Annotated in this window: 56 protein-coding genes and 2 pseudogenes (1 of these 58 cut by a window edge); 30 read left to right on the top strand and 28 right to left on the bottom strand. The window is 65.0% G+C overall.

Annotated features, from left to right (window positions below; all coding sequences use genetic code 11):
- A pseudogene (locus tag J7I89_RS25880) lies at window positions 1-387 on the top strand (transposase); its annotated part reaches 42 nt to the left of the window's first position; the annotation flags it as partial.
- A gap of 160 nt (window positions 388-547) precedes the next feature.
- Window positions 548-985 carry a hypothetical protein gene (locus tag J7I89_RS24935; RefSeq protein ID WP_251044785.1) on the top strand — a complete coding sequence of 146 codons (438 nt, stop codon included), beginning with the start codon at window positions 548-550 and terminating at the stop codon, window positions 983-985.
- Between the two features lie 105 nt (window positions 986-1,090).
- On the opposite strand, the gene rpsT is transcribed toward J7I89_RS24935, so the two are convergent.
- Window positions 1,091-1,351, bottom strand: coding sequence for a 30S ribosomal protein S20 (gene rpsT / locus J7I89_RS02330; RefSeq protein ID WP_214966912.1), 261 nt, complete (start codon window positions 1,349-1,351; stop codon window positions 1,091-1,093).
- 187 nt (window positions 1,352-1,538) lie between these two features.
- A complete protein-coding gene (locus J7I89_RS02325; protein WP_214966911.1) occupies window positions 1,539-2,096 on the bottom strand; it encodes a type II toxin-antitoxin system PemK/MazF family toxin in 558 nt (185 codons plus the stop codon).
- Between the two features lie 192 nt (window positions 2,097-2,288).
- On the opposite strand from J7I89_RS02325, the gene lepA reads away from it, so the two are divergent.
- Window positions 2,289-4,142 (top strand): translation elongation factor 4, encoded by a 1,854-nt coding sequence (gene lepA, locus J7I89_RS02320; RefSeq protein ID WP_214966910.1) that lies wholly within the window; start codon window positions 2,289-2,291, stop codon window positions 4,140-4,142.
- Between the two features lie 36 nt (window positions 4,143-4,178).
- A complete protein-coding gene (gene hemW / locus J7I89_RS02315; RefSeq protein WP_214966908.1) occupies window positions 4,179-5,408 on the top strand; it encodes a radical SAM family heme chaperone HemW in 1,230 nt (409 codons plus the stop codon).
- Between the two features lie 29 nt (window positions 5,409-5,437).
- On the opposite strand, the gene J7I89_RS02310 is transcribed toward hemW, so the two are convergent.
- Together J7I89_RS02310 and J7I89_RS02305 are read right to left on the bottom strand one after the other, a co-directional pair.
- Window positions 5,438-5,857, bottom strand: coding sequence for a DUF4870 domain-containing protein (locus tag J7I89_RS02310; protein WP_214966906.1), 420 nt, complete (start codon window positions 5,855-5,857; stop codon window positions 5,438-5,440).
- Window positions 5,858-6,070: 213 nt separating this feature from the next.
- Window positions 6,071-6,925, bottom strand: a complete 855-nt coding sequence (locus J7I89_RS02305) for a DUF3097 domain-containing protein (RefSeq protein ID WP_214966904.1) — start codon at window positions 6,923-6,925, stop codon at window positions 6,071-6,073.
- Between the two features lie 213 nt (window positions 6,926-7,138).
- On the opposite strand from J7I89_RS02305, the gene hrcA reads away from it, so the two are divergent.
- Genes hrcA through J7I89_RS02290 form a run of 3 tightly spaced genes read left to right on the top strand, consistent with a single transcriptional unit; the run spans window position 7,139 to window position 10,111 of the window.
- Window positions 7,139-8,152 (top strand): heat-inducible transcriptional repressor HrcA, encoded by a 1,014-nt coding sequence (gene hrcA, locus J7I89_RS02300; RefSeq protein WP_214966902.1) that lies wholly within the window; start codon window positions 7,139-7,141, stop codon window positions 8,150-8,152.
- 58 nt (window positions 8,153-8,210) lie between these two features.
- Window positions 8,211-9,335, top strand: a complete 1,125-nt coding sequence (gene dnaJ / locus J7I89_RS02295) for a molecular chaperone DnaJ (protein ID WP_214966900.1) — start codon at window positions 8,211-8,213, stop codon at window positions 9,333-9,335.
- Between the two features lie 2 nt (window positions 9,336-9,337).
- Window positions 9,338-10,111 (top strand): 16S rRNA (uracil(1498)-N(3))-methyltransferase, encoded by a 774-nt coding sequence (locus J7I89_RS02290; RefSeq protein WP_214966899.1) that lies wholly within the window; start codon window positions 9,338-9,340, stop codon window positions 10,109-10,111.
- A gap of 44 nt (window positions 10,112-10,155) precedes the next feature.
- Here J7I89_RS02290 and J7I89_RS02285 read toward each other — a convergent pair whose 3' ends face one another.
- A complete protein-coding gene (locus tag J7I89_RS02285) occupies window positions 10,156-11,070 on the bottom strand; it encodes a GerMN domain-containing protein (RefSeq protein ID WP_214966897.1) in 915 nt (304 codons plus the stop codon).
- A 430-nt stretch (window positions 11,071-11,500) separates the two neighbouring features.
- On the opposite strand from J7I89_RS02285, the gene J7I89_RS02280 reads away from it, so the two are divergent.
- From J7I89_RS02280 to J7I89_RS02260, 5 genes are all read left to right on the top strand, one after another.
- Window positions 11,501-12,589, top strand: a complete 1,089-nt coding sequence (locus J7I89_RS02280) for a PhoH family protein (protein WP_214966895.1) — start codon at window positions 11,501-11,503, stop codon at window positions 12,587-12,589.
- Window positions 12,586-13,059: an rRNA maturation RNase YbeY gene (gene ybeY, locus J7I89_RS02275; protein WP_214966894.1), complete on the top strand. Its 474-nt coding sequence runs from the start codon at window positions 12,586-12,588 to the stop codon at window positions 13,057-13,059. The genes J7I89_RS02280 and ybeY overlap by 4 nt, the downstream gene beginning before the upstream one ends.
- The gene (locus tag J7I89_RS02270) at window positions 13,056-14,399 is read left to right on the top strand and encodes a hemolysin family protein (protein WP_214966892.1); all 1,344 of its coding nucleotides are present in this window, start codon (window positions 13,056-13,058) and stop codon (window positions 14,397-14,399) included. Before ybeY ends, J7I89_RS02270 begins: the two co-directional genes overlap by 4 nt.
- The gene (gene era / locus J7I89_RS02265) at window positions 14,383-15,342 is read left to right on the top strand and encodes a GTPase Era (protein WP_214966890.1); all 960 of its coding nucleotides are present in this window, start codon (window positions 14,383-14,385) and stop codon (window positions 15,340-15,342) included. The genes J7I89_RS02270 and era overlap by 17 nt, the downstream gene beginning before the upstream one ends.
- Window positions 15,343-15,459: 117 nt before the next feature.
- Window positions 15,460-17,034, top strand: coding sequence for an LCP family protein (locus J7I89_RS02260; protein ID WP_214966888.1), 1,575 nt, complete (start codon window positions 15,460-15,462; stop codon window positions 17,032-17,034).
- Window positions 17,035-17,105: 71 nt separating this feature from the next.
- On the opposite strand, the gene J7I89_RS02255 is transcribed toward J7I89_RS02260, so the two are convergent.
- Entirely contained in the window at window positions 17,106-19,058 is a 1,953-nt protein-coding gene (locus tag J7I89_RS02255) for a M13-type metalloendopeptidase (RefSeq protein ID WP_214966886.1), read from the bottom strand.
- 253 nt (window positions 19,059-19,311) lie between these two features.
- Between J7I89_RS02255 and leuA the strand changes: the two genes are divergently transcribed.
- The 3 genes from leuA (at window position 19,312) to J7I89_RS02240 (ending at window position 22,738) form a co-directional block, all read left to right on the top strand.
- Window positions 19,312-21,051, top strand: coding sequence for a 2-isopropylmalate synthase (gene leuA, locus J7I89_RS02250; protein ID WP_214966884.1), 1,740 nt, complete (start codon window positions 19,312-19,314; stop codon window positions 21,049-21,051).
- An 89-nt stretch (window positions 21,052-21,140) separates the two neighbouring features.
- Entirely contained in the window at window positions 21,141-21,893 is a 753-nt protein-coding gene (gene recO, locus J7I89_RS02245; RefSeq protein ID WP_214966882.1) for a DNA repair protein RecO, read from the top strand.
- A 2-nt stretch (window positions 21,894-21,895) separates the two neighbouring features.
- The gene (locus J7I89_RS02240; RefSeq protein ID WP_214966880.1) at window positions 21,896-22,738 is read left to right on the top strand and encodes an isoprenyl transferase; all 843 of its coding nucleotides are present in this window, start codon (window positions 21,896-21,898) and stop codon (window positions 22,736-22,738) included.
- Window positions 22,739-22,763: 25 nt separating this feature from the next.
- On the opposite strand, the gene J7I89_RS02235 is transcribed toward J7I89_RS02240, so the two are convergent.
- Window positions 22,764-23,768, bottom strand: coding sequence for an alpha/beta hydrolase (locus J7I89_RS02235; RefSeq protein WP_214966879.1), 1,005 nt, complete (start codon window positions 23,766-23,768; stop codon window positions 22,764-22,766).
- 131 nt (window positions 23,769-23,899) lie between these two features.
- On the opposite strand from J7I89_RS02235, the gene J7I89_RS02230 reads away from it, so the two are divergent.
- A complete protein-coding gene (locus J7I89_RS02230; RefSeq protein WP_214966877.1) occupies window positions 23,900-24,973 on the top strand; it encodes a quinone-dependent dihydroorotate dehydrogenase in 1,074 nt (357 codons plus the stop codon).
- A gap of 142 nt (window positions 24,974-25,115) precedes the next feature.
- On the opposite strand, the gene J7I89_RS02225 is transcribed toward J7I89_RS02230, so the two are convergent.
- Window positions 25,116-25,715 carry a DUF3043 domain-containing protein gene (locus J7I89_RS02225; protein WP_214966875.1) on the bottom strand — a complete coding sequence of 200 codons (600 nt, stop codon included), beginning with the start codon at window positions 25,713-25,715 and terminating at the stop codon, window positions 25,116-25,118.
- A 143-nt stretch (window positions 25,716-25,858) separates the two neighbouring features.
- On the opposite strand from J7I89_RS02225, the gene J7I89_RS02220 reads away from it, so the two are divergent.
- From J7I89_RS02220 to J7I89_RS02200, 5 genes are all read left to right on the top strand, one after another.
- Window positions 25,859-27,289 carry a dipeptidase gene (locus tag J7I89_RS02220; protein WP_214966874.1) on the top strand — a complete coding sequence of 477 codons (1,431 nt, stop codon included), beginning with the start codon at window positions 25,859-25,861 and terminating at the stop codon, window positions 27,287-27,289.
- A gap of 215 nt (window positions 27,290-27,504) precedes the next feature.
- Complete coding sequence (locus J7I89_RS02215; RefSeq protein WP_104138470.1) at window positions 27,505-27,894, top strand: iron-sulfur cluster assembly accessory protein; 390 nt, start codon at window positions 27,505-27,507, stop codon at window positions 27,892-27,894.
- A gap of 186 nt (window positions 27,895-28,080) precedes the next feature.
- The gene (gene coxB / locus J7I89_RS02210; protein ID WP_214966872.1) at window positions 28,081-28,953 is read left to right on the top strand and encodes a cytochrome c oxidase subunit II; all 873 of its coding nucleotides are present in this window, start codon (window positions 28,081-28,083) and stop codon (window positions 28,951-28,953) included.
- A gap of 10 nt (window positions 28,954-28,963) precedes the next feature.
- Window positions 28,964-30,691, top strand: a complete 1,728-nt coding sequence (gene ctaD / locus J7I89_RS02205) for a cytochrome c oxidase subunit I (protein ID WP_214966870.1) — start codon at window positions 28,964-28,966, stop codon at window positions 30,689-30,691.
- Complete coding sequence (locus tag J7I89_RS02200) at window positions 30,688-31,089, top strand: cytochrome c oxidase subunit 4 (RefSeq protein WP_214966869.1); 402 nt, start codon at window positions 30,688-30,690, stop codon at window positions 31,087-31,089. The genes ctaD and J7I89_RS02200 overlap by 4 nt, the downstream gene beginning before the upstream one ends.
- A 97-nt stretch (window positions 31,090-31,186) precedes the next feature.
- Here the strand turns inward: J7I89_RS02200 and J7I89_RS02195 are convergent, their stop codons facing one another.
- A complete protein-coding gene (locus J7I89_RS02195) occupies window positions 31,187-31,480 on the bottom strand; it encodes an HPr family phosphocarrier protein (RefSeq protein ID WP_214966867.1) in 294 nt (97 codons plus the stop codon).
- Window positions 31,481-31,643: 163 nt separating this feature from the next.
- Here J7I89_RS02195 and J7I89_RS02190 point away from each other — a divergent pair, with 163 nt between their 5' ends.
- Window positions 31,644-32,435, top strand: a complete 792-nt coding sequence (locus tag J7I89_RS02190) for a GntR family transcriptional regulator (protein ID WP_214966865.1) — start codon at window positions 31,644-31,646, stop codon at window positions 32,433-32,435.
- 149 nt (window positions 32,436-32,584) lie between these two features.
- Here J7I89_RS02190 and J7I89_RS02185 read toward each other — a convergent pair whose 3' ends face one another.
- The 4 genes from J7I89_RS02185 to J7I89_RS02170 form a co-directional block, all read right to left on the bottom strand.
- On the bottom strand, window positions 32,585-34,255 hold the full coding sequence (locus J7I89_RS02185; protein WP_214966863.1) for a cytochrome bc complex cytochrome b subunit: 1,671 nt from the start codon (window positions 34,253-34,255) through the stop codon (window positions 32,585-32,587).
- Window positions 34,233-35,303, bottom strand: a complete 1,071-nt coding sequence (locus J7I89_RS02180; protein ID WP_214966861.1) for a ubiquinol-cytochrome c reductase iron-sulfur subunit — start codon at window positions 35,301-35,303, stop codon at window positions 34,233-34,235. Before J7I89_RS02180 ends, J7I89_RS02185 begins: the two co-directional genes overlap by 23 nt.
- A 102-nt stretch (window positions 35,304-35,405) precedes the next feature.
- A complete protein-coding gene (locus J7I89_RS02175) occupies window positions 35,406-36,194 on the bottom strand; it encodes a c-type cytochrome (RefSeq protein ID WP_214966860.1) in 789 nt (262 codons plus the stop codon).
- An 87-nt stretch (window positions 36,195-36,281) separates the two neighbouring features.
- Window positions 36,282-36,956 (bottom strand): heme-copper oxidase subunit III, encoded by a 675-nt coding sequence (locus J7I89_RS02170; protein ID WP_251044781.1) that lies wholly within the window; start codon window positions 36,954-36,956, stop codon window positions 36,282-36,284.
- A 112-nt stretch (window positions 36,957-37,068) separates the two neighbouring features.
- Between J7I89_RS02170 and trpD the strand changes: the two genes are divergently transcribed.
- A complete protein-coding gene (trpD, locus tag J7I89_RS02165) occupies window positions 37,069-38,127 on the top strand; it encodes an anthranilate phosphoribosyltransferase (protein ID WP_214966856.1) in 1,059 nt (352 codons plus the stop codon).
- 58 nt (window positions 38,128-38,185) lie between these two features.
- Here the strand turns inward: trpD and J7I89_RS02160 are convergent, their stop codons facing one another.
- Together J7I89_RS02160 and J7I89_RS02155 are read right to left on the bottom strand one after the other, a co-directional pair.
- Complete coding sequence (locus J7I89_RS02160; protein ID WP_056623968.1) at window positions 38,186-38,464, bottom strand: Lrp/AsnC family transcriptional regulator; 279 nt, start codon at window positions 38,462-38,464, stop codon at window positions 38,186-38,188.
- 72 nt (window positions 38,465-38,536) lie between these two features.
- Window positions 38,537-38,953 carry a DUF3054 domain-containing protein gene (locus J7I89_RS02155; RefSeq protein WP_214966854.1) on the bottom strand — a complete coding sequence of 139 codons (417 nt, stop codon included), beginning with the start codon at window positions 38,951-38,953 and terminating at the stop codon, window positions 38,537-38,539.
- 121 nt (window positions 38,954-39,074) lie between these two features.
- On the opposite strand from J7I89_RS02155, the gene J7I89_RS02150 reads away from it, so the two are divergent.
- A complete protein-coding gene (locus J7I89_RS02150) occupies window positions 39,075-39,458 on the top strand; it encodes a VOC family protein (protein WP_214966852.1) in 384 nt (127 codons plus the stop codon).
- A 9-nt stretch (window positions 39,459-39,467) separates the two neighbouring features.
- Here J7I89_RS02150 and J7I89_RS02145 read toward each other — a convergent pair whose 3' ends face one another.
- Window positions 39,468-40,103, bottom strand: a complete 636-nt coding sequence (locus tag J7I89_RS02145; protein WP_214966850.1) for a LysE family translocator — start codon at window positions 40,101-40,103, stop codon at window positions 39,468-39,470.
- A 152-nt stretch (window positions 40,104-40,255) separates the two neighbouring features.
- Between J7I89_RS02145 and J7I89_RS02140 the strand changes: the two genes are divergently transcribed.
- The gene (locus J7I89_RS02140; protein WP_214966848.1) at window positions 40,256-40,729 is read left to right on the top strand and encodes a VOC family protein; all 474 of its coding nucleotides are present in this window, start codon (window positions 40,256-40,258) and stop codon (window positions 40,727-40,729) included.
- Between the two features lie 5 nt (window positions 40,730-40,734).
- Here the strand turns inward: J7I89_RS02140 and J7I89_RS02135 are convergent, their stop codons facing one another.
- From J7I89_RS02135 to J7I89_RS02110, 6 genes and pseudogenes are all read right to left on the bottom strand, one after another.
- A complete protein-coding gene (locus J7I89_RS02135) occupies window positions 40,735-41,697 on the bottom strand; it encodes a hypothetical protein (protein WP_214966847.1) in 963 nt (320 codons plus the stop codon).
- Window positions 41,698-41,760: 63 nt separating this feature from the next.
- The gene (locus tag J7I89_RS02130) at window positions 41,761-42,195 is read right to left on the bottom strand and encodes an SRPBCC family protein (protein WP_214966845.1); all 435 of its coding nucleotides are present in this window, start codon (window positions 42,193-42,195) and stop codon (window positions 41,761-41,763) included.
- Between the two features lie 56 nt (window positions 42,196-42,251).
- A complete protein-coding gene (locus J7I89_RS02125; protein WP_214966843.1) occupies window positions 42,252-43,931 on the bottom strand; it encodes an alkaline phosphatase D family protein in 1,680 nt (559 codons plus the stop codon).
- Window positions 43,928-44,080: pseudogene (locus J7I89_RS02120) on the bottom strand (universal stress protein); the annotation flags it as partial. The gene J7I89_RS02125 and the pseudogene J7I89_RS02120, both read right to left, overlap by 4 nt.
- Entirely contained in the window at window positions 44,080-44,985 is a 906-nt protein-coding gene (locus tag J7I89_RS02115; protein ID WP_251044780.1) for a universal stress protein, read from the bottom strand. The pseudogene J7I89_RS02120 and the gene J7I89_RS02115, both read right to left, overlap by 1 nt.
- A 349-nt stretch (window positions 44,986-45,334) precedes the next feature.
- Window positions 45,335-45,607: an SHOCT domain-containing protein gene (locus J7I89_RS02110; protein ID WP_214966841.1), complete on the bottom strand. Its 273-nt coding sequence runs from the start codon at window positions 45,605-45,607 to the stop codon at window positions 45,335-45,337.
- A gap of 314 nt (window positions 45,608-45,921) precedes the next feature.
- On the opposite strand from J7I89_RS02110, the gene J7I89_RS02105 reads away from it, so the two are divergent.
- Window positions 45,922-46,170 (top strand): hypothetical protein, encoded by a 249-nt coding sequence (locus J7I89_RS02105; RefSeq protein WP_214966839.1) that lies wholly within the window; start codon window positions 45,922-45,924, stop codon window positions 46,168-46,170.
- 98 nt (window positions 46,171-46,268) lie between these two features.
- Here J7I89_RS02105 and J7I89_RS02100 read toward each other — a convergent pair whose 3' ends face one another.
- From J7I89_RS02100 to J7I89_RS02085, 4 genes are all read right to left on the bottom strand, one after another.
- The gene (locus J7I89_RS02100) at window positions 46,269-47,690 is read right to left on the bottom strand and encodes an FAD-binding oxidoreductase (protein WP_214966837.1); all 1,422 of its coding nucleotides are present in this window, start codon (window positions 47,688-47,690) and stop codon (window positions 46,269-46,271) included.
- Window positions 47,691-48,370: 680 nt separating this feature from the next.
- A complete protein-coding gene (locus J7I89_RS25720; protein ID WP_214966835.1) occupies window positions 48,371-49,006 on the bottom strand; it encodes an Ig-like domain-containing protein in 636 nt (211 codons plus the stop codon).
- Window positions 49,003-49,743: an SBBP repeat-containing protein gene (locus tag J7I89_RS02090; protein WP_214966833.1), complete on the bottom strand. Its 741-nt coding sequence runs from the start codon at window positions 49,741-49,743 to the stop codon at window positions 49,003-49,005. The genes J7I89_RS25720 and J7I89_RS02090 overlap by 4 nt, the downstream gene beginning before the upstream one ends.
- A complete protein-coding gene (locus tag J7I89_RS02085; protein ID WP_214966831.1) occupies window positions 49,744-50,409 on the bottom strand; it encodes an SBBP repeat-containing protein in 666 nt (221 codons plus the stop codon).
- A gap of 1,038 nt (window positions 50,410-51,447) precedes the next feature.
- Here J7I89_RS02085 and J7I89_RS02080 point away from each other — a divergent pair.
- From J7I89_RS02080 to J7I89_RS02070, 3 genes are all read left to right on the top strand, one after another.
- Window positions 51,448-52,641 carry a hypothetical protein gene (locus tag J7I89_RS02080; protein WP_214966829.1) on the top strand — a complete coding sequence of 398 codons (1,194 nt, stop codon included), beginning with the start codon at window positions 51,448-51,450 and terminating at the stop codon, window positions 52,639-52,641.
- A 451-nt stretch (window positions 52,642-53,092) separates the two neighbouring features.
- Entirely contained in the window at window positions 53,093-53,707 is a 615-nt protein-coding gene (locus tag J7I89_RS02075; protein ID WP_214966827.1) for a dihydrofolate reductase family protein, read from the top strand.
- 420 nt (window positions 53,708-54,127) lie between these two features.
- On the top strand, window positions 54,128-54,499 hold the full coding sequence (locus J7I89_RS02070; RefSeq protein ID WP_251044779.1) for a dihydrofolate reductase family protein: 372 nt from the start codon (window positions 54,128-54,130) through the stop codon (window positions 54,497-54,499).
- A gap of 100 nt (window positions 54,500-54,599) precedes the next feature.
- Here J7I89_RS02070 and J7I89_RS02065 read toward each other — a convergent pair whose 3' ends face one another.
- Window positions 54,600-55,421 carry an MBL fold metallo-hydrolase gene (locus J7I89_RS02065; RefSeq protein ID WP_214966825.1) on the bottom strand — a complete coding sequence of 274 codons (822 nt, stop codon included), beginning with the start codon at window positions 55,419-55,421 and terminating at the stop codon, window positions 54,600-54,602.
- A gap of 62 nt (window positions 55,422-55,483) precedes the next feature.
- Here J7I89_RS02065 and J7I89_RS24930 point away from each other — a divergent pair, with 62 nt between their 5' ends.
- Window positions 55,484-55,741: a helix-turn-helix domain-containing protein gene (locus tag J7I89_RS24930; RefSeq protein WP_214966965.1), complete on the top strand. Its 258-nt coding sequence runs from the start codon at window positions 55,484-55,486 to the stop codon at window positions 55,739-55,741.
- Between the two features lie 426 nt (window positions 55,742-56,167).
- Here the strand turns inward: J7I89_RS24930 and J7I89_RS02055 are convergent, their stop codons facing one another.
- Window positions 56,168-56,596, bottom strand: a complete 429-nt coding sequence (locus J7I89_RS02055) for a competence protein ComJ (RefSeq protein WP_214966823.1) — start codon at window positions 56,594-56,596, stop codon at window positions 56,168-56,170.
- Window positions 56,597-57,069 lie beyond the last annotated feature (473 nt).

Here is a 57,069-nt window from a genome sequence, read left to right as displayed (position 1 = left end):
CTGAGCACCTCGAGCCAGGCTCGGGCTGCTTCGTTCGGCACCGCCAGGTCATTCCGTCGGCGCACGGCATGGTGCTGGAACATTGCCCCGCGGATCCCGGTGACCGGAGAGATCCATGACCAGATCCAGGTCGATGGGATTTACGTGGGGTCGTGGTGCTGTCTGATCGCTGTTGCCGGTGACTACGTGCTGGGTTGGCAGTGGTGTGACACCGAAAAGAAGGCAGCGTGGGCGGCGTTGCTGGAACGCTTCCCGGCCCCGCGGGTCGTGATCACCGACGGTGGTTCCGGAATCGCCGCGGCCCTGTCAGAGTGTTGGTCCGAAACCGCGGTGCAGCGCTGCCTGGTCCACGTCCAGCGCAACGTGCGCACCTACCTGACCAGCCGGCCCAGAACCGACGCGGGCAAGGCATTGCTGCGGCTGGGGCGGGCCCTGACGAGGATCAAGGCCCCGGCGGAGGCGGCGGCCTGGCTGGCGGGACTGAACGACTGGCATCAACAGCACGGGCATCTGGTCAAAAGCCCGCACCTACCGCACGACGACTGCCATGGTCCCGGGGTGGGTGCGGGCGAACCAGTCCTGGTGGTACACGCACGACAGGCTCCGCAAGGCCTATCGGCTCTTGGAGCGCCTCGGCCAGGCCGGCACCCTCTTCACCTACCTGGGCAGCGAATACGCCGGACTGGATATCGCCTCGACGACCAACTGGATCGAAGGCGGAACGAACGCCCAACTCCGGCTCCTGCTGCGGGCGCACCGGGGCAGGAGCGAGGAACACCAGAAGCGTGCCATCGCGTGGTACCTCTACCTGCACAGCGAGCAGCCCCTGCCGCCAGGCAAGCTCATCAAAGCCCGCCACCACAATCCGCCCAAGCCCAGAACCAAGACCCCGGCGCAGCAAGACCCCGGCCCCGACCTCTACAGCACCGGGCTCAGCGCCGAAGAAGGACTCTGGTACCGCTCAGGCTGGGCCGGACGCACATGACGCGCCCGGGATTTACACACGTTTTGTCCTATAACCCCGTTAAAGAGATGTGGCCGGCACCATCGGTGCCGGCCACAAGCATCAGTTCAGTTGAACTGGAAAACCTTAGAGTGCGTTGACCTTCTTGGAGATCGCCGACTTGCGGTTTGCAGCGTTGTTCTTGTGAAGAACACCCTTGCTGACAGCCTTGTCCAGCTTACGGCTGGCAGTAACGAGCGCAGTAGCAGCGGCATCCTTGTCAGTGGACTCAACGGCGGTGTTGACGGCGCGGATGGCCGACTTCAGCTCGGACTTGACTGCGTTGTTGCGCAGGCGAGCCTTCTCGTTGGTCAGGATACGCTTCTTCTGGGACTTGATATTTGCCACGTGTGAACTCTCTTTTTAATGCGGAAATGGTCTAGAGGGCTTTCAGGCTGGCCATTGACTGAGCGGCGTGGGGATACCTATGGCGGCCAACCATCAGTGGCCGTCGACCTGCACGGACACACAGCTATGAATAGTAGCAGATTTCGGCCAACCGTGGCCATTTGGTGCAGGCGTGGCGCGCCCGCGATTACTTCCAGCCGCGCAGCTGCCTAAGGGCGTCGGCCACCAGGAAAAACTGGCTCCGGTCAAGGATGGCGCCCTCCCGGCGGATGTCCGAGGGACGGATCTGGAGGACACGGTCGAGTTTTGCCTCGCTGGGACGCCATTGCCGGTCCCAGGGCCCGGTGCCGATGTCGACATAGTCGCGCCGGCCGCGGGGGTGGTCGTCGTGGTCTTTACTGGTCAGCATCAGGCCGAGCAGGTACCGCCCGTGGCTCCCGACCAACAGCACCGGCCGGTCCTTGCCCCGGGAATAGTCCTCTTCGTACGGCACCCAGGTCCACACCACTTCGCCCGGGTCCGGGCGTCCGTCGGGGGAGGGGGCATACCGGATGGTTGCCGTGCCAAGGAAGTCGCCAGGGTAAGTCCCGGTCAGCCCTCCCGCCCCGGTGCGGGACGGCGTCCGTGCGGACGTCGGCGTGCTTTTCGCCGTGGCCGCCCGCGAGCTCGGCGGACGCCCCAGGCCCTCGAAGAAGCGGAGGGACGATCGGAGTGCATTGCCGATGGTGCGTAGGTTCATGGCCATGGGCGCAACGATACCGCCGCGGTTCTCCCCGGGGGCCGGACCCGGGGTCATGTCGCCGGGGCATAGTGGCGCAGAATGTACTGGCACGGTCCCGGACGTGGGAGACTAGAGGCTCAGATATGCGGCAGGTGGCAGGGTGGCAAGAATTCAGCCTGAACAACGCCGCGGAAATGCCAACAGTAAGGACCCTGCGTGTCTCCCATGGCCCGCACCGCCCCGGTGCCCGCCGCGACAGATCCGGCCATCATTCGGAATTTCTGCATCATCGCGCACATTGACCACGGTAAATCCACCCTGGCCGACCGCATGCTTCAGTACACCGGCGTCGTGCAGTCCCGCGACATGAAGGCCCAGTATCTGGACCGCATGGATATCGAGCGAGAGCGCGGCATCACCATCAAGTCCCAGGCCGTCCGCATGCCCTGGGAACTCGACGGCGTCAGCTACGCGCTGAACATGATCGACACCCCGGGCCACGTGGACTTCACCTACGAGGTGTCCCGGTCCCTGGCCGCCTGCGAAGGCGCAGTGCTCCTGGTGGACGCGGCCCAGGGCATCGAGGCGCAGACCCTCGCCAACCTCTATCTGGCGATGGAAAACAACCTCACGATCATCCCGGTCCTGAACAAGATCGACCTGCCGGCTGCGCAGCCCGAGAAGTACGCGGCGGAACTGGCCAGCCTGATCGGCGGCGACCCCGACGACGTACTCCGCGTCTCCGGCAAGACCGGCATGGGCGTCGAGGTTCTGTTGGACAAGATCGTCCGCGACCTTCCCGCTCCCGTGGGAGACCCGGATGCCCCCGCCCGTGCCATGATCTTCGACTCTGTCTATGACACCTACCGCGGCGTTGTCACCTACGTCCGTGTGGTGGACGGCATGCTGCACCCCCGCGAACGCATCCAGATGATGTCCACCCGCGCCACGCACGAGCTCCTCGAGATCGGCGTCAGCTCCCCGGAACCCACCCCCTCCAAGGGCCTCGGTGTCGGCGAGGTCGGCTACCTCATCACCGGCGTGAAGGACGTCCGCCTGTCCAAGGTGGGCGACACCGTCACTAACCTTGCCAAGCCGGCCGCTGATTCCCTCCCCGGCTACGCCGATGCCAAGCCGATGGTCTTCTCCGGCCTGTATCCGCTGGATGGCACGGACTATCCGGTGCTCCGCGATGCCTTGGAGAAGCTGATGCTCAACGACGCCGCGCTGGTGTACGAGCCCGAAACATCCGCCGCGCTGGGATTCGGTTTCCGCGTGGGATTCCTGGGCCTGCTGCACCTGGAAATTACGCGCGAGCGGCTCGAGCGCGAATACAACCTGGACCTGATTTCCACCGCCCCCAACGTGGAATATGAAGTGACGCTGGAAGACAAGAAGGTCGTCCACGTCACGAACCCCAGCGAATACCCCACCGGCAAGATCGCTGAAGTCCGCGAGCCCATGGTGTCCGCCACCATCCTTGCGCCGAACGAGTTCGTCGGCGCCATCATGGAGCTGTGCCAAAGCCGGCGCGGCGTCATGGGCGGCATGGATTACCTCTCGGAGGACCGGGTGGAAATCCGGTACCGTCTGCCCCTGGCCGAGATCGTCTTCGACTTCTTCGACATCCTCAAGTCCAAGACCCGCGGCTACGGATCGCTCGACTGGAAGGCCGACGGCGAGCAGGTGGCCGATCTGGTCAAGGTGGACATCATGCTCCAGGGCGAGCAGGTTGATGCCTTCTCCGCCATCACGCACCGGGACAAGGCCTACGCCTACGGCGTGATGATGACCGGCAAGCTGCGTGAACTCATTCCGCGCCAGCAGTTCGAGGTGCCGATCCAGGCTGCCATCGGCTCCAGGATCATCGCCCGCGAGAGCATCCGGGCCATCCGCAAGGACGTTCTTGCCAAGTGCTACGGCGGTGACATTTCCCGGAAGCGCAAACTGCTGGAAAAGCAGAAGGAAGGCAAGAAGCGCATGAAGATGGTGGGCCGCGTCGAGGTCCCGCAGGAAGCCTTCATCGCCGCGCTGACCACCGACGAGTCCAAGGACAAGGCCAAGAAGTAGTGGTGACCGTGGCCGGAACCACCGGAGGCCGCACCCGTGCCTAGCGTTCTTCCCCTCGGCGACCCGGCGCCGTCGGACGGGCTGCTGCCCGCCCAGGCAGCGGACGGTGCGGCGGGCCGGGCCTTCGGGCTGTACGTGCACATTCCGTTCTGCGCCGTCCGCTGCGGATACTGCGACTTCAACACCTACACGGCCACAGAGCTGGGCGGCGGCGCGTCGCAGGACGCCTACGCCACCACCGCCGTGTCCGAGGTGGGCTTCGCGGCAGCCGTCCTGCGGGACTCAGGGATTCCGGACCGGCCGCTGAGTACCGTGTTCTTCGGCGGCGGGACGCCCACGCTGCTTCCGGCCAAGGACCTGGCCCGAATTCTCGAAGCTGCCATCAGCGAGTGGGGCCTGGAACCCGGCGCCGAGGTCACCACCGAGGCCAACCCTGACTCCGTCACGCCGGAGTCCCTTGCCGTCCTCAAGGATGCCGGCTTTACCCGGGTTTCGTTCGGCATGCAGTCCGCCGTTCCCCATGTGCTGAAGGTCCTGGACCGCACCCACACCCCCAGCCGTGTGCCGCAGGTGGTGCAATGGGCACGGGAAGCTGGACTGGCTGTGAGCCTGGACCTGATTTACGGAACACCGGGGGAGTCGCTGGACGACTGGCGCTACTCCCTCGAGACCGCACTGTCCTACCAGCCTGACCACATCAGCGCCTACGCGCTGATCGTTGAGGACGGCACCAAGCTTGCCGCGCAGATCCGCCGCGGTGAAGTCCCGGGAATAGACGACGACGACCACGCCGACAAGTACGAACTCGCCGACCAGCTGATCGGCGAAGCGGGTCTTAGCTGGTATGAAGTCAGCAACTGGTCACGGACGCCGGAGCAGGCCTGCCGACACAACCTTGCCTACTGGCGCGGCGATGACTGGTGGGGGATCGGACCCGGGGCACACTCCCACGTCGGCGGCGTGCGCTGGTGGAATGTTAAGCACCCCACCGCCTACGCCGGACGGCTTGCCTCCGGCGCCTCTCCGGCGGCAGGACGTGAAACCCTCGACGCCGAAACCCGCGGGGTGGAGAAGGTCATGCTCGAGGCCCGCCTTGCGTCAGGCCTGGCCGTCGCTTCGCTGTCCGACTCGGGCAGGCACGCCGTGGCGGGGCTTATTGCGGACGGCCTTGTGTCACCGGCGGAGGCATTCCGGGGCCGGCTGGTCCTCACGCTTAAGGGCCGCCTCCTGGCCGATGCCGTGGTGCGCAGGATCCTGCCGGACTAGTTGATCGGGCCCTGGTTCATCCAGGGGCGCTACTTGATCCAGCGCAGGTTGTACTGGTACCGGTGCGGCTGACCGCGGTTGACGTGGATGCCCGCGGACACCGAGAAGCACGTCAGGGCAATCCAGATGAGCGTCGCCAGTACAGCGAAGATGTTGCCCACCACGGGCAGCAGCACCAGGATATTCGCAAGGACCGCCGCGATGGTGGGGGGCAGCGAAAAGTTGAGGGCTTCCTTGGACTCCTGCGCCGTGAACGGCCCGCGGTCACGGAAGATCAGGTAGATCAGCAGCGCCGGCACGCAGCCCAGGATGCCGCCGAAGTGGGCGAGGGTGGCCCACTGCCTGTCCTCGTTGGCGGTCAGCGGAAGCGCGTTGGCGGGCACGCCATGGTACTGGGGCAGGTCCTGGCCGGACGGGGTGTCCCTGCGGTCGCGAGCGTCTTCTGCCACTTGTCTTCCTTAAGCTTGCGTTGTTGCGTTATTGCCGGTGCCCGTAGTGCTGGCGCGGCCGGCCCGTGGGGCCGGACGGCGGCAGCGCGTGGGGCGCCGTACCAAGAATACTGGGTCGGGCGCGGAATGGACGACCGCTTACTGACCAGTATGAATTTGCGCCGACGGCACGGTGCCCATGGCGCACGTACGGCACAGTGCCCATGCTGCGCCTTACGGCACAGTGAGAAAATCGATGACCTCTTCCACCCTGCCCAGCAGGGCGGGCTCGAGGTCGGCATACGTGCGCACCGCGCCGAGCAGTTTCTGCCAGCCGAGGCCGATGTCTTCCTTCGTGGAGTGCGGCCAGCCGAACGCGGCCAGGATGCCGGTCTTCCAGTCAGTCCCGCGGGGCACAACCGGCCACTGCGCGATGCCTAGCACGGACGGCCTGATGGCCTGCCAGACGTCCACGTACGGGTGGCCCACAATCAGCACGTTTCCAGCGGCGCCGGGGGAAGCCATGACGGCGGCGGCGATCCTGGACTCCTTGGAGTCCGGAACAAGGTGGTCAACCAGGACACCCAGCCTCCGGCCCGGTCCGGGGCGGAACGCAGCGACGGCCCCGGCCAGGTCGTCAATGCCGTGAAGAGGCTCGACGACGATGCCCTCCACCCGGAGGTCGTCGCCCCAGACTTTTTCCACGAGTTCGGCGTCGTGCTTGCCCTCGACCCAGATCCGGCTCGCCTTGGCCACCTGGGCCCGCTGGCCCTCCACCCTGACGGAACCCGACGCCGTCCGGGCCGCCGTCGCGGATCCCGAAGGTTTGCCGGAACGGACAGGCGGCATCAGCCGGATCGGCTGGCCCTCGAGGAGAAAGCCGAAACCAAGCCGGAATGACCGCGACTTCCCGCGCCGGTCCTCAAGGGCCACGACGTGCATCCCGCCGGATTTCTCCACGCGCGTCACCGCGCCCACCCAGCCTGACTGGACATCCTCAAGCACCATCCCGCGCTCGGCCGGCACTTCCGGCAAGTCATTCTTTGCGGGCGCTGCGATTTCCTGCGGGCCCCAGCTCTGGTACTGCATTCGTTCACACCGCTTTGCACTAGGAAGATGCCGCCCCGGCAACTTATCTGCTGCAGGGCCGAATGGTGTCCGGGATTTCGCCCGGAGCGGTACCAATGCTAACAACGCGCCGTCTCATATTAGACTTGTTAGCACTTAGGCATGTCGAGTGCTAAAAAATGGGTTGCCGGGCGCTGTCCTGACCACCCAGTTACGGTCGATCGGAGGTGGACCATGAGCGAACCACGCAAGCTCGAGGTGCTGCGCGCCATTGTCGAGGACTACGTCCATTCCCGGGAACCCGTCGGATCAAAAGCCCTGGTTGAACGCCACCATCTGGGCGTTTCCAGCGCCACCATCCGCAACGACATGGCTGCGCTCGAGGATGAGGGGCTCATCATGGCCCCGCACACCAGCGCCGGACGGATCCCCACCGACAAGGGCTACCGGCTCTTCGTGGACCAGATTTCCGCCGTCAAGCCGCTGTCCGCGGCGGAGCGCCGCGCCATCCAGTCGCTGCTGGAAGGATCCGAGGACCTCGACGACGTCCTTGACCGGACGGCCAGGCTCCTGTCCCAGCTGACCAACCAGGTCGCCGTCGTGCAGTACCCGCACCTGAGCCGCGCCGTGGTGCGCCACATCGAATTCGTGCTGCTGGCCCCCCGCAAGGTCCTTATCGTCCTTATTGCCGACAGCGGCAAGGTGGAGCAGCGCGTCATCGATGCGGGCCAGGAACTGGGGGACGACGCCCTGTCCGACCTGCGGGCACGGTTCCTCGCCGGCGTCGCCGGGACACCCCTGATCATGCTCCCGCAGCACCTCGCCGCAGTGCTGGCCGGCTGCGGACCCGCCCAGCGCCCGGCCGCCGTCGCCCTCAGCAGGGCGCTGGAAGCCCTCGCCCACAGCAGCCGGGAGGACCGGATGGTCATGGCGGGCACCGCCAACCTCGCCCGGTCCAACGTGGACTTCCCGCTCAGCATCGGCCCCGTCCTGGAAGCCCTCGAAGAGCAGGTCGTCATGCTCCGGCTCCTCAGCGACATGGCACAGGATCCCCGGGGCGTTGCCGTCAGCATCGGCCGGGAGAATCCCTACGACGGACTCGCAGAGGCCTCGGTGGTGGCCACGGGCTACGGCCCCAACGCCAGCGCCAAGGTGGGCATCCTTGGCCCCACCCGGATGGACTACCCCACAACCATGGCCGCCGTACGCGCGGTGGCCCGCTACCTTTCGAGGATCCTGGGCCCGTGATTCCACGGCCCGGCGGTCCCCGCACCCCAGGCAGTACAACGAGGAAGAGATACGAACTTTGAGCAGCCACTACGACGTTCTTGGAGTCTCCCCGGAAGCCACCGGAGAAGAGATCAAAAAGGCCTACCGCAAGCTGGCCCGCACTCTGCACCCGGACGTAAACCCCGGTGAAGATGCCTCGGACCGGTTCAAGGCCGTCACGCATGCCTACGAAGTGCTGTCCGATCCGCAGAAGCGCCGCGTCTACGACACCACAGGCAACGAGAACGGCACCGATAACGGATTCGGCGGCGGCTACGCCGGGCAGGGCTTTGCGTTCCAGGACATTTTCGACACCTTCTTTGGCGCCGGAGGCACCTCCGGTCCGGCGTCGCGCGTCCGCAGGGGGCAGGACGCCCTCATCAGCGTCCGGATCGACCTCCGCGACGCCGTCTTCGGCGTCAACAAGAAGATCGAGGTGGACACCGCGGTCACCTGCCCCACGTGCGACGGTTCATGCTGCCGCGAGGGCAGCCACCCCGAACGCTGCGACATCTGCGGCGGCAGCGGCCAGGTCCAGCGCGCCGTGCGGTCCATCCTCGGACAGGTGATGACCTCTGCCCCGTGCGGTTCCTGCGAAGGCTTCGGAACGGTCATCAAGGATCCCTGCAACGAGTGCAACGGCCAGGGCCGGATCCGCAGCCGCAGGTCCCTGACCATCAAGGTTCCGGCAGGTGTGGCCACCGGCACCCGGATCCAGCTCTCCGGGCAGGGTGAAGCCGGCCCGGCCGGCGGCCCCTCGGGCGACCTCTACGTGGAGATCCGGGTCAACAACGACGCCACCTACGTCCGCGACGGCGACGACCTCCATGCCACCCTGAACATTCCCATGACGGCCGCGGCCCTGGGCACCGAGCTGAACCTCGACACTTTCGACGGGAAGCAGGAGATCGACGTCAAGGCGGGCACCCAGTCCGGCGAGATCATCACCCTCCGCGGCCTCGGCGTCACGCACCTGCGGGGCTACGGGCGCGGCGACCTCAAGGTGCACCTGCAGGTTGAGACGCCGTCGAAGCTCGATCCGGCGCAGGAAGACCTTCTCCGGCAGCTTGCGAAGCTCCGCGGCGAGCAGTTCTCCGAGGGCAAGCTCGCGGCCAGCGGAGGCGTCTTCGCCAAGCTGCGGGACCGCCTCGGCAACCTGTAGCGGTGAGCAACCCCGTATTCTTCACCACCGCCGGAGCGCTCGACGAGGCGGTGCCCGGTTCCCATTTCACGCTGGACGGGGCGGAGGCGCGCCATGCCGTCACTGTCAAACGGCTGGCGGTGGGGGAGAACGTTGACATCGCCGACGGCGCCGGCAAAAGGCTCACCGGGACGGTGTCGAGCGTGGCGCCGGCGGAACTGACGGTCGAGTGTGCCTCCGTCACAGTTGAAGAGCGGCCTGAAGTGCGCCTGGTCCTCGTTCAGGCCTTGGCGAAGGGTGACCGCGACGAACTGGCCATCGAGACGTCCACCGAACTCGGCATCGATGCAGTCGTGCCCTGGCAGTCCGAACGCTCCATCGTCAGGTGGAAGGGTGACCGTGCGGCGAAGGCCCACGCCAAATGGCAGTCCGCCGTGACGGCTGCGGCGAAGCAGGCGCGCCGTGCCTGGATCCCGGAGGTGCGCTCCGCCGTCGATACGCAGGGCCTTGCCGCCGCGGTGTCGGCCGCCGGCCTTGCGGTGATCCTCCACGAGGACGCCGTCAAGCCGCTGCGCCGCGTTCTGGAGGGGTGGCGCGAGGCGGGCCAGCCGGCGGACGGCGGACCCAGCGAGATCCTCCTGATCGTCGGGCCCGAGGGCGGCATCAGCCCCAGGGAGGTCACCAAGCTGTGCGGGGCCGGAGCGGTGACGGCCCTTCTCGGGCCGCACGTACTGCGGTCCTCCACTGCCGGGCCGGCCGCCGTCGTCGTCGCCAGTGATGTCCTAGGGCGCTGGTAGCAACCGCCCGCTGGCAGCCGCGCCGGCGGCTGGCCGACTGGCTGCTAGCGTACGGTGAAGCCCCGCGAGTCCACGTTCAATTCGTCGTCGGCCTTGCCGGGACCGATCTGGGAAACCCGGACCTCGTAGCTGCCCGGTCCGAGATTAACCGCCATATTGAAGACCCCGGAGGCCCCCGGTTCGGCCGCCGCAGTGGTCTCGCCGGCCAGGTAGCGTTCCTTCTCGCCGCTTTCCTGGACCTTGAGGATCTGCCAGTGCAGCTTGCCGCCGGGAACGGTGCTGCGCCCGGTGATCTTAACGCGGCCGTCTGCCACTTCCACGCCCTGCTGGGGATCAATGATCCATACCGGCGCCACCATTCCGGCGCTGCGTGACGTGGGCGAACCGAGCTTGACGTGCTTGAAAGCCACATAGTCCGTGTGCCCGTCCACCAGGATCACCACTTCAATCTGCTGCCCGGCATCGATCAAGCCGGAACTCGCACCCGCTGCCGTCGCGGTGTACACAAGCTGCTGGATTGCCCGCTGGGCCATGTCGGCGTCGAGATTGCTGTTGAAGGCGTCGGCGGACACATCGACCGTGATGACGTTGTTACCCGAAATCGACGTCGCGATGGTCTTGGGGTTCTGCCAGGGTGTGAAGTAGTCCGGGTCGAGGGGTGTTTCGGACATCATGGCACGCAGCGCCCTGGTGATCGGGTTTTCCTCGTCGGGAACATCTCGGAACTCCCGGTACAGGAAGACGTTGCTGTTGCTCCTCCCGATCCAGTACACCGGTGCCTTGTTGGAGGACTGCATGGTCTCCAGCGGGGCGCTGGTGGTGGGGACACCATCGACTCCCGCGGCGCGCTGGGACGTGGAGGGCACGTTTGAGGACGTGACGGCGGGGTCCTGATCGGCGATGCAGCCGGACAACAGCAAGGCGGCAGGGAACAGCCCAAGCAGCACCGCGGAGCGCATCCGCAAAGCTGTCTTCCGGCTGGAAGTTCCTGACTGCCTGATGTCTGTGGTCCCTTCGTATCAGCAGCATGTGACTGCTGAGTGTGTCTGTTGGCTGTGTCTGCGGTTGTGGCGGCGGGCAGGCCGAACCGATGCCGCTGACTTCATTTCCAGCATTACACAAGGCTCCGGGGCCGCGGGTGCCTTTGCCCGCAGGCGGGCGAACTGCAACGGGAACGATATGAGGCCGATACAAAGTTGATACCTAATTGCGGGAACGCGTCACGAACCGCCCCTCGTGTGGCCGCCGCCTCTGTGACCACTGCCTCCGCGACCACCGCCTCCGTGACCACCGGGGACGGTGAGCGAAGGCGGCCGCTGGCGTAAGATGGAAGAACTCTGAAGAGTTATTTTCGAACTGGAGGGAACAAGAGGCCTGCGGGCCGACACCATGACTGATTCAGCAAACGGAAAGCGCCGCCTCAACACCGGAGACCGCACTGCAGGTGAATTCCCCCATACTCTCCCCGGTGTCCGGACGGAGGTGGTCATCTTCGACAACTCTGATCAGATGGTCCAGTCCCTCGGAAGCCACGACGAAGCCCTGCGCTTCATCGAGGATCAGTTCCCGGCCGTCAGTTTCCACGTCCGCGGCAATGAACTCTCAATCAGCGGTCCCGCGGCCGATGTACCGCGGATCATGCGCCTGCTGCATGAGGTGCGGGGCCTGGTGGCACGCGGCACGGTGATCACCCCGGCAGTCCTCCAGCAGCTGGTCCTGCTGCTCCGCAGCCAGTCGCTGCAGAATCCGGTGGATGTGCTGACCCATGACATTCTGTCCAGCCGCGGCAGGACCATCCGCCCCAAGACGCTGAACCAGAAGAACTATGTGGATGCCATCGATGCCAACACAGTGATTTTCGGAATCGGCCCGGCGGGCACGGGCAAGACCTACCTGGCGATGGCAAAGGCCGTGCAGGCCCTGCAGCAGAAGGAAGTCAGCCGGATCATCCTGACGCGCCCTGCGGTTGAAGCAGGCGAGCGGCTCGGGTTCCTGCCGGGCACGCTCAGCGACAAGATCGACCCCTATCTTCGGCCGCTGTACGACGCGCTGCACGACATGATTGACCCAGAATCCATTCCGCGGCTCATGGCGGCGGGAACCATTGAAGTGGCCCCCCTCGCGTACATGAGGGGCCGGACGCTCAATGATGCCTTCATCATCCTGGACGAGGCCCAGAACACCACGCCGGAACAGATGAAGATGTTCCTGACCCGGCTGGGCTTCGGATCGAAGATGGTGGTCACCGGCGACGTCACCCAGGTGGACCTTCCGTTCGGAACCCGCTCCGGGCTCCGCATTGTGGAGGAGATCCTCCAGGGCATAGACGACGTCAACTTTTCCTTCCTGGACTCCGCGGACGTGGTGCGCCACCGGCTGGTCGGCGACATCGTCAACGCATACGGCATCTGGGACGAAGTACAGCGAAACCGGGTCAAGCATTCCGTACCCCGGGAGAGGCGCGGAGAGCACGCATGAGCATTGAGGTCAACAACGAATCGGGCGTCCAGGTGGACGAAGCCCAGCTGGTGGCGCTGTCCCGGTTCATCTTCGAACAGCTGTACATTCATCCCCAGGCCGAGCTGTCCATTTTGCTGGTGGACGAGCCCGCCATGGAAAAGCTGCACATCGAACTCATGGACGAGCCCGGCCCCACTGACGTGCTCTCCGTTCCGATGGATGAGCTGACGCCCGGTACCCCGGACAAGCCCACCCCGCAGGGGATGCTCGGCGACATCGCGATCTGCCCCCAGGTTGCCGAGGGCCAGGCCCGCAACGCCGGACACTCCACGCAGGACGAGATGCTGCTGCTGACGACGCACGGAATCCTGCACCTGCTCGGCTATGACCATGACGAACCCGAAGAAAAGGCAGAAATGTTCGGCCTGCAGCGTGAGCTGCTCACGGCGTTCACCGGCAAAGAAGCTCCGTCCGAGACCACGCAGTGACATCCTTTCTCCTCGTCTGCATGGCGCTGGTATTTCTCGGCGCCGCAGCGCTGCTGACGGCCGCCGAAGCCGCATTCAGCTTCCTTCCGCGGCACGACGCGGAACAGGCGCTCCTGAAGAGCCGCGGCAACGCGCTCCGCAGGATCCTGGACCAGCCCATGACGCACATGCGGGCGCTCCGCTTCTGGCGCATCTGGTTCGAGACCGCGTCCGCGGTGGCCGTGGCCGTTCTCCTCTACAGCCTCCTGGGCAGTGTGTGGCTTGCCGGCCTCGCGGCGACGGGAATCATGGCCGTCCTCGGCTTCGTGATCGTCGGCGTTTCGCCCCGGCAGCTGGGCCGCTCGCATTCGTTGGCGGTGGTCCTGTTTTCGGCTCCGCTCATCAGGCTTCTCGCCAGGGTCCTGGGGCCGATACCGGGCTGGCTCGTCAGGCTGGGCAGCTCCGTGGCCCCCGGCTCGCCGGGCGGCGATGACTCCTTCTTCAGCGAAGAGGAGTTCCGGGAGCTCGTGGACCGGGCCACGGAGTCGGACATGATCGAGGACAACGAGGCCGAGCTCATCCAGTCCGTGTTCGACTTCGGAGACACCCTGGTCCGGGCGGTCATGGTGCCCCGGACCGACATCCTGACCATCGACGCCGGCTCAAGCCTGCACCGTGCGATGTCCCTGTTCCTCCGCTCCGGGTACTCCAGGATGCCCGTCATCGGGGAGAACACCGACCAGATCCTGGGGATTATCTACCTTAAGGACGTGGCTGCCGCCATTCACGGCCTGGGACCAGAGGAAGAGCCGCCGGTGGTGGACGAGCTGGCCCGCGAGGTGCGGTACGTGCCGGATTCCAAGCCCGTGAGTGACCTTCTCCGGGAGCTGCAAAAGGAATCCACGCACGTGGCGATCGTCATAGATGAGTACGGCGGCACCGCCGGGCTCGTCACGCTCGAAGACCTGATCGAAGAACTCGTCGGCGAGATCGTCGATGAGTACGACACCGAGAGCGCCGAAGCGACCGAACTGGACGACGGAACGTACCGGGTGAGCGCCCGGATGAGCATCGACGACCTCGGGGAGCTTTTCGACATCGAGCTCGACGACGACGAAGTGGACACCGTCGGCGGCCTGCTGGCCAAGGCCCTGGGCCGCGTTCCCATCGTCGGCAGCACGGTGGAAGTAGACGGCGTAACCCTGCGGGCCGAGCGGCTTGAAGGCCGCCGAAACCGCGTCAGCCACATCATTGCGGCCGCCGTTCCAAAAGGCGCCGTTCCAAACGATACTGACCTTGAAGACCTTCTCGACGAGGCCGAATCAATGCAACAGGGAGTTCCACGTGAGCAAGCAGAATAAGGCCGACGGCGGCGAACCCTTCGGCGGTTACCACGCCGGATTCTCCGTCCTGGTGGGCCGGCCGAACGCCGGAAAGTCTACGCTGACCAACGCCCTGGTGGGCAAGAAAGTCGCCATTACCTCCGCGAAGCCGCAGACCACGCGGCACACCATTCGGGGGATCGTGCACCGCGACGACGCCCAGCTGATCCTGGTGGATACACCAGGGCTGCACCGGCCGCGCACACTGCTGGGCAAGCGGCTCAATGACCTCGTCGCCGACACGCTCGCCGAAGTGGACGCGATCGGGTTCTGCCTTCCGGCCAACGAGAAGATCGGCCCCGGCGATAAATTCATTGCCGCGCAGCTCGCTGCCGTGGGACGCAAGCCGATCATCGCCCTCGTCACAAAGGCCGACCTCGTGGACCGCCAGGCCCTGACCGAACAGCTGCTGGCGGTCGCCGCGCTGGGACGGGAAGTGCTCGGCGAGGAAGGCTGGAAGGACATCGTTCCGGTGTCAGCGACCGACGGGTTCCAGGTGGGCACGGTGGCGGACGTCCTGATCAGCCACATGCCGCCGTCGCCGCCGCTCTACCCCGACGGCGAGCTGACCGACGAGCCGGAAGCCGTCATGGTGGCGGAACTGATCCGCGAGGCCGCGCTGGAGGGCGTGCGGGATGAGCTGCCCCACTCCCTGGCTGTCGTCGTCGACGAGATCGTTCCCCGGGAGGGGCGGGCCGAAGACAACCAGCTCCTCGACGTCCGGGTGAACCTCTACGTGGAGCGCCCGTCCCAGAAGGCCATCATCATCGGCAAGGGCGGAAGCAGGCTGCGGGACGTCGGCACGAACGCTCGCAAGGGCATCGAGGCCCTGCTGGGAACGCGCATTTACCTCGACCTTCATGTGAAGGTCGCCAAGGACTGGCAGCGCGATCCCAAGCAGCTGGTCAAGCTCGGATTCTGACCCCCGCTGCCTGTTTCCCGGCGCCGCCGCGCCGGCGATTAGGCGCGCTTTCGGCAAATTCCCAGACACGGCGACTAAAATAGGCCGGATCCCATTTTTTAAGGAAAGGTACAGCCTGTGGTGCGACGCCGCGACAACCGCGCACAAGGGCCGGGCACATCCCGGTCCGAGCCAGCTGCCCGGCACGCCGAAGACGCCCGCGTGGGCGCCGCCCGGCACTTGAACGTGCGCAACATGCCGCTGTGGCTGAAGGTGACCACCGCCGTCGTCTCCGTGGTCCTCCTAGGCGGGCTTGCCTTCGCCGGGTACTGGTACTTCCGGCTCCAGTCGAACATTTCCACGTCCGCACTCGGCGCCGGAAATGGCCGCACGGACACCATCGACGATGCCACCGGCCGGATGCAGATCCTCATTCTCGGATCCGACACCCGCGACGGCAAGAACGCCACCTACGGCAGCGCCGACGATTCGACGGGCTACGGCAACTCCGACGTGATGATGCTCATGGACATCTCCGAGGACAACAAGCGGGTCAACGTCATCAGCTTCCCCCGTGACCTGCTGGTGGACATTCCCAAGTGCACCGACCAAAAGACGGGCAAGGAATACCCCGCGCGCACCGGCGTCATGATCAACGAGGCAATGAACGAGGCCGGCATAGGCTGCGCCGTGGACACCGTCAACAAGCTGACCGGGCTCGAGGTGGACCACTTCATGATGGCCGACTTCAACGCCGTCAAGGAACTGTCCAACACGGTGGGCGGCGTCGACGTGTGCATCAGCGACTCCGTCTACGATCCCGACTCGCGGCTCCGGCTGCCCAAGGGAACTTCCCAGGTGAAGGGCGAGCAGGCCCTGGCCTTCCTCCGCACGCGGCACGCGTTCGCGGACGGCGGCGACCTCGGCCGCATCAAAGCCCAGCAGGGGTTCCTGTCCTCCCTGACGCGGAAGATCAAGGACGACGGCACCCTGTCGGATCCGGCGAAGATGCTGACCATCGCCGATGTCGTGACGCAGAACCTCACGGTCGATGAAGGACTGGCGTCCGTTCCGGCGATGATCACCATCGGCAACCGGCTCAAGACGATTGATGTGGGGAAGGTTGCCTTTGTTGCCGTCCCGACGGCTCCTGCTGCCAGCGATCCGAACCGGCTGGATCCCGCGCAGCCCGCGGCGTCCCAGCTATTTGCGGCCCTGAAGGAGGACATCGACCTCACCGACCCGGAGGGCAAGGCAACTCCTTCGCCGTCGGCCACACCATCGGCCAGCGCCAAGCCGTCGGCCACGCCAACGCCTACCAAACCTGCGGCCCCGTATGACAAGACGCTGCAGCCGGTCACCGTCGCCAACGGGACGGGTGTCCCCACGAGGACGCAGGAGATCGCCGAAGCTGTGATCGCCGGCGGATTCACCCAGGTCGTGCCGCTGGAAGCCGACCCCGCAGCGAAGACCTTCGTCTATTACGGACCCGAGTTCGCGGATGTGGCGAAGGATGTCGCCGCGCTGCTCGGCATCCCGGCCGGCCAGATCGCGCCGTCACCCGGACTCTCAGGCGTGCAGGTGTACCTCGGTGCCGACTTTACGTCCGGAACCAAATTCGGCAAGACCACCGTGCCGAAGGACATCGTGAACCAGACCGCCGGGGACACAGTGTGCCAGCAGGCCAACCCGGAGCTGATCGTCCAGCAGTAGCCTGCCCAACGCAAAATGCCGGGCCAACCCGCGGGTTGGCCCGGCATTTCGCTGTCGTCACCAGATGCTCGTCACCAGATGCTGACGCGTTCCTCCGGTGCCATCCACATTCCGTCCTGCTCCACGACGCCGAAGGCGGTGTGGAAGGAATCCAGGTTCCGGGCGATCGCGTTGGTGCGGAACTCGTTGGGGGAGTGGGGGTCCGTGGCGAGCCGCCGGATGGCCTCCTCCGTGCGGATGACCTGGCGCCAGCCGGCAGCCCAGGAGGCGAAGAACCGCTGCTCGCCGGTCAGGCCGTCGAGCACCGGCGGTTCCTCCCCGTTGAGGCTCAGCCGGTAGGCCTTGTGGGCGATGGTGAGGCCGCCCAGGTCACCGATGTTTTCCCCGAGGGTGAGTTTTCCGTTGACGGTGTGCCCCGGGGCCGCGTACGGGGAAAGGACTTCGAATTGGGCCACGAGCCGGCCGGTCAGCGCCTCGAAGGCCTTGCGGTCGTCCTCGGTCCACCAGTTGCGGAGCTCGCCGGTGCCGTCGAACTGCGAGCCCTGGTCATCGAAGCCGTGCCCGATTTCGTGGCCGATGACCGCTCCGATTCCGCCGTAGTTGACGGCGTCGTCCGCGTCCGCGGTGAAGAACGGCGGCTGGAGGATGGCGGCCGGGAAGACGATTTCGTTGAGCATCGGGTGGTAGTACGCGTTGACCGTCTGCGGCGTCATGAGCCATTTGTTGTGGTCGACGGGTTTGCCCACCTCGTCAAGGTGGCGGTCGACGTCGGCGTTGTGGGCCCGTTCGACGTTCCCCAGCAGGTCCGCGGGGTCCACCACCACTGCCGAGTAGTCGATCCACTCGTCCGGGAAGCCGATCTTTGCACGGAACGCCCCCAGTTTCCGGAGCGCCTCGGCTTTCGTGTCCTCGCCCATCCACTCGAGGCCGGTGATGCTTTCCCGGTACGCCTCGATCAGGTTCCCGACGAGGGTCTGCATGCGGGCCTTGTGGCCTTCCGGGAAGTGCCGGGCCACGTAGATCTGGCCGACGGCCTCGCCGAGGGCTGCTTCGACGACGGCGACTCCCCGCTTCCAGCGGTCCTTGTTCCGCGGGGTGCCGCTGATTGTGGTGCCGTAGAACGCGAAGTTGGCGTCCACGAAGGTGGTGGAAAGATACGGGGCGGCCGAATTGATGACCCGCAGGGCCAGCCATTCCTGCCAGACCGGCAGGGACTCCGAGACCAGCAGGGCAGCGGCGCCGGCGAAGAAGTCGGGGGTGCTGACCACGATCTCCTGCCGTTTGTCCGCATCGATGTCAGCCGCCTCGAACCAGGTGTCCAGCAGCGGAAAGAGTTCAATGGCCTCGCCGGCGGACTTCAGGTTGTAGGTCTTCTGCGGATCCCGGAGCGTGACGTTGTCCCAGTGGTGCGAGGCGAGTGCCGTTTCCAGGGCCACCACGCGGGCAGCGGCACCTTCCGGGTCCGCGACGCCGGCCATGCCGAACACGGTGCCGACGTACTCGCGGTACGACTGCACCAGCGGGGCGAATTTTTCTTCGCGGTAATAGGACTCGTCCGGGAGCCCGAGCCCGCCCTGGCCGGTGTAGAGCAGCACTCGCTCCGGGTTGCCTGCGTCCGGGGCAGGGTAAATGTAGAACAGGCCGGACACGTCCGCGCGGAACAGCCTCCCGGCCAGCGCCAGCAGCTCGCCGACCGTGGCCGTGGCAAAGACCTCGGCCAGCCGCCCGCGGATCGGGTCCATTCCCTTGGCCTCGATGGTGGCCTCGTCCATGAAGCTGTTGTAGAGATCGCCGATCTTGCGCTCGATTCCGCTGGCATCGGCACCCTTGCCGGCCGCTTCCTCGATGATTTCCCGGACCGCCAGCTCCGCGCCGTCGCGAAGCGCGGTGAAGGTTCCTTCCAACGGGCGGTCGTCCGGAATCGTGGTGCTCTTAAGCCAGGCCCCGTTTACATGCTGGTACAGGTCATCCTGCGGCCTGACGCCGTGGTCGATGTTTGACAGGGCGATCCCCGAATTTGGCACAAAGGCTCCTTCGATGACGGGCTGCCGCCGGCGCTGGCACCGGTGCAGCGTCTGCATGGTGGACGTTGCTGGAGGTGTTGCTCCTTCATCTTACGCACCCGTGTTACTGTGAAATGGTGCGCGCAGAACTGCTTCTTCTTAGCTGCCGCGGCGAGGCCTCAGACGCGATCTAGCGCAAGGCCCATCCTCGTCGCGGAGTTTGTGTTGCCCGGCCACCTTTCAAACAGGAACCACAGAAAAGGCCCCGATAGTAATGCGAAACGCACAGAAGCCCTCAGGAATGCCCGTCCACCGTTACGTCCCGTTCCAGGACCAGATCACGGTTGAGCTGCCGGACCGCACTTGGCCGGACAAGGTCATCACCAAGGCCCCGCGCTGGTGCGCAGTGGACCTGCGTGACGGCAACCAGGCCTTGATCGATCCGATGAGCCCCGCCCGCAAGCTGAAGATGTTCCAGCTGCTGGTCCGGATGGGCTACAAGGAAATCGAAGTCGGGTTCCCTTCCGCCTCGCAGACGGACTTTGACTTCGTCCGGCAGCTGATCGAGGGCAACCACATTCCGGACGACGTCACCATCCAGGTCCTGACCCAGGCCCGCGAGCACCTGATCGAGCGGACTTATGAGTCCCTGGTCGGCGCCAAGCAGGCGATCGTGCACCTGTACAACTCGACGTCGGTCCTGCAGCGCAGGGTCGTCTTCAACCAGGACGAGGACGGCATCCTGGACATCGCCCTCCAGGGCGCACGGCTGTGCAAGAAATACGAAGAGACCCTTCAGGACACGCACGTCACTTACGAGTACTCACCGGAATCCTTCACGGGGACCGAGCTGGAGTACGCAGTCCGCGTCTGTAACGCCATCGCGGACGTGTTTGAGGCCTCCGCCGACAGCCAGGTCATCATCAACCTGCCCGCCACGGTGGAAATGGCCACCCCCAATGTCTACGCCGACTCCATCGAGTGGATGAGCCGCAACCTGCACCCGCGCGAGGGCATCATCCTGTCCCTGCACCCGCACAACGACCGCGGCACCGGCGTCGCAGCCGCGGAACTGGGCTACCTGGCCGGCGCGGACCGGATCGAAGGCTGCCTGTTCGGCAACGGCGAACGGACCGGCAACGTGGACCTGGTGACCCTGGGCCTGAACATGTTCGTGCAGGGCATCGACCCGATGATCGATTTCTCTGACATCGATGAGGTCCGCCGCACGGTCGAGTACTGCAACCAGCTGCCCGTGGCCGAGCGCGCACCGTACGGCGGAGACCTCGTCTTCACCGCCTTCTCCGGCTCGCACCAGGATGCCATCAAGAAGGGCCTGGAAGCCCTGGAGAAGGACGCCGCCGCCGCCGGCAAGGACATTGCCGACTTCACCTGGCAGGTCCCGTACCTGCCGGTCGACCCGAAGGACCTCGGCCGCAGCTACGAGGCCGTCATCCGGGTGAACTCCCAGTCGGGCAAGGGCGGCGTCGCCTACCTGCTGAAGAGCGAGCACAACCTGGACCTGCCGCGGCGCGCCCAGATCGAATTCTCGGGCGTCATCCAGAAGCAGACCGACACCGTCGGCGGCGAAGTCAGCGGCGCCCAGCTGTGGCAGGTCTTCCAGGATGAATACCTGCCTTCCGGCGCGGCCGACGAGCAGTGGGGACGCTACGCCCTCGGCCCGTTCAGCACCGAGACCGGCGAGGACGGTTCCATGGCGCTGCACGCAGCGCTCAAGATCGACGGCGCCCCGGTCCACCGCACGGGCACCGGCAACGGCCCGATCGCCGCCCTGCTGAGCATCCTGCGGGAAGACGGCGTCGACGTCCGTGTGCTGGACTACAGCGAACACGCCCTGTCCGAGGGCGGCAGCGCCCTCGCCGCGGCCTATGTCGAATGCGCCGTGGGGGAACGCGTGCTGTGGGGCGTCGGGATCGACGCCAACACCAGCACGTCCTCGCTCAAGGCCGTCATCTCGGCTGTGAACCGCGCCATCCGGGACGCCCAGGCCTAAGCCTCGGCAGGTGCGCCGCCGGCACCGTCCGGCGGCGCACCTGAAACCCGGAAAGCAGGACTTTCCGGAGGACAGTGGGAAGATTAAGCGTGGTCCAACAGTCTTTTGCAGCGCGCGCCTACCGCGATGACGCCGTGGTGCTGCGCACCCACAAGCTGGGCGAGGCCGACCGCATCATCACTTTGCTCACCAAGCATCACGGTCAGGTCAGGGCGGTGGCCAAGGGCGTCCGGCGCACGAGCAGCCGTTTCGGTGCGCGCCTGGAGCCGTTCATGGTGGCGGACCTGCAGCTCATCTCCGGAAAATCCCTGGACATTGTCACGCAGGCTGTGGCCAAGGGCGCGTACGGCGGGAACATCGCCGCCGATTACGGCAGGTACACAGTGGCCGCCGCCATGACCGAGACTGCCGAAAAGCTGACCGACGTTGACGGCGAAGCCGGAACAGCGCAATACAACCTTCTCGTCGGCGCCCTCGCCTCCCTGAGCCGGGGGGACCACACTCCGGAGCTGATCCTGGACTCCTACCTGCTGCGTGCCCTGTCCACCGGCGGTTGGGCCCCCAGCTTCACCGGTTGCGCGCGGTGCGGCGCGGCCGGTCCGCACACGGCGTTCTCCGCGCCCCTGGGCGGCATGGTCTGCGGAGACTGCCGGCCGCCGGGCTCGCCGGCCCCCGCCGCGGAGACCGTTACACTGCTGGGCGCGCTGCTCACCGGCGACTGGACGACGGCGGATTCCTCGCTTCCGCTCCACCGGCGGGAAGCGGCGGGCCTGGTGGCCAGTTATCTGCAGTGGCATCTTGAGCGTGTCCTGAAATCCCTCAAACATGTGGAGCGTACCTAACAGTGTCCTTGGGAAAGAAGACCAGCCCCGCACGGCGCCGGACCGATCCGGTGGTGCAACCCTACCCCCATTCTTCGGGAGCCCTCCCGCCCTCCATCCCGGCTGAGTTCGTGCCGCAGCACGTGGCCATCGTTATGGACGGAAACGGCCGCTGGGCCAACCAGCGCGGACTGCCCCGAATCGAGGGGCACAAGGCCGGAGAGCCGGCTCTACTGGACGTCGTCGCCGGAGCCATAGAGCTGGGCATCAAGTACGTCACGGTCTATGCATTTTCGACGGAGAACTGGCGGCGCTCTCCCGAGGAAGTCCGCTTCCTGATGGGATTTAACAAGGATGTGCTGCGGCGGCAGCGCAACCAATTGGATGAGTGGGGCGTCCGGATCCGGTGGTCGGGGCGCCGGCCGAAGCTGTGGGGCTCAGTCATCCGTGAGCTGGAGGAGGCGGAGGAGTACACCGCCGGAAATAGCACGTGCACGTTAACCATGTGTGTTAATTACGGCGGCCGTGCGGAAATAGCGGACGCGGTGTCCGCCATTGCGCAGGAGGTGGCCGCCGGCCGGCTCAAGCCCGGCGCAATCACGGAGAAAACCATCCAGAAGTACCTCGACGAACCCGATCTTCCCGACGTCGACCTCTTCCTGCGCAGTTCAGGCGAACAGCGCCTTTCCAACTTCATGCTGTGGCAGTCGGCATACGCCGAGTTCGTTTTCATGGACACCCTGTGGCCCGACGTCGACCGCCGCACCCTCTGGGATGCCGTGCTCGAATACGCCCAGCGGGACCGTCGCTACGGCGGCGCGGTGGACGCGGCGCCGAAACCCGTGGACGCCACGCAGTCCGGGTAGGGGTCCCTTCGTTCCGCAGGCTCCGTCACGGGAGCTCCCCAGCGACAGGCCCGTCGCCGGCCGCGAACCCGTGGATCCACCTGGCCAGCCGGCGGTAGGCGTCTGCCCGGACCTCGGCGCGGGACAGGAACACATCATGGAGGGCGCCGTCAATGCGCTCCACGGACACACTCCGGCCCAGGGACAGGGACCGTGTGGCAATGACGTTGACGTCCAGCACGGCATCGGTGCTGCGCATCGCCTCGGTCCAGACCATGCCGTTCTCGCTAGCCCCCGAAATCAAGACCAGAATGGGGATGTCGATGCCGAGGCCCCGCGCCACCTTGGCGTGGCCCGCAAGGACCGCGCTGAGCCAGGCGGCCCGGACCGGAAACGCCATGGGCGGCCGGTAGTTGTCGTCCAGGCTCCATTCGCCCTCGGCCGAGCTGCTGATGCTCCGCCAGTAGAAGCCCCGCTCCGGCAGCCTCAGCACAGCCTCGGGCCGCAGGCGGGCAAGCGGCTCCACCATGGCCCAGGCGGCACGGCGGACCAGCGAACTGCCGTGCATTTCCAGCCACGGGCTGTTCAGCACCAGCTGGGAGACGACCCCGGGATGCCGGCTCACCCACAGGGCCGCCACCAGGCCTCCGGTGGAGTGGCCCATCAGGGCAAGGGACAGCGGTGCTTGCGGGCCGGTCGCGGAGATCATTTCGATTGCGGTGCCGATTTCAGCGTCGTAGTTGCCCAGGTCTGCAACATAGCCGCCGTGGGTATCGGGCTGAAGGCTGCGCCCGTGGTTATGCATGTCCAGGGCAAAGAATTCAAAGCCCTGCCCGTCCCAGAAGCGTGCCAGCTCAGTGTTGAAGAAGTAGTCGCTCCAACCGTGCAGGAACATCACGGCACGGCGCCGGCCGGCCCGCCCGGAGGGGGCACGGTCTTTGCGCGGAACGAAACGGACGAGCGTCGCGGTGCGCGTGACACCGTCACTGCCCGTGGCATCGAAGGCGCAGGACTCGAAGTCCGCGCCAAGGATGTCACTCCGCCACTCCATGGCACCAGCCTAGACTTTCGCCGCCCCTCCATGGCATGGGGCACGGGCAGCGAACATCGTTGTGCTGTGTAGCCGGGCGCTTGTGTCGGCCCGGGTTTGGTCTGCATCGCCTGAGGCGGAAAACTAGAGGCATGCGCGTATATCCCACTTTCTTCAGGCTGGCCTTTTCATGGATGGACGCGGAACGCGCCCACAAAATCGGGTTCAAGGGCATCCGGCTCGCCCACACCACAGGCGCAGGCCGCCTGCTGGAACGGTTTACCGCCCCGCCGGCGTCGCTGCAGACCAGTGCACTCGGCATGACCTTTCCGTCGCCGTTCGGACTGGCGGCGGGCTTCGACAAAGAGGGCCACGGCATCGAGGCGCTGACAGAACTTGGATTTGGCCACGTCGAGGTCGGAACCATTACTGGCCGCGCGCAGCCGGGTAACGAGAAGCCGCGGCTGTTCCGGCTCATCGAGGACCGTGCAGTCATCAACCGGATGGGATTCAACAACGACGGCGCCGCCGCAGTAGCGCCCCGGCTCAAGTCCGCCCGTGCTGCGCTTCAGCGCCGGCACCCCAAGGTCCGTCCTGTGATCGGCGTGAACATCGGCAAGAGCAAGGTTGTGGAGCTCGACGACGCTGTGGAGGACTACCTCATCAGTGCGCGCAGCCTGGCACCGGCTGCCGACTACCTCGTGGTGAACGTCAGTTCTCCGAACACGCCGGGGCTTCGGCTTCTGCAGAATGTGGAGACGCTGCGGCCGCTGCTGAAGGCCGTGGGGGAGGAGGCCGACAAGTCGGCGGGACGCCACGTTCCGCTGCTGGTCAAGATTGCGCCGGACTTGAGCGATGAAGACATCGACGACGTTGCCCGCCTTGCGCTGGATCTTGACCTGGACGGCATCATCGCCACTAATACGACCATCGGACGTGCCGGGCTCTCGTCCTCCGCGGAAAAGGTCGAGGGCTGCGGTGCGGGCGGGCTGTCCGGCGCGCCCTTGAAGGGCCGCTCCCTGGAGGTCCTGCGCCGGCTGAAGGCGGCAACCGGGGGCAAGCTTGTCCTGATCTCCGTGGGCGGAGTGGAGACGTTCGAGGATGTCCAGGACAGGCTGGACGCCGGCGCCACCCTGGTCCAGGGATACACCGCGTTCCTCTACGAGGGGCCCTTTTGGGCAGCCCGCATCAATAGGCAGCTGGCGAAGAGCCGCCGCGGCGCCTAGCCCTGCCCTGAAGTGCAGCCGCCCTGAACGTGCAGCAGCCCTGAACGCAGCAGCCCCCGGCGGTACTACCGCCGGGGGCTGCTGCACTCTGGAGGGTCCGGGACCGGCCCTTAGAAAGGGTCAGCCTGGAGGAAAGGGGTGATTAGGACGGGTACTGCCCGCGCTGGACCTGGGGCTTGGGCAGGCGGAGCTTCCGGAACTGGAGGGAGCGCATCGAGCCGTACCAGACGGTGCCGCGCTCCACCTCGCCGAACTTTTGGGTGAGCCGCTTGCGGAGCTTGCGCGAGAGGATGAACACGTCCACGAAGACTGCCAGGAACATGACCCAGAATCCGCCGAGGACGTAGATCATCATCTCACTCGTGGACGGGACCACCAGCGAGACGATCACGAAGACCAGGGCGCCGAACATGAGGTACTCGCCCAGGCTGAAGCGGGCGTCCACATAGTCGCGGGCAAAGCGCTTCTGGGGCCCCTTGTCACGGATCGGCAGGAACTTCTCGTCGCCCGTATCCATGGCCTGGCGCATCTTGAGGCGCTGGTCCGCGATGGCAGCACGCTCCGCCGCCTTGGAGGCCTTGCGGTCCTCCGGCACCAGGGGGCGTTTGCGGGCGGCCTCCTGGGCCTTGCGCTTGGGCGTGGGTGCGCCCTTGCCCAAAGCTTCACTCTGGGCCGCTGCCTGGGCAGCCTGCTGGTCTACTACGTCGTGCGCCGCTGGCGCTTCCTTTTTACGTCCGAACACGACAACAGAATACCTTGCAGGACGCGGCCGCCCGTCATGCCGGCGGGCAGGCGGCACATGCTTCGGACCCGCGCCGGTCGGCCCGGCCACACGGCCCGGAACCGCTGTTTGTTGTGGTGTGTGACACAGGTAGTGTTTGGGCCATGACTTCATCACCAGCGGCGACCCCGCAAGAGATCGGTGGCTCTGTGGACGGCGTCGACACCCGCGCCCTGCGGAGCGCCGTAAGTGCAGCCTTTGATTCCACGGTTGCCCAGCTGAAGGACCTGGTCAGTATTCCAGGCATAGCGTGGCCGAGTTTCGATCCCGCGCCGCTGGACCGCAGCGCTGAGGCTGTCGCCGCCCTCGTCCGGAACGCGGGCATTGCCGACGTCCGTATCCTTCGGTGCGATAAGGAAGACGGCACACCCGGGGGACCGGCCGTTGTTGCGCGCAGGGAAGCTGCGGAAGGCAAGCCGACCATCCTGCTGTATGCCCATCATGATGTCCAGCCGCCGGGGGATCAGGCGCTGTGGGATTCCGAGCCCTTTACCGCCGTCGAACGTGACGGCCGGCTGTACGGCCGCGGCGCCGCGGACGACAAAGCCGGAATCATGGCCCACATCGCTGCTTACGGGGCAGTGACGCAGGTGCTCGGCGACGAATTCGGGCTCGGCGTCACCCTGTTCTTCGAGGGAGAGGAAGAAGCCGGCTCGCCGACATTCCGTACGTTCCTCGAAACCCACCGCGAGCTGCTCCGTGCAGACGTCATTGTGGTGGCTGACTCCAGCAACTGGAAGGTGGGAGTTCCGGCGCTGACCACCAGCCTCCGCGGGCTGATCGACGGAACCGTCGAGGTGCAGGTCCTGGACCACGCCGTGCACTCCGGAATGTTCGGCGGACCCGTGCTGGATGCGCCCACGCTGTTGTCACGGCTTATCGCCACATTGCACGATGCGGAGGGCAACGTGGCGGTGGCCGGGCTGGTCAGCCGGGACGACGTTGAAGTCGACCTCACCGAAGCGGAGTACCGTGCCGACGCGTCGGTGCTCGACGGCGTGCAGCTGGCCGGGAGCGGAACCATTGCGTCCCGCCTGTGGACCAAGCCGGCGCTGTCCATCATCGGATTCGACGCGCCGGCCGTGGACGTCGCCTCCAACACGCTCCTTCCCAGGGCCCGGGCCAAGTTCAGCCTGCGCCTGGCCCCCGGCCAGGTCCCGTCCGAGGCCATGGAGGCCGTCCGCAGGCATGTCGAGCGCAACGCGCCGTTCGGAGCGAAAGTGGTGTTCACGCCGGGGGAGAGCGGCAACGCGTTCCAGACGGACACCAGCTCCGCTGCCGCGGGATTCGCGCTCTGGGCACTCGGGGAAGCCTGGGGAGTGCCGGCCGTGGAAATGGGCATCGGCGGTTCCATCCCGTTCATCTCGGACCTGACAGACCTGTATCCGGCTGTCCAGATCCTCGTGACGGGTGTTGAGGACCCGGATTCGCGGGCGCACTCCGCCAACGAATCCCTGCACCTTGAGGACTTCCGGAACGCGGTCCTTGCCGAAGCGCTCCTGCTGGCCCGCCTCAATATCGAGGACCCGCGCTGACGGATCCGGTCCCGGCGGCGAAACCGCGGAGCTGCGGCAGTCCCCGGGCGGGTGGCATGGCCGTCCCGGGAACAAGTCCGGGAAGGCCTCGGTTACGTCTTTAGTTAGAGCTACACGCGTGATCGACGTAGCATGTAGCTATAGCCCATACCGTTTCCGTAGGGGCAGGCACCGTGCAAGCGGGGCCGCCAGGACCGTCGTTAGAAGGTAGGCCAATGAGCACTACGACCAATGAAAACAGCACCGAACCCACCGGCACGGCCAGTGACGAACTGGCGAGCCACGAGGTTCAGCTGACCGACGTTGCAGCAGGCAAGGTCCGCAGCCTCCTTGAGCAGGAAGGCCGCACAGACCTCCGTCTCCGCGTTGCCGTACAGCCGGGCGGATGCTCCGGCCTGATTTACCAGCTTTACTTCGACGAGCGCCTCCTTGAGGGAGACGCTGTTCGCGACTATGACGGTGTCGAGGTCGTCGTCGACAAGATGAGCGTGCCCTACCTCAGCGGCGCCAGCATTGACTTTGAGGACACCATCTCCAAGCAGGGCTTCACCATCGACAATCCCAATGCCGGCGGATCGTGCGCCTGTGGAGATTCCTTCCACTAACGGGCACTTTTGCCCTTTCCAGACCGTTGTGGCGGCGTCGGTGACAACCGGCGCCGCCACACTGGTCAGACATGTGGGCGAAATCCCGCGGGGGGCGGTAAGCTCTACACCGAGTAGTAAAACTTTTAGTGTGCCCGGGAGGCTTTTTGCCGCCCTGGCAACAGCAACAAGTAGGAAGGGCCGTCTGTGAGTTCGCAGAACCGAACCGGCAGCCGACGCAAAACGATCACTTCGATCTCTGGCTTGGCAATTGCCGGCGCGTTGGTTTTGACTGGATGTTCGCCAGAGGTAACGAAGGGGTGGCTGCCCACCGAGCGTGGCACCACCAATCACACTGACCGCATCATGGACCTCTGGGTCAACTCATGGATTGCCGCCCTCGTGGTGGGCATCATCACCTGGGGACTCATCGTCTGGTGCCTGGTCGCCTACCGGCGCCGCAAAGGCACCGTGGGCTTCCCGCGGCAGACCAGTTTCAACCTTCCCCTCGAGGTCTTCTACCTGACCATCCCGCTCTTCATGGTGCTGGTGTTCTTCTACTTCACCGACCGTGACCAGCAGGCCATCGATGACCGCTCCAAGCCCGCCGACGTCGTTGTTGATGTCCGCGGCAAGCAGTGGGCCTGGGACTTCAACTACAAGCAGGGCGACGTCGTTACCGGGGACGTCCACGAAGCCGGTGTCCAGGCGCACCTGACCGGCAAGGAAGTGGACAAGGAAAAGCTGCCCACGCTTTACCTGCCCGTCAACAAGTCCGTTGACCTTGAGCTGAACTCCCGCGACGTCATCCACTCCTTCTGGGTCCCTGCATTCCTGCAGAAGCGGGACATGATCCCGGGCAAGACCAACTACATCCGGTTCACGCCCACCAAAGAGGGAACCTACGACGGCAAGTGCGCCGAACTCTGCGGTGAATACCACTCCGAGATGCTGTTCCGCGTGAAGGTGGTGTCCGAGTCCGAATTCCAGGCTCACCTGACCCAGCTGCGCCAGGACGGCAACACGGGACTGCTCGGCGAAGAGTACGACCGCAACCCGAACCTGAACGAAACAAAGTAAGGGGAGCGACGTGGCTACTTACACCCAATCCGCACCTGTCGGGACCCTTGCGGCTCCCGTAGTTCCGAAGTCCAAGGGACGCATCGTCGTCAACTGGATCACCTCCACCGACCACAAGACCATCGGGTACATGTACCTGATCGCCTCGTTTATCTTCTTCTGCCTCGGCGGCGTGATGGCGCTGCTCATCCGCGCCGAGCTGTTCGAACCCGGCATGCAGATCCTGCAGACCAAGGAACAGTACAACCAGCTGTTCACCATGCACGGCACGGTCATGCTGCTCATGTTCGCCACCCCGCTGTTCGCAGGGTTCGCCAACGTCATCATGCCGCTGCAGATCGGCGCTCCCGACGTCGCCTTCCCGCGGCTGAACGCCCTGGCATTCTGGTTCTTCCTGTTCGGCTCCACCATCGCGGTGTCCGGCTTCATCACCCCGCAGGGTGCGGCGTCGTTCGGCTGGTTCGCCTACGCCCCGCTGTCCAACACCACGTTCAGCCCGGGCATCGGCGGTGACCTGTGGGTCTTCGGCCTGGCGCTCTCCGGCTTCGGCACCATCCTGGGCGCGGTCAACTTCATCACCACCATCATCTGCATGCGCGCCCCCGGCATGACCATGTGGCGCATGCCGATCTTCACCTGGAACACGCTGGTCACGGCGATCCTCGTGCTGATGGCCTTCCCGCCGCTGGCCGCCGCGCTGTTCGCCCTCGGAGCCGACCGCCGCTTCGGCGCCCACATCTTCGATCCGGAAAACGGCGGCGCCGTGCTCTGGCAGCACCTGTTCTGGTTCTTCGGCCACCCCGAGGTCTACATCATTGCGCTGCCGTTCTTCGGCATCGTTTCGGAGATCTTCCCGGTCTTCAGCCGCAAGCCGATCTTCGGCTACAAGGGCCTGGTGTACGCCACCATCGCGATCGCCGCACTGTCCGTGACCGTGTGGGCGCACCACATGTACGTCACCGGTTCGGTGCTGCTGCCGTTCTTCTCGTTCATGACCATGCTCATCGCTGTCCCCACGGGCGTGAAGTTCTTCAACTGGATCGGCACCATGTGGCGCGGTTCCATCACATTCGAGACCCCCATGCTGTGGAGCATCGGCTTCCTCATCACGTTCCTCTTCGGCGGCCTGACCGGCATCATCCTGGCCTCCCCGCCGCTGGACTTCCACGTCTCCGATTCCTACTTCGTGGTGGCGCACTTCCACTACGTGGTGTTCGGCACCGTGGTGTTCGCGATGTTCGCCGGGTTCTACTTCTGGTGGCCGAAGTGGACGGGCAAGATGCTCAACGAGCGCCTCGGCAAGATCCACTTCTGGCTCCTGTTCCTCGGCTTCCACGGCACCTTCCTGATCCAGCACTGGCTGGGCGTTGAAGGCATGCCCCGCCGCTACGCGGACTACCTGGTGGAGGACAACTTCACCTGGATGAACCAGTTCTCCACCATCTCCTCGTTCGTTCTCGGTGCGTCGCTGATCCCGTTCCTCTGGAACGTCTACATCACGTCGCGGAATGCGGAAAAGGTACAGGTGGACGATCCCTGGGGCTTCGGTGCATCGCTGGAGTGGGCAACGTCCTGCCCGCCGCCGCGCCACAACTTCACCTCCCTGCCCCGCATCCGCTCGGAGCGTCCGGCCCTGGACCTGCACCACCCCGAGCTGTCACAGTCACACACCGTTGAGTCACCGGCGCCGGCAGCAGCTGTGCTCGGTAACGCCGATCAGAAGGACACCGCGCAGTGAAGATCGAATCATGGATTTTTGGAGCAGGAGTCTTCTTCTTCGTCCCTGTCTCAATGGTTTACGGTTTCCTGACCAACTGGAGTGAGTGGGTCGGCATCCTGGGCATCCTCCTCGTGGGCGGCCTGGCCGGCATGATCGGTGCCTACCTCGGATTCACCGGCAAGCGCGTCGGCATGCGTCCCGAGGACCGCAACGACGCAGAGATCCACGAAGGCGCCGGCGAGCAGGGGCACTTCAGCCCCTGGAGCTGGTGGCCGCTGGTGCTCGGCTTGACCTGTGCAGCCGGCTTCCTGGGCCTCGCCATCGGCTTCTGGATCACCTTCATCGCGGGCGGCATGGCCATTGTGGCCCTCGTCGGCTGGGTCTACGAGTACAGCCGCGGAGATCACGCACACTAAGTCTCAGGACACAGCCTGAACGACGGCGGGCCCCACCATTTTGGTGGGGCCCGCCGTCGTCGTTGTTGGCCCGGGCAATGGCAGCCTTTGGCTAGTTTCAGCCCGCCTTCTGTGACTCCAGCAGCTCGGCCAGGCCCAACAACGCCGACTCCGCCTCCACAATGCTGCGGCCGGCCGGAATAGCCGACTCGGTGACACCCAGCTCCACCTCGCAGCCGCAGTTGAAGTCGGCTGTCATGACCTCGAGCAGCGAGCGTGCGTCGACGGCGTCAATGCCGGCTTTGCGGATCGTCACCGGCAAACCGGTCTCCGTCACGGCGCGCACGAAGACCGCTGCCGGGCGGGCGTGCAGGCCGATGGCGGCTGTGACGATTGCCTTACGAACGGGCAACTGGACTCCTCTTCTTGGACGGAACGACGCCGTCGTCTTTCGTGTTTGACGTTAAGAATATCCGCCCCGCAGGGCTATCACGGGCGCCCCGCTGCGTGGTCTAGACCTGACGGCTGAATGGCCTACCCTTGAAATGTGAACATGCATTACAGGAGCAACTGCCGTGGCCGCTGAAGCCTCCCGCATCGCCGGCGAGATCGACAGGAAAAGCGGAACCCCCATCTACGTCCAGCTTCGCGAGATCCTCAGGACGTACATCGCCACGTCATGCCCGCCCGGCTCCGGCCTGCCTTCGGAGCGTGACCTGGCGGAGCGCTTCGGGCTGGCCCGGATGACCGTTCGGCAGGCCATCGACGCTCTCGTGGGGGAAGAGGTCATCGAACGCGTGGTGGGGCTGGGTACGTTTGTGCGCAAGCCCAAACTGGATCTCCAGGTCAAGCTCACCTCCTACAGCGAGGAAATGCAGCGCCGCGGCATGGTGCCGGCGGCCAAGGTGCTCAGCTTTGAGCAGATCGCCGCAAGCGCCTTCCTCGCGCGCGAACTGCAGCTGGAGGAGGGAACGCCCCTGGTGCGCTTCCGGCGCCTCCTGCTGGCCGATAACGAGCCAATGAGCGTGGACGAGAACTTCATCCCGGCGCACCGCGTTCCGGGCCTGCTGGACGGTGAGCCGCCCACGTCGCTGTACAACGTCCTGAGCGAACAGTTCGGCCTCGTCATGGAATGGGGCGAGGACATGATCGAAGCGACGGCCGCGTCACCCTCCACTGCAAGGCTGTTGAACGTTGAAATAGGGTCACCGCTGCTGAAGATCCAGCGGCACGCGTTCGTTGCCCGCGCCATGGTGGACTATTCCGTCTCCTACTACCGTGCCGACCGCTACAAGCTCTGGGTGCCGTTGCAGCGGCCCGGCATCCGGCCTGCTCGAAACTACGCTTCGGGCTACCGACACCAGTAGCCGGGCCGGCCAGGGAGGTTTGCGCCGAAGGGCTCGGCGGAGGAGCAGCCAACGATGCACAGAAGACGAGCAGTCAACGGGACATAGAAAAGGCCCGGTCCAAGCGGACCGGGCCTTTTCTATGACTTGACCGTGACTAGCGGGTGGGCCTAGTGGCTAAGCGTCTTCTGCGCCTCGCCGGCTTCCACTGCCTCGTGGTGGCCGTGGCCAGCTTCGAGCTCAGCGGGAGTTGCCGGGGCAACCCTGTCCTCGAAGAACCACTGGGACAGCTTCGCCCGCCGGTTTTCCTTGCGGGTGACGACGCCATGTTCGTTCGGCACTGCCGGAAGGGGGACCGGCGACTCGAAACCGACAAGCTTGTAGCGCTTGTACTCGTCGAGCGGGGCGTGGACTTCGATGAACTCTCCGTGCGGCAGGCGCACGATACGGCCGGTCTCGCGGCCATGGAGGGCGATCTCGCGGTCCTTGCGCTGCAGGGCCAAGGCGACGCGCTTCGTCACGACGAAGGCGATGATCGGGCCGAGGAAGAACAGTGCGCGCAGCCAGTAGGTGACGTCGTTCAGTGCCACGTGGAAGTGCGTTGCGATGAGGTCCGAGCCAGCGGCTGCCCACATGACGCAGTACCAGGTGAAGCCGGCTACACCGATAGCAGTACGCGTCGGCGCATTGCGCGGACGGTCCAGCACGTGGTGCTCGCGGTTGTCCTTGGTGATCCAGCGCTCGATCCACGGATACATGAACAGAACGGTGAAGATGATGCCTGCCGGAACCAGCGCCGGCAACAGCACGTTCAATGTCAGAACATGGCCGAAGATCACGTATTCGAAGTGGAAATCGCCGATCACACCGGGCATGAGGCGCAGGGCACCGTCAACGAAGCCGATGTACCAGTCAGGCTGCGTGCCTGCGGACACGGGGGAGGGATCGTACGGGCCGTAGTTCCAGATCGGGTTGATCGTGAAGAACCCGGCCATGAGGGCGATCACACCGAAGACGATGAAGAAGAATCCGCCGGCCTTGGCCGCGTAGACCGGGCCGAGGGGGTAGCCGACGACGTTGCCGTCGTTGCGGCCCGGGCCGGGGTACTGGGTGTGCTTGTGCACGACCACCATGAACAGGTGCAGGACGATCATCAGCAGGATGAGCGCCGGCACCAGCAGGATATGCAGCGTGTACAGGCGGCTGATGATGAGCGTGCCCGGGAATTCCCCGCCGAACAGGAAGAATGAAATGTACGTCCCGATCACCGGGATGGACTTGATCACGCCGTCGATGATGCGCAGGCCGTTGCCGGAGAGCAGGTCATCGGGGAGTGAATAACCGGTGAATCCTTCAGCCATGGCCAGGATCAGCAGGACCCCGCCGACAACCCAGTTCATTTCGCGGGGTTTGCGGAAGGCACCCGTGAAGAAGACACGAAGCATGTGAACACCGAGGGACGCCACGAAGAGCAGAGCTGCCCAGTGGTGGACCTGGCGCATGAACAGTCCGCCACGGACATCAAAGGAGATATCCAGCGACGAGCTGAACGCGACCGACATTTCAACGTTCTTCAGCGGCGTGTAGGAGCCGTTGTAGTGCGTCTCGGCCATGGACGGATCGAAGAAGAATGTCAGGAACGTTCCGGACATGAGCAGGATGACGAAGGAGTACAGCGCCACCTCGCCGAACATGAAAGACCAGTGGTCCGGGAATACCTTGCGGCCGAATTCACGGAGGATTCCGGATCCGCCGACACGCTCGTCAACGAAATCAGTAATACGTCCGACTTTAGTGTTGGCTACGTAGGCGGGGGCTTCAGCTGTTGATGCTGCGCTCATGCTCATCACGCTCCCAGTAACTTGGTCCTACAGGTTCGTTGAAGTCGCTGGTAGCGACCAGGTATCCCTCATCATCCACCGCGATGGGCAGCTGGGGGAGGGGACGGCTGGCCGGGCCAAAGATAACCTTGCATTCCTGGGTGAGGTCGAAGGTTGACTGGTGGCACGGGCACAGCAGGTGGTGCGTCTGCTGCTCGTAAAGGGCAACAGGGCATCCGACGTGGGTGCAGATCTTCGAGTAGGCAACGATGCCGTTGTAGCCCCAGTTCTCACGCCCCGCGGACGGGTTCAGCGAGGAGGGATCGAGGCGCATGAGCAGAACGACGGCCTTGGCCTTCTCGTTGAGCTTGCCCTCGTGCAGATCGTTGAGGCCTTCCGGGATCACGTGGAAGGCGGAACCGATGGTCACGTCCGAGGCCTTGATCGGAGTGCCGTCGGGGTCGCGGGTCAGGCGCTTTAGCTTGCCTTCCTGCGGAGCCCACATGGTGTGTGCCAACTTGTTGTCGGGGCGCGGGCCCAGATCGCCGAACACGGCCAGTGCCGGCAGCGGTGCGAGTGCTACCGCGCCGAGCAGGGTGTTCCGGATGAGGGGGCGGCGCTTGATGCCCGTCTCCTCAACGATGTCATCCACAATGCGCACTGCGGCCTGGCGGTCGTCTTCCGTGCGGATCGGGTGACGTTCCTCGGACACTTCGTGGTCCGGCATGAGGGCCTTGGCCCAGTGGACGATACCCGTGCCGATGCCGAGCATGGCGAACGCTGTTCCGACGCCAAGCAGGGCGTTCTGCAGCCTGATGGTGGCAATCGTGGAGTCATCGCCCAGATCGATGGCGAAGTACGCCACCAGGAAGATCACGGTGCCAACGACCGAGCTGCCGAACAGAATGGCAACCTGCCGTTCTGCTCGCTTTGCGGCCTTCGGGTCCGTGTCAGCCAGGCGCAAACGATGCGGGGGAATTCCAGGGTCCTGGAACTTCTCCACCTCATTCTGACCAGCCGTAGCTACGGTGCCCGAGTGGTTCGGACTGCCGTCACTATGGTTGCCCATGATTCGCCTCATCCTTCTCTCGTCTCGGCTTCCGCCGAGTTAATGTTCAATTTCAAACCTGCTGAAGGGTCAGCAGGACATTCTTACAGTGCCCGGCTCCGGCTATGACGTGCGGGACGTCAGCCAGATGGTGAAGGCGATGATGACGCCGAGGCCGGCGATCCACACAAACAGTCCTTCAGAAACGGGACCAATGGCACCCAGATCAGCGCCGCCGGGGGAGCCGTTGGCCTCAATCTGCTTCAGGAAGGTGATGATGTCGCGCTTGCCCTCCGGAGAGATGTTGGCGTCGTTGAAGACCGGCATGTTCTGGGGGCCAGACACCATTGCTTCGTAAATGTGCTTGCCCGAAACATCGGTGAGGGCCGGGGCGAATTTGCCGCGGGTCAGTGCACCGCCTGCAGCAGCAGCGTTGTGGCACATGGCGCAGTTCACGCGGAAAAGTTCTCCACCTTCGGCGGCGTTGCCCTTTTCGTCGAGGAGTTCCCCTGCGGGAATCGAGGGGCCGGGTCCTAGCGAAGCGACATAAGCGGCAAGCTGGCGGGTCTGTTCATCGTTGAACTGGGCCGGCTTCTCGTAAGCCTGCGGGCCGTTCATCTGCATGGGCATGCGGCCGGTGCCTACCTGGAAGTCAACGGCAGCAGCGCCGACACCTACCAGGGATGGACCGTCCTTAGTTCCGCTGGCACCCATGCCGTGGCAGGTGGCGCAGTTGGCGGCGAAGAGCTTTCCGCCTTCCTCTGTGTCACTGGCGCTGAAGTCGGCGGTGGTGGCCTTGGCCTCGTTGACGGTGGTGGCAACGGCGTACAGCCCACCAGTGAGGAGGAGGCCCATCAACAGCAGCGCAATCGCTGCCAGTGGGTGACGTCGCTTCTGCGAGAGTGCCTTCACGTGGTGGTTCCTTTATTCGTTCGTGCGTCGGCTCCGGGAGCCGCTTCTTGAAATTCTGTCTCTTGTAGAAAAAGAGTCAAGCGTTGACTACTGGAGGACATAGATGACCAGGAAGAGGCCGATCCAGACGACGTCCACGAAGTGCCAGTAGTACGAGGTGACAATCGCCGACGTCGCCTCGAAGTGACCGAACTTCTTCGCGGCGAAGGAGCGGCCGATGATGAGGAGGAACGCGATCAGGCCGCCGATGACGTGCAGGCCGTGGAAGCCGGTGGTCATGTAGAAGGCGGAACCGTAAGCGTTGGTCGAAAGGGTCACGTGCTCGGAAACCAGCATGGCGTATTCCGTGGACTGGCCGGCAACGAAGAACGCGCCCATGATGAACGTCAGCGTGAACCACTCGTTCATGCCCCAGCGGGTGAACTGCAGCGGACCTCCGCTGCGGCGAGGCTGGAGCCTTTCGGCGGCGAAAACGCCCATCTGGCAGGTGAATGAACTTGCCACGAGGACGATCGTGTTAACGAGCGCAAAGGGGAAGTTGAGCTTTGCTGTCTCTTCCGCCCACATCTGTCCGGACGTTGACCGGAGTGTGAAGTACATGGCGAAGAGGCCGGCGAAGAACATCAACTCGCTGGACAGCCAGACTACGGTTCCAACAGAAACCATATTGGGGCGGTTCAGCGTGGGGTGCGCCGGGGTACTGGGGGCATGGGTCGCAGATGTCACATAGACATTATGTCTGTAAAACTCCGTCCTGCCCAACGCAAACCGCCTTTTGGGGAGACTTTTTCTACAAAGACGCGAAATCGCGCTGAAAAGTTCCCGACACCGTTCACATTGGTTTTCTGAACTCGTACCTCGATAGCATCAGGAGGTGACTTCTCAGGCATCGGCACCGGCGGCAGGCAGCACCTGGCCGCGGCTCATCTCCGCACTTATGGACGGTAAGGACCTGACTGCGGACAACACGGCATGGGCCATGGACACCATCATGTCCGGGGAGGCGACGCCCGCCCAGATCGCCGGCTTCCTGGTCGCGCTGCGGGCCAAGGGAGAGACCGTGGAGGAGCTGGCCGGCCTCGTCGACGCCATGGTTGCCCACGCGAAGCCCATTGATATTGCGGGCGAGAAGCTCGACATCGTGGGCACCGGCGGGGACCAGCTCAACACCGTCAATATCTCCACCATGGCGGCGCTCGTCTGCGCCGGAGCCGGAGCAAAAGTCGTCAAGCACGGGAACCGCGCAGCGTCGTCGTCGTCGGGCTCTGCCGATGTTCTTGAGGCGCTCGGAGTGCGGCTGGACCTTCCCATCCCGGACGTTGCCCGCAACGCGGAAGAGGCGGGCATTACGTTCTGCTTTGCCCAGGTGTTCCATCCGTCGTTCCGCCACACCGCCGTGCCCCGCCGGGAGCTCGCCATACCCACGGCCTTCAACTTCCTTGGGCCCCTCACCAACCCGGCCGGGGTCCAGGCTTCCGCCGTAGGCGTGGCCAACGCGCGCATGGCGCCGCTGGTGGCCGGCGTACTGGCCCGCCGCGGAAGCCGCGGCCTGGTATTTCGCGGAAGCGACGGCCTGGATGAACTGACCACCACCGGCCCGTCGACCGTGTGGGAAATCCGCAACGGTGAAGTGGCTGAACAGCAGTTTTCGCCGCAGGACCTCGGCATCCGTCCCGCAACTGTGGAGGAACTTCGCGGCGGTGACGCCCAAGCCAATGCCGCCGTCGTCCGTGACGTCCTGGCCGGCGTGGCCGGGCCCGTCCGCGACGCCGTTCTGCTGAACGCCGCGGCAGGGCTCGTGGCCTACGATCTTGACGCCACCGGGCCACTGACGGAGCGCATGCGCCTCGCCCTCGAGCGGGCCGCCGAGTCCGTTGATTCCGGCGCCGCTGCTGCCGTCCTCGACAAGTGGGTCAGCCTGACACAGGCGTAGGACAGAAAAAGCGATGGCCCGGCACCAGTGTGCCGGGCCATCCCTTTTCGGGCTTTAGCTATTCGAAGCCCAGCGCGAAGGCGGCGTCGAGGTCATGCTGCGAATATGCGCGGAAGGCTATGTGCGTGGTGGTGTGCACCACGGCGGGCACCTTGGATAGTTTGTCAGCGATCACGTCTGCAAGGTCTTCATGCTGCGCCACGCGGGCCACAGCGATGAGGTCCCATTCCCCGGTGACGGAGTAAACCTCGCTGATGCCCTGGATGGCGGAAATCTCCTCGGCCGTCTCCGGGATTCGCGAGGCGTCGGTCTTGATCAGGACGAATGCGGTGATCACTGTGTACCCTTCCGGATCAGTTGTGCCGTGACGGTGCCCGGCTCGTGTGCGCTGTGGTGCCAGCCTAGTACATCAGCTCCGCCGCCGGGATCGCCGCAGCCGGAGCAGGCCAGCAACCAGAAGGCGGTAACCGAGGAGGAAAACGGCGAGGCTCAGGAGCGCCACGATGATAAACAGCAACACCACTGCCTGGCCCGTCAATGCGCGGAGCACCATCCCGATGCCCACGGCGCCAAGCCACACCGCAACGCCGGACGGCCACACCGCCAGGGGACGGTTCCACAGCCGCAGCAGGAGCCATGCGGCCGCCGCGCCCGCCAGGAACGGCCAGGCAGTGAGCAGGACGCCCGCCACGGATTCCCCCCGTGCATGGGCGTCCCGGCCTATGGCGGCGAACGTCAGGATGAGCACGGTGTCCGCGGCCGCCGCGGCTGCTGCAATGATTCGGGGAGTGGACCGCTGGGTCGCGGGTTCTACTGTGGAGCGCATGTATCCGAGCCTATCTGTTCCGCGGCCCGTGTTGCTGGACGTTGCCCGGACGTTGCCCCGACCGGGAAAATCGCCGACGATGGCTCGCAGGACCCGTGCAACATCCCGTGAAGGAGGACCAGTGAGACTCATACAGGTCGCACAGCGCGCCGAGAACCTCGAGCGGGCGGCGGAGTTCTATTCGGCCCTGCTGGGAACCCGGCCGCAGGCCGTGTTCGATCCGCCGGGCCTGCTTTTCTTTGACCTCGACGGCGTCCGCCTCCTGCTCGAAAAGGGAGCTCCGCCGTCGCTGATCTACCTGGCCGTCCCTGATGTCAGGCGGCGTATGGAGGAACTGGAGGCCGGGGGAGTCGAGGTGGTCGCTGCACCACAGGTGATCTTCCGCCACGAGGATTCGAAGCTGGGTCCCGCGGGAACCGACGAATGGATGGGTTTCATCAGGGACAGCGAAGGCAACACGGTGGGGCTCGTCAGCCAGTTGCCGGGCGGCGGGCCGCCGGCCTAGGTCTGCTGCTCAGGCGGCCTTGCTGGTGGCAATTTTTGCGGCGAAGGCCAGCAGGACGACGCCTGCAATCCGGTCCGTCGCCTTGGACACGGTGTCCGACTGGAGCCAGCGCCGCGCATGGTGGGTGGCAAGAATGATGATTGAGAACCAGGCCATTCCTTCGACGTTGTGAACCAGCGGCAGCAGGATTCCCATGAGGAGCGGGGAAGCGTCCGGCGGCAGAAACTGCGGGATCATCGCCATGTAGAAGACGCCCACCTTGGGGTTCAGCAGGCTGGTGGTGATGCCGGACAGCCATGCCGCCCGCACACCGCGTTGCCGGGCGGAAATTGCGGTGTCAACCACGGCGCCCTTTCGGAAGCTGCGCACGAGCATGCTGACCGCCAGCCAGGCCATGTAGCAGGCGCCCGCCACCTTGAGCGCAGTGAAGGCCGTCTCCGAGGCGGCCAGCAGAGCCGATGCGCCCAGCGCGGCAGCCACTCCCCAGAACACCGTTCCGGTGCAGATGCCCGCCGCGGTGGCAAACGCCGATCCGTGGCCCCGGCTGATGGCCGTGCGTAGAACCAGGACCGTATCCATCCCGGGAATCACGGTCAGTAGGGCAGCGACGAGCGCGAACTGAAGGACTGCTTCGGAGACGGCCACAATCGATGCTAAACGGACCACCGTGGCGGATCACAATAATGCCCCCGCCTCCGACCGTTGTCTCTGCGCCGGCAGGGGGATACGCTCAAGCCGCAACGGTTCGGGGGCCGATCGGCGTTCGGACCCGTCGACCTCAGGGAATGGACATCAGCATGCAGAAGATCACAGCCTGTCTTTGGTTCGACAACCAGGCCGAGGAAGCCGCCGAGTATTACGTGTCAGTCTTCGATAACGCCAGGATCAAGGACGTCTCGCGCTATGGCGAAGGCGGACCCGGCCCGGTGGGCCAGGCCATAGTTGTCGCATTCGACATAGAAGGCCAGGCCTTCCAGGCGCTGAACGGGGGACCAGCGTTCTCATTCACCGAAGCGGTGTCGTTCGTGATCGACTGCGCCTCGCAGGATGAAGTGGACCGTTACTGGAACGCACTGACCGACGGCGGGACCGAGAGCCAATGCGGGTGGCTCAAGGACAGGTACGGGGTCTCGTGGCAGATCGTGCCGTCAGTGCTCGGCCAGCTCATCGGCGGGCCGGATCCCGAAGGATCCCAGCGCGCCATGCAGGCCATGCTGGGCATGCGGAAGCTGGACATTGCCGAACTTCAAAAGGCGTACGACGGCGGCTAGCCACGTCATGTTGTCCGGGACGCAATTGAAATCACTGCGCTGACGAAAGCTGGAAGCGCTGCTGCCGAAGCGGCAACAAGGAAGCCTGCACCCACCCAGACGGGTGTGCGCGCCGTTCTGGGCGGGCCCGATGAGCCCGCCGGAAAGATCGTCATCCAGGTCAGGAGCGCAAGGGCGCCCAACCCGACGGCGAGGGCGGCGGGCGGGAAGAGCACGAATCCCAGAAGCAGTGGGACGTAGTATTTGGCTGTCCTGTCGGCCCAGAGCGGTAGCCGTTCACTCCACCAGCCCGCAGCCGCGGCGGCGACGGCGCCGTGCAGGATCGAGAGGCCGGTGAACAGGGCGACGGCGAGCCATCCGGGTCCCACGATGTTGAAGTCAATGTTGTCCGCACGCAGGGGATCGAGCAGGGCGCCGCCCAGCCAGATGAGAAGGAGGACCCCAAGCAAGGGTCCGGCCAGCCGGCCGGCCGGCAGCCAGCGGTGCAGGACAACGTACAGGATCGCGACGAGGTAACCGGCGGGCAGTCCGGCGAAGAGGAACAGGGCCAAAGACCCTTCAAGGGTTGGGAAGCCGACGTTGGCCTGGGCCTCCGTCAGCCGGCCCTGGGCCGAGTCCGGCGAGGTGAACGCAAGGACCCGCATGATCAGCCGGCCGCCGGGCCACGCGGCCAGCAATGCGGAGGCCAGCGCCGCGAAGGTGGCAACGTTGGCCCACCAGAGATATTTCCGGAGTGCAGCAATTTTGGCGTCCGAGGGGTCCTCCCGAGCTCCGCGGACTTCGCCCGACGACGGACTTGCAGAGTCAAGCGGGGGAGAAGGCGCGGCTTCAATGGGGGCAGAGGCGCGGGCGGGGCCGGGGCCCTTAACGGGGTTAGGGCCCTTAAGGGGATGGCCTCCCCACCTGATCACCGTGAGGAGGCCGAGCAGCAGCAAGACGGTACACCCGATCACTATTGCGAGGGCCATTTCCAATCACCACCGGGGTAGGGATGTGACCATTGTGCTCCCGGCAGCGTGCCTTCGCCACCCTTAGCCGGCTTCGATAACTCCCTTGAGGTTCTTGAGCTGGGCGACTTCGGATTCCATGGTTTTGGTGACCAGGGAGTCCAAGACCCTCATCACAAGCGGAAGTCTGAGGTCAAGGCTGAAGCGAACCGTGGTGCTTCCATCATGTTCCGTGAGCTGGTAGCGGCCCGACGGGCGGGCAGGTCCGGCCACTACCTGGAACCCCAGCAGGCGGCCCGGCTCGGCATCGGTGATCTTGTAGTCTCCCTGCAGAGGCCGTCCCTTGGGACCCGTCAGCGTTTGGCTGTAGACGGCTCCGGGTTCTCCGGCCGCGCCGTTCTTGAGGGCAATGGTTTGGACGCCGGGCCGCCACTTCGGGTTGTTAAGCCCATCCGCGAGGAAGGCATAGACCTCCCCGGCGGGTCGGTTGATGGTGATGTCGTTCTCGGCGTGCGCCATGCAGTTCCTTTCGGGTCGGGTACTTCGATCATCGGACGTCGTCCAGACCGCGGGGCTTACAGCCTACGTGCAGGCGAGGCGCTCCTCGGAGCCAGCGTCAGGGAGGCAACGCGTTCCAGCCTCGGGTGCTGGTGGTCGCCGTTGTCCACCACCCCTGTCTGCCACCAGAGCTTCAGCCCCTCCGGCGCCACCTCGAGGCAGGCCAGGTTGTTGGCAAACCACGGGCCCTTGACTCCAGACCAGCGGAAAGGCGGGTCCGGGACATCCGCCGAGCGCGCGGCCAAGGCACCTAAGGGGGTGGCCAAGCCAAAGGACATGATGGCCGCGAAGGACCTCATCAGCCGCGGCAGCGGGTTGCGGATAGGAGAACAGACTGCCTGCACGATTCGGCTGCCCGAGACACGCTCCACCTCCGAGACGCAGGAGTAGTGGACGTCCCCGGAGAGGAAGGTGACTGATTCAGGTGCAGGGCCGCGTTTGCCATCGGCGACCTCGGTCACCATGTCCGCCACCTGCCGGAAGCTCTTCTGGAAGGCGGCCCAGTGTTCCAGGTCCAATGCCTGGCGCAGCTTCTCGCCGGCCCGGGCGGCCAGTTTCCCCCACGCGCCTTCAGAAACGGCCTCGTTCCAGGACTCCACGTAGTGCAGGCCCATGGGCAGCAGGAAAGGTAGTGACGTCGCCACCAGCAGGTGGCGGAAACCGCCACGCATGCGGCTGTCCAGCCAGCTCATTTCTTCCGCATCGATCAGTGCGCGGTCTTCAGGCGCCAGCTTCCGGGCGGCGCGGGAGTCCACCACTATCAGTCTCGTGTCCCCGAAATCCCGGCAGAAGCTCCAACGGTAGGACACCGGATCCTGGTTGGCCCGTTCGGCGAAACTGTCCAGCTCCACGCTGAGGTCCAGCTCGCCATCGCCACTGTGCCCGGCGATCCGCTGCCAGATGGCATCCCCCGTCCGCTCCTGTGGCGACATGTTCCCCAGATGCTGGTAGACCCAGTACGAGGCCAGCCCCGCGACAATACGCTCATGCCACCATGAGGTGGCTTCCATTTCCTTCTTCCAGCTCAAGGAGGCGTTCCAGTCGTCGCGGATGTCGTGGTCGTCAAAGATCATGGCGCTGGGGAGGGTGGACAGCAGCCACCTGTTGGCCGGGTCCGACCACGCCAGATAGTAGAGGTGGGAGTATTCCTCGTAGTCCTTGAGCTCCTTGCCTGGAGGGGCCTCGATGCCACGGCGGGCGCGGATGAATTGCTGCATCTGCTCGCTGGTCAGGTCGGCGTACACCTGGTCACCGAGGAAAGCCACCAGATCCGGCCACGCCTGGCCGCTGCCGGAGGCCATCTCCAGCGCGAAAGCACGGAGCGAATCGACACCGTGGGACCGGTTGCCGGACTTATCGTGCGGGACACTGGTGCGGCAGGAGCCATAGGCCATCCGAAGCGGCTTGCCGGGCTTCAGCGTCGCGATCACTGGTGGCGGGAACCCGGACATGGGTTCGGGCCAGACCTGCGTTCCGTTGACTTCGAGGGTGTAGGGCGTGACCGATCCGGCTTCTAGTTCGTCCACAGCCACCAGCGCGTAGTGATGGCCGTGCACTACGAAGGTGCGGGCTTCCCACTCCCTGCCCCCGGCATGAACCGCGACCAGGGCAGCTTCCTGGGTCTCCACCCAAATACTCGCCGAGGTTTCATCCACGTACCGCATCATCGGGCCGAGCACCAGGAGCGAGGTCGTCATGATTCAGTTGTACCTGCTCGGGCCGGAGAAGAAGAGTAGTACGACGGTAAACGGTGGGCGTGGGCGACGCACGCCAAACTTACCGACCCTATCGATAAGCCTACGAATCCGCCGTGACCGCGGCGGCCAACAACGACCAAGGATGCATCTAACCCCTTGAGGTTTCCTCCGTGCTGTGCCGCGAAATCAGCACGGGACACCTGGCGTGGTGAAGGACGGCGTGGGCTGTCGACCCTACCGCTCCCCTGACGAGCCCTTGGCCCTTGCTCCCGACAACGATGAGCGCGGCACCGCGGGCGGCATTGAGAAGGGCACGGGGAGTGGACGTGTCCTCCACCAGTTCTTCCTCCACTTTTGCCCCCTGGGCCATGGCCCGGGCGTTACGTGCCGCACTCTCCAGAGCCTTCGCGGCAACCTTCCGTGTGCCGACGGATACTACACCGCCCTTTCCCATTCCGAACTGCGTTCTGAGGACATGGATGACCTTCAGGTCTGCCCCCGTTGCTCCAACCAGTTCGCACGCATCGTGGAGAGCCGCTGGCGACCCAGATGAGTCCACGCCGACGACAACGGGGCCGCTGGGGTGATCGTCAGATCGGACCACAGCAATCGGGCAGCTTGCAGTCGCTGCTAGCTCCAGGCTTACGGACCCCACCAGAAGACCCATGAATCCACCGATGCCACGGCTTCCGAGGACAAGCATCCTCGCTTCGGCGGAAACTCTTCGGAGATGATCGGCAGGCCATCCATACAAAAGGCTGGTTCGGATTTTCAAGCCGGGGGCCGTCTCTACGGCGAGGGCCTTACCCTCGTCGCGAACGGCCTCTGCGTAGTGCTGCAGTCCGCTGTCAGCAACACCAGGAACCGGTCCGAGATCGTGGGTCAGCAACGGCCATAACGAGCAGTGCACCAGATGCAGCTCGCAATTGCGGAGTTCTGCCTGTCGCGCGGCCCAGCGGACCGCCTGGCCGGCTTCAGCGGACCCATCGTAGCCCACCACAATGCTGTCAGGATGGTTCATGGTTCCCTCCGGCATCCCCTTCTTTGGCGGCATGTCCTTGCCCCTGGATAGCGGAAATCCCGGCAGGCATGTCGGTGCTGTGGGCGATCAGGACCGAGCATTTCGCGACCTTCCGGCGGTGCAACACCGAAGGCCTTTGCGACAGCCTCCGCGCAGATGTGCCGGGCTTCCTTATCGGGACGCCACACAACCGGGGTGAAGGTGCCAAAGCCTATCTGGATCTGCCAGGCGGTCACGGCTTTTATTTGCGTCTGGAACAGAGGCGCCAGTGCATTGGCCCAACGCAGGACCAGACTCGAGGGAGCGCTTCCGTCAACGCCAACGATGACGGCCGGCCCCTGGGGCTTTTGGTTCAGCGCATTGCGGCGGCTGATGGGCTGCACTACCGGCCCTCACCGAGAACCTTGAGCTGTTCGCGGTACTGGTCCGCGGTCAGCTCTCCTTTCGCGAAGCGTTCATCGAGGATCTGGCGGGCCCTGCTTCCTCCCATTGGCGGCGGACCGCCGGGTCCATCAGGGCCGCCCGGCCCGTATCCGCCGCGGATGCCGCAGCCGATAACCCTCACCGCCAGCAGCACCAGGAGCGCGATCCCGATGAGCAGGAGAGGGCCCCAGAGCCACATCCATCCCATGCCTTGATCGCAACCCCACATCATGACGGCGCCTTTCGCTTCTGAAAGTTAGTACCCCTATCCTCCGCGCAGCGTCGGATGACGGGTAGAGTCCGAGGTCCCGGTCCGGGCGGGCCGGGCGGGCCGGGACCAGCCATAGCAGCCAGGTCTGGATTCATATGTCCAGGACGTCTGGGACCAGTCAAAGACCGTCAGCACCGAGCTCCTGAAGGGTGCGCGTGACGGCGAGCGCCCCAAGGATCTTGTCCTGGAGTCAACGCGAATCCTTGCGGCGTCAACCGCTGTGCCCTAGTCTGTGGACTCAGGCAAGAATTGGCTGCGCAACCGGGGGGTGTGTCATGGCTGAAATCAATGCGGTACTGGCAGGGTTGACTTTCGAGGAGCTCGCTGAGATCAAGGAACTTGGCCCGAAGGGGCACCTGAGCCGGCATCTGATCGCCGCCCTTGACCGTGCGGCCGGAGGCCAGGATGCCGGACGGGGCTTCTACGTCCTGGACGGCGCGGTCAACGGCAATGGCGGGCAGTTCCACATTCTCCGTAGCGACGTCAGCGACAGGATCTTCCAATCCCAGGAAGCCCAGAGCTGAAGCTGGCCCAACCCACAGCCGGTCCGCCCACGAGCGGTGCCAACTGAGTCTGTTTCTAGGCGACTCTGCTGAGTCTGAGTCCGGCGTAGGGCTGCGCACTAGGCAGGCGTTGGCGGAATGTTGTGGTTCAGGCGGAAGAGATTGTGTGGGTCGTAGCGGTCCTTGAGTGCCACGAGCCGTTGATATTTATCTTGTCCATAGGCATGGCGCGCGGCGTCTGCGTCTTGGTGTCCGAGATCGGCGCCTAGGAAGTTGACGTATTCGCCGTGCTCGGAGAACGGCTGCATGAGCGCGTGTGCCTTGCGTGCAAACGCTGTTAGCCGTTCGTCCTCGGATGGGTCCTGCCAGTACCCATAGACGTTGAGCCAGTATTGCGCGGACCGGTTCGGGAAGGCCGTGGCCTCTTCCGGCACTCGTCCGAACGCTCCTTCGAGATGGTGGATGTCGATCCCGGTCCCATGCCAAGCCAGTTCGGAGGCGAAACCGACGAGGACGTCGACGACCTCCTCGTCCAGGCGAGAGAACGCAACGTTCTTCCAGTAGCCGCGTGAGCCCTTAGGGAACACGGTGTCCATGGCACTCTGCCAGTCCAACCACGAAGTCCCGCCCACTTCTTGTTCGTCGGGAGGAGCCTCGACACGCAGTTGCTCAATGAGTTCAAGACCGGCCTGGTGGTCTTCAGCAACCCAGGCGAGCCCGACGATCATCCAAGGCTCGTCGCCCATCCCGAACCCGGGCGGGAGTACCAGGAACGAGATGATGGGGTTCATCGCGTCGGGCAAATCCCGGGTCCAGGTGGCGAATGCGACTAAGGCGTCCCTCCAGCGCGGTTGCCGGTAGAAGAGGTTTCCACCCAAGGGTGTTACCGGCAATGGATGCGAGCGGAAGGTGAAGGAGGATGCGATTCCGAAGTTCCCGCCGCCGCCGCGCAGTCCCCAAAACAACTCGGTGTTCTCCTGCTCGCTGGCGTGCAGATGCTCCCCGCTGGCAGTGACAACATCGACGGAGTCCAAGTTGTCCACGCTCAGTCCGTGGGAACGCGTCAGCCAGCCGACGCCACCGCCAAGAGTAAGTCCGGCCACGCCCGTCCCGCTGATCACTCCCAGAGGAACGGCCAGGCCATGCGCGGCTGTGGCTCGGTCCACGTCGGCCAGCGTCGCCCCGGGCTCAACGGTGACAAGCCTGCTCCGAGCGTCGACATTTACAGCCCTCAGCGGTCCCAGATCCAGCACAAGGCCGCCTTCAACAGTGCCGTGTCCGGCTATATTGTGCCCTCCGCCGCGGACAGCCAGCGCCAGGCCGCTGCGCCGCACGACGTCCAGCACCACGTCGATGTCTGAGACAGCGCCCGCCCGGGCGACGGCGCGCGGACGGTGATTGACCATGCCGTTCCACACCGCCCGGGCTTCCTCGTAGAGCGGATCCTGCGGCTCTATCAACGATCCCGACAGCCTCCCGCGCAACTCGTGCAGTGCCTGCTGGATCTCAACTTCCGGATCGTGTTGATGAAGTGTGGTCATCGGTCGATGCTTCCGGGTCAAGGGGTGAAGCCCCTGGTCGACAGTGGGTGGATGTGCCTGGCGTCGGCGCCCTAACGGTCACCCGATCCAGCTATGGGCGCGCCGACAGGGACATGGTCCCTCAGACATTCCCTCTGGGAACCTGGTGCGATGTCCCGATTTTAGGGTCGCCACCTAAGCTGGGCAACAACTTGTTGGCGCGGTTTCCTCGGGTAATCGCCGGTGCAGACGTTGGGCCCGTCGGAGTCACGGACATTATCTCCGCTCTGAAGCGGGAGCCACGACGCTGTGGCGCCCCGGACAACCATAGGCGAAATGTGACCCCTGCAACACCCTTGCGAGTGATTTTCTTTGCACCTCTAAACGGCATTTGATCGTCGCCCATGACCGTGCTGCCGCTTTTCACCTTGGCGGCATCAGACCGCGCGACCAGCGAAACGTAGACGAGGGATTGACCGAACGCCGTTCGGCTGGGAAACGGGGGATGGGCCTCGATTGTGTCGATCGTGGAGAGACGGCCTCCGGTGAGTTGAAGGAATACCGCTTCGCAGTATCGCTGCAGCCGAACGCCGAGAGGGCGACAATCGATGAGGCCACTTGGCGCTCCTCCTGTCCCGCCCGCTGGGCGGGCAGCCGCGCCCCGGAGGTCGGGGGCGCGGCTGCTTCGCGAACGGTCCGGGCTAGCGGATCTGGATGTTGCCGCTCCTGAGGGTGTGTGAGCCTGAGTCGTAGCCGGTGTCGAGCAGGATCCGGTAGGTGTCGATCCCCAGGCCAGGTTCGCCGAGGTCTTGGACGTCTATCCGGAACAGGTGCGAGCCCTGGCCATTGATCGTGGCACGGCCGAAGATCGTCGCCTGGGTGCGCTGTGGGTTGCAGGTCAACGCCAGGATATGGATCGACTTCACCTTCTGGGCCTGGGCGGGCCCGTGGTCCTGGTACTGCTGCTGGCCCTTGACGTTGCCGGCCGCGTTCGACTGGGCGTTCCCGCCGAACGACGCCTTGTCGCCGTTCTTGGCGATGATCGTGCCACCGTTCTCGACCTTGACCTGGCAGAGCGGCGTGGTGACCGGCAGCGTCCAGACCTTGGACGCCGCGGCGACGGGCTCACCCGGATCCTGGGTGGTGTCGTTGTCGGTGTCGGCGAAGGCGCTGATCGCGTCGGCTCCGGGGAGTTCGGGGCCCTGGTAGCAGAAGGTCGCTTCGCCGTTCGCGTCGGTGGTGTCCGAGCCGCTCGTGTTGACCGACCCGGTGACCGTGAAGCGCACGGTGATGCCCGGCGTCGGGTTGCCCGCCGCGTCCTTGACCGTCGCCGTCACGCAGTGCTGGGTGGCGACGTCGTTGGTGTCGGCCGCGGGCGCGAGCGTGAGGGTGGCCGGGGCGCCGTGAAGGCATCGAAGCCGCCGTTAAAGGTCGTGTCGAACGCGCCCGCGGTGGTGGGGAAGCCCGCGGAGCCGGTGGCCCCGGTCACGTAGGCGCTGCCCGAGGCGTCGACGGCGATGCCACGGCCGTTCTCTATATCGCTCCCCCCGAGGTAGGTCGAGTCGACGAGGGCCGAGCCGGTGGGCGAGAGTGTGGTGACGAAGGCGTCGGCGGCGCCGTCGAGGGTGGTGTCGAAGGCGCCGGCCGTGGTCGGGAAGTTAGTCGAGCCCGCCCGGCCCGTCACGTAGGCGCTGCCCGAGGCGTCGACGGCGACGCCGAAGCCGAGGTCCGGGCCGCTCCCCCCGAGGTAGGTCGAGTAGAGGAGGCTCGATCCGGTGGGCGAGAGTTTGGTGACGAAGGCATCGATGAAGTCGAGGGTGGTGTCGAAGGCGCCGGGCGTGGTGGGGAATCCGCCCGCGCCCGTCTGGCCCGTCACGTAGGCGCTGCCCGCGGCGTCGACGGCGATGCCGTTGCCTTGGCTCGTGCCGCTCCCCCCGAGGTAGGTCGAGTAAAGGAGGCTCGATCCGGTGGGCGATAGTTTGGTGACGAAGGCGTCATCGAAGCCGCCATTGAAGGTGGTGTCGAAGGCGCCGGGCGTGGTCGGGAAGTCGGTCGAGGTCGTCTGGCCCGTCACCTAGACGCTGCCCGAGGCGTCGACGGCGACGCCGAGGCCTTCGGCGTCCGTGCCGCTCCCCCCGAGGTAGGTCGAGTAGACCAGGCTCGACCCCGTGGGCGAGAGCTTGGTCACGAACGCGTCGCCGCCAAATCCACCGAGGGTGGTGTCGAAGGCGCCGGCCGTGGTGGGGAAGTTCGTGGAGCTGGTGAACCCGGTCACGTAGGCGCTGCCCGAGGGGTCGACGGCGATGCCAAAGGCCTGTTCGCTCGACGTCCCGCCGAGGAAGGTCGAGTATGCGAGGCTGGGGTCGATCACCAGCGCATGGCTTCGGTCGTAGTGGCCGAGCGCGAAGCCGTAGGAGTGGCCCTCGAGCGCGTAGCGGCTCGCGACTGGGACAGGCTTGCCGTCGATGAGTTGGTAGCTGGTGGGGGAGGAGTCCGTCAATGCGCCCAGTGGCGTGTCGACGAGCAGCGCCCCGTCGCGGCTCACGGACAGGCCGTCGGCGCCGGCGTACCCAAGGCGGATATCGGAGGGATCGGCGCCGGGCGCCAGGTGGAACTCGTACTTGAGACTTCCGTCCCGGCCGGCGAAGACCATGTCGATGCCCGGCCACAGCTCGCGGTAGGTGAGCTGCTGGTAGGTGGGCAGGTTCGTGTGGCTCGCGCCCGCCGTCAGGTAGTTCACCGTCCCGGGCCCGCTGTCGCCCGCCTCGAGAGTCGCGCTCGCGCTGGAGCCGAGGAAGTGAAGCTCGAGCGCTTGGCCGCGTTCGCCCTTGGCAAAGGTGGACGGCTTTGCTCTCGGTGAAGAAGAAGCTAAAGCCTGAGCCCTGCGCGTAGTAGCGCACGCTCTGGTCGGTCTGGCCAGCGTTCGGGACGAAGGCCAGCGGCAGCTTCCCGTAGGCGTCGAGGGCCCGCTCGCTGCCCGCCGATGAGAGGCCGGACACCCCCGGAACCCCAGACTGGGGAAGGCCTAAGGCCTGGGCTGCAGGCACCGGCCCTGCCGCCGCCGACTCGCGGCCTCCGGCGACTCCCGCGGCTGTCGGGCGTCAACACAACCGACGCGACGGCGAGCAGGGCAAGGACGACCAGACGCACGATGAACCCTAGCCAATGTTTGCCCCCGCCCCGGGAGCCGGGGACCCCGCCCCAGTCGATCGACCCCTCACGCGCGTATGCAATCCCAACCGACATGGCGCACCTTCTACTTCGAATGCCCCGACCAGGCCCCAGCGCACGGGCGGCGAACACGGACATGAACACGCCGACCCCTGTGGCCCCCCACGAGAGCTCAAATGCACGGCGTGCCGACATTCAACCCGACTTCATCTGAGCGCACACGAGTAGTGTGTACTCGTTTCAGGGGACTGCGTTCGAGCGTCCGTTCCATAAACGAACGACTACTGCCTGCAGGGTCAGATCCCCGGGCGTCACCATCCCGTCCCGCAAGGAATTGAGACGGGCCTGGCCAGCGGTGGAGAGCTTCGGCTGCTTCCCGCGAAGACGACCAGCTGCCTTGGAAAACTTGCGCGGATCGCGGGTGCGTGCGCCTCAAGGCCGACTCGCCCACAGACGCAGCACTGGCCCGCTACGGATTCTGCGGAGCCGGCGTGTTCCACCACGGCGACCACGGCGGGGAATGATTTCAGCGACGGACGCGTGGAGACTCCAGACCGCTCGGGCGTGGCATGATCGTCTTCGTGTATCACTTGATGAGGAGGGGCAGGTGGCACTGACCGGCACCATCGTCCGACCTAGCGTTGAGGCGTGGGCAGCACTCCCGAGGAGGGCCCGTGTCCGCCGGGAAGGTACTTTCGCGTGGCTGATCGGAGTGCTGACGACGGCCGGGGCTTTCATCGCGGATCGCGGGTGGGAAAGCCTTGACGATCCTGCCTGGGCCGGTGCCTATCGTGTCATCGACATGTTCGGGCTTGCGAGCATACTCCTCGCCGTGGTGTTTTCTGTGTTCGGATGCCTGCTGGGGAGACATGCACTAGTGGCTGCGCCACTCGTGTTGTCGGCAGCTGCCATGCCGCACACTCTGGACGGCTATGCGTCAGCGGCCGTTTGGTGGCTTGGCGCTGCCGTCTCCGCCCTGTGGGCCGTCATTGCGGCTGCTCGGTCGTGGCATCAGTTGCGGGCGGTCTGGCGCCTCGCACAGGCTTCCCTCACGGGACGCACGACGGCAGTGGGCCCTAACGCCGTTCGGTCAGGAAACCGGGCGTTTCGCCGTGGCCTGCTGAGGCTGCTGCTGTTTCTGGCTGCAGCGTGCGGCGGTTGGGCACTGGCCTTCGGGATGCTGCCCGCGGAGCTTGGCCGAACATATGAGGAATTGGGGGAGGAGTCGTCGTCGAGCTTTTTTGCAGCGGCGGGAACCGCGGCGAGCATCATGGCGGTTGCAGAAGCGGTCAGGCAGGGGTGGCGAGGGTTCGCGATGGGCCGGGTAGGACGGAGCTTGGTCTGGGAGATACCCACCGGCCCCGGCGTGGTGTCGTGGTGGCCATACGCCAGAAACGATGCGGGGCAGCTGCCGATGGACGCCGCTGAAGCACCCGGCTGCAACTGCTTGGCGGAGTTCCACCGGTCCTTCCCGGACGCCGAAGATGAGGTCGTGGGGGACCAAGGCATTCCCGCATCAGATTACTGTCCCCTGCATGGCATTGACCGGATCAATGAGCTCACGGCGGGGGAGTTCACTGCGCTGGCTGAGGAACCCTGGTTGTGGGATGCGGGCTCATGCCTGCCCGAGCCGGCAGACCCGGATGCCAGTCGTCTGCTGCTCTACGGCTTTGCCGGGCACACTTTCGCCGGGATTCCTGTCCGGAAGCACCCCGGCAGTGTTGACGCCGACTTCCCTGACGTTCACCCTGCCCACGAAGTCGATCCGGAGGCTTTCGGCCCGGGCTGGGACAAGCCATAACGTCCTGCGGCAGGGGTGCTGGACATCATCGACCTCCAACCGGTCGCCTATACCGGATCGGCGTTCCGGTACCGGCACGGCAGGGCATGGTTTGAGACTGCGCCAGCTTCCACTCCAGGATCGGAGCCCTGACAGCCATCCTTTGGGAGCCGTTCAGTAAACTGCGCCAAAGTGACGGTAGTCAGGCACCGAAGTTACGGTGCGCTCTGCGCGGCTGAACAGCGACCAAAACGGCGTAAAACGCGCTTGCGTGCGCTGCGCTGTCGCTGTGCGTCGGCGATGAGTTCCCGATGAGCGATCCCGGCGCAGCACAGCGTCTCCGCCCGTATCCATCTCTGGACCTGCCGTGCGCTCGTCGCTAGTGTGGCACGCAGTGATGTCGATTCTGGGCCATCCCGATCGACGCACGGGTAGGCGGCATCCGGTCGCCGCCCACGTGAAGGAGCACACCATGGGAATCCTCTCCGTCGACCTGTTCATCACCCTCGACGGCGTGTACCAGGCGCCGGGCGGCCCCGACGAGGACCGCGAGGGCGGCTTCGAGTTCGGCGGCTGGCAGGGGGCGTATTCCGACGACGAGACCGGCGAGGCGATCGTCGCCGGCATCAACCGCATGGACGCACTGCTGCTGGGACGCAAGACCTACGACATCTTCGCGGCGTTCTGGCCCTCCCGGGGCGACGACGACCCGATCGCGGTGACGTTCAACGCCCTGCCGAAGTTCGTCGTGTCGCGCTCCCTGACCGACCCGGCATGGGAGGGCACCACGGCGCTGTCGGATGTCGCGGAGGTGGCCGCGCTGAAGGACCGTTTTGACGACATCCACGTCATCGGCAGCGGCGACCTTGCACGGTCGCTGCTCGAGGCCGATCTCGTCGACCGGCTGAACCTCTTCCTGTACCCGCTCACCTTCGGATCGGGCAAGCGGCTGTTCGCCGACGGCACCGGCGTGCCAGCGGCGTTCCGATTAGCGCAGCCGCCGCAGGCGTTCTCGAAAGGCGCGATCTCGCTCGCATACGAGCGCGCGGGCGCGCCGATCACGGGCATCGACATCAGCCAGGCGTAGCGGCGCCCTCGGGCCGGGGTCGCGCCCGCGGCATCCCCTAAGCCGCGGCCTGTTGCGTGCTCACGCGCATAGCAAAGGATGCGATTCGCCGGGTTCTACTAGTAACGATGATTATTCCGTTTTCGAACTAATGACTGCTCAGTGCCGTGCTTCTCGATGGAGGCAAGGGTCTCCAGCAGTGTCGGAGGTGGCACATCGAAGCCGGTGACGCGAGTGCCAGACCCGTTGACGAACAACGCGCCGGCCCGGACCAGCGCTGCGAGATGGGGCTCGTTGACCGCGTGCCAGCGGGGCTACAGTTGGCGCCATGCGAAAACTCATAGTCCAGCAGTGGGTTACCGTCGACAACATCGCCGCGGAGGAGGACGGCGGGCTCAGCTTCGTGTCAGGGGAGCCCTCAAGGCCTTCAAGGCAAGCGTGATGGGCCTCATCGACTCGGTCGAAACGATGATTCTCGGCGCGAATACCTACGCCCAGTCCAAGGGCTACTGGCCGTACGCCGAGGAGCAGGGCGAGTACGGCGAGAAGCTAAACAACCTCACCAAGTTCGTCGCCTCGTCGAAGCTGGATGACGCCCCTTGGGGCGACTTTCCCGCCGCGACGGTGACGCGCGACCCGGCCGCCACCATCCGGGAGCTCAAGGAGCAGGGCGGCAAGGACATCTGGCTGTGGGGGAGTTTGAAACTCATGCATTCCCTGCTGGACGCCGGCGTCGTCGACGAAGTCCGAATGCTGGTCTGTCCGGCGTCACGCGGCAAGGGAACACGCATTTTCGAGGATTGCAAGACCTGAAGCTGGTCGAGGCCACCCCGTTCGAAAACGGCGTGGTACTTCTGCGCTACGAGATCAAGAAATAAGCGCAAAGATGCCCGCAGTGCCCGGTATGCGACCGCTATTCGGGCGTCTCGTTCTGCTCTCTTTGGGCGAGCCGCTGGAGTTGCCATCTATGCACGTCGGGCAGCCAATCCAACGTGGCCGATGGACCGACCCGCGGGTCGTCGGGAACACCGCCGTCTTGCAGGTCCTGCACGTACGCGCGATCCTGTTGGATTCGTGCTCGTAGCTGCTCAGCTCCGCCGACTGAGCCGTGACCGGGGATGACGGCATCGACGTCGTCGGCCACGCTCTCGAGCAGCCGCAGCGCGGCGAGGTAGTCCTCGATCGGATTCGCGGCCTCTAGGTCGAGGAACGGCATCAGGATGTCAGAGAGCATGTCGCCGGCGACGAGGACGCCGCGTTCCTCGATCAACAGCGCCGCATGGCCTGGGGCATGGGCCTGATGCTCGATGATCCGGACTTTGGGGCCATCCCAAGGAATCTGCGCAGCTTCGGCGGGCAGACCGGTAATGAGACCGAGCAGATCCATCGGGATCTCCTCGGCGTACTCCGGCGGGAGCCCCACGGCTATGCGGGCCTTCCAGTCCGCGTTTGACAGCAGATCTTGGATAGAGGCCGCGCAGCGGGCTGTACCGTAACGGGGCGCGTCGCCGAAGTTCGCGTGCCAGAGCACGTGGTCCCAATCAGGATGCGTCGAGAAGCCTGCCACGACGGGCTGGCCCAACTCGCGAAGGTCGTTCGCGAGGGCCGCCATTTCGTCGCCCGTTATACCGGGGTCGATGAGCAACACACCGTCCCGGCCCTGCACGACAACGGAATTACTCTGGATGAACTCGCTCTCGTGAACTAGAACGCCCTCAGCGACTTTCTTCAGCATGAAATGCCTTCCGCTTGTGGTTTGCAACCGCTTGTCGAGACGGTATTAGCTGGCGGTAGTAGATTGCAAGCACCAAGGGCGAAGCGGGTGAGCCTCGGTCGGGGTGCCCGATCAACGCGGCGGTCGAGGCGTTCGGCGATCGCTGGACCCAGATCGTACTCCGCGACATCGTTTTCGGAGACAAGCGCTATTTCCGAGAGCTGCACGCCGGCTCACTCGAGGGCATCGCCTCGAATGTCCTCGCGGACCGACTCAAGAAACTCGTCGCTCTGGGGTTGCTTACGCGGGAGGACACGCGTTCCGGCAAGCGGGCGCTCTGACCATCGCCTTGGCCGTGTTTGGACTGGTGGCCCTCGTGGCCGGGATCATCAAGCGCATCAACGCCTGACCTGCCGGGGGAGTGAGCGCTCTGGCGCGCCGCCCGTAGTCTGCAGCGAAGACCGGCCAGCGAAAGGGCGCGAGATCATGAACTTCGAAGATCCCGTCGAGGCGTCCCGGCTCATGCAGGACGCTGCCCGCGCGGAATCGCATCGGCAAACATCGCCAGGCGTCCACTAACACGGCGCATCACGATGAAAGCGCCCTGGGTGCCATGACGGCCGTCGCAGAGCGTAATCTGGCCCCCCAACAGGCCGACGGACTACAGGAGACGATGAGCCGCGCCTACGGCGGCAACAACCTCCTCCGTTGGTTCGACGAGGATCGGGAGTAGGGGAGTAGGTCTACGTGCTTTGTCGTACGACCTCTCACGCGTCCGATTTCGTAAGCGTGATGACGTAGCTGTCGTCACCCTCGATCCCGTCGTCAGCGATGGATCCGAGGTTGAGGTATTCCACCAAAACACGGTATTTGCCGGGAGGCAGGTTCAGTGTTCCGCCGCTGAGTCCGTTATCGGTTGACCCGGACACCTCCAGTACCCCGCTCGGCACGTCCAGGACTCCATAGGCGGTTTTGCCCACGCTGCCGCCTGGCAGGGGCCGGTCACTCTCAAATCGGACGAGGACGGGTGCATAGAGGTTGCGCATGGTGCCGATGGCGATGTAGCCGTCGCCCTGTACGAACATGGACTCGACGGTTTCGTCGGTCCATTTCTCGTAGAGATCTCCGAAGTCCGCGGTGGAGTCGAAGACTATGAACTGGTTGAAATCCGTGAAGATGTTGAATTCGGCTTCCATGTTCGTCCCCTTGTCTGCCGTTGTTTCGAACTGTGTCGCCGGGAGATGGTCCCCTCAGCTGACTGCCAATGTATCCGCCGACCGAGCGATCGGGGTCAGTTCAACGTATTGGACTGATGCCGCCTCAGACTCTTTGAACACTGCCATGGGCGCTTCGTCCCGGTCGTAGCCGGCCTTTGGCGCGAGACCCGACCCTCTGCATGTTGGCTGCGCGCCTCGCCGTCCGGCCAGCAGGGTCGTACGTCACACAGAAACTGCTGCCGCAGGCTTCACTGTTGTGCGGCCGCCCCGAATCTTTGTGAATCGACCTCGATGATTCTGGGCTTGGGAAGTCCGCCGCGGTCAGCTCAGGGGATGGGCGCGAATTGATTCATCTGATGAGATGCCAGAGTGCAACTTTACATAATGTAGATTATCGGCATTATTGGGAGGGGTTCAGGCAGACCCGGCTCAGAGTGTCTGTCAGTGTGGAT

This window comes from Arthrobacter sp. ISL-5 (assembly GCF_018613835.1).
Classification (GTDB): domain Bacteria; phylum Actinomycetota; class Actinomycetes; order Actinomycetales; family Micrococcaceae; genus Arthrobacter.
This window is presented reverse-complemented; position numbering and strand designations above follow the sequence as displayed.

Excerpts from the sequence above, each read along its gene's own strand:
- J7I89_RS24935 (WP_251044785.1), top strand. The coding sequence starts at position 548 with ATGGTCCCGGGGTGGGTGCGGGCGAACCAGTCCTGGTGGTACACGCAC.
- J7I89_RS02325 (WP_214966911.1), bottom strand. The coding sequence starts at position 2,096 with ATGGCCATGAACCTACGCACCATCGGCAATGCACTCCGATCGTCCCTC.
- J7I89_RS02305 (WP_214966904.1), bottom strand. The coding sequence starts at position 6,925 with ATGCAGTACCAGAGCTGGGGCCCGCAGGAAATCGCAGCGCCCGCAAAG.
- hrcA (WP_214966902.1), top strand. The coding sequence starts at position 7,139 with ATGAGCGAACCACGCAAGCTCGAGGTGCTGCGCGCCATTGTCGAGGAC.
- J7I89_RS02285 (WP_214966897.1), bottom strand. The coding sequence starts at position 11,070 with ATGCGCTCCGCGGTGCTGCTTGGGCTGTTCCCTGCCGCCTTGCTGTTG.
- J7I89_RS02280 (WP_214966895.1), top strand. The coding sequence starts at position 11,501 with ATGACTGATTCAGCAAACGGAAAGCGCCGCCTCAACACCGGAGACCGC.
- ybeY (WP_214966894.1), top strand. The coding sequence starts at position 12,586 with ATGAGCATTGAGGTCAACAACGAATCGGGCGTCCAGGTGGACGAAGCC.
- leuA (WP_214966884.1), top strand. The coding sequence starts at position 19,312 with ATGCGAAACGCACAGAAGCCCTCAGGAATGCCCGTCCACCGTTACGTC.
- J7I89_RS02235 (WP_214966879.1), bottom strand. The coding sequence starts at position 23,768 with ATGGAGTGGCGGAGTGACATCCTTGGCGCGGACTTCGAGTCCTGCGCC.
- J7I89_RS02230 (WP_214966877.1), top strand. The coding sequence starts at position 23,900 with ATGCGCGTATATCCCACTTTCTTCAGGCTGGCCTTTTCATGGATGGAC.
- J7I89_RS02220 (WP_214966874.1), top strand. The coding sequence starts at position 25,859 with ATGACTTCATCACCAGCGGCGACCCCGCAAGAGATCGGTGGCTCTGTG.
- J7I89_RS02215 (WP_104138470.1), top strand. The coding sequence starts at position 27,505 with ATGAGCACTACGACCAATGAAAACAGCACCGAACCCACCGGCACGGCC.
- J7I89_RS02185 (WP_214966863.1), bottom strand. The coding sequence starts at position 34,255 with ATGAGCGCAGCATCAACAGCTGAAGCCCCCGCCTACGTAGCCAACACT.
- J7I89_RS02180 (WP_214966861.1), bottom strand. The coding sequence starts at position 35,303 with ATGGGCAACCATAGTGACGGCAGTCCGAACCACTCGGGCACCGTAGCT.
- J7I89_RS02155 (WP_214966854.1), bottom strand. The coding sequence starts at position 38,953 with ATGCGCTCCACAGTAGAACCCGCGACCCAGCGGTCCACTCCCCGAATC.
- J7I89_RS02140 (WP_214966848.1), top strand. The coding sequence starts at position 40,256 with ATGCAGAAGATCACAGCCTGTCTTTGGTTCGACAACCAGGCCGAGGAA.
- J7I89_RS02135 (WP_214966847.1), bottom strand. The coding sequence starts at position 41,697 with ATGGCCCTCGCAATAGTGATCGGGTGTACCGTCTTGCTGCTGCTCGGC.
- J7I89_RS02130 (WP_214966845.1), bottom strand. The coding sequence starts at position 42,195 with ATGGCGCACGCCGAGAACGACATCACCATCAACCGACCCGCCGGGGAG.
- J7I89_RS02125 (WP_214966843.1), bottom strand. The coding sequence starts at position 43,931 with ATGACGACCTCGCTCCTGGTGCTCGGCCCGATGATGCGGTACGTGGAT.
- J7I89_RS02115 (WP_251044780.1), bottom strand. The coding sequence starts at position 44,985 with ATGCCGCCAAAGAAGGGGATGCCGGAGGGAACCATGAACCATCCTGAC.
- J7I89_RS02110 (WP_214966841.1), bottom strand. The coding sequence starts at position 45,607 with ATGATGTGGGGTTGCGATCAAGGCATGGGATGGATGTGGCTCTGGGGC.
- J7I89_RS02105 (WP_214966839.1), top strand. The coding sequence starts at position 45,922 with ATGGCTGAAATCAATGCGGTACTGGCAGGGTTGACTTTCGAGGAGCTC.
- J7I89_RS02100 (WP_214966837.1), bottom strand. The coding sequence starts at position 47,690 with ATGACCACACTTCATCAACACGATCCGGAAGTTGAGATCCAGCAGGCA.
- J7I89_RS02075 (WP_214966827.1), top strand. The coding sequence starts at position 53,093 with ATGGGAATCCTCTCCGTCGACCTGTTCATCACCCTCGACGGCGTGTAC.
- J7I89_RS02070 (WP_251044779.1), top strand. The coding sequence starts at position 54,128 with ATGGGCCTCATCGACTCGGTCGAAACGATGATTCTCGGCGCGAATACC.
- J7I89_RS02065 (WP_214966825.1), bottom strand. The coding sequence starts at position 55,421 with ATGCTGAAGAAAGTCGCTGAGGGCGTTCTAGTTCACGAGAGCGAGTTC.
- J7I89_RS02055 (WP_214966823.1), bottom strand. The coding sequence starts at position 56,596 with ATGGAAGCCGAATTCAACATCTTCACGGATTTCAACCAGTTCATAGTC.